Raw genomic sequence first — 57671 nt, forward strand, 5'->3', positions numbered from 1 at the left:
AAGCATTTCGGCGCAATTCTGGAAGTGAATGCTGCGGAAAAATGGGTGAGGGTTCAGCCGGGTGTAATTCGGGATGATCTCAATAAACATCTTGCTCCGTACGGACTGCTGTTTGGTCCGGAAACCTCCACGGCGAGCCGTGCGATGATCGGGGGGATGATCGGCAATAATTCCTGTGGGCTGCATTCAATAACCTGGGGCGCTACGCGGGACCATTTGCTGGAAGTGAAGGCGTTGTTGTCGGACGGTTCGGAGGCGGTTTTTGGTAATACGGAAACGGCGGATTATGTAAAAAAAATAGCAGCACCGGCTGCGAGTAAAAGACAGCAGGCGATTTACGCCGGTATGTGGGGGATACTTTCCAATCCGGTAGATCAGGAGCTTATCAAAAAACAATTTGCCAAACCGACTGTCACGCGGCGGAATTCCGGTTATGCGCTGGATGCACTGGTGAACAATTTTGAAAAGAATCAGGTAAATCTCTGTAATCTTATCGCGGGTTCGGAGGGTACGTTGTGTTTTGTGACCGAGGCTAAAATCGCTCTGGTGGACCTGCCGCCGGCTTCTGTCGGTGTCGTTTGCGTGCATGCCCATACACTCGCGGAATCGCTGCATGCGAACCGGGTCGCGATGAAACATAATCCGAAGGCCTCCGAACTGGTGGATCGCTACATCATGGATTTCACCAAAGGCCATCATGTGTATTCCAAAAACCGATTTTTTCTGGAAGGAGATCCGGCAGCATTATTGATGGTGGAGTTTTGGGGCGAGAACGATGAACAGGTGAAAAAACAGGCCGATGCCCTCGTTGCCGATTTACTTGCCGAACAGCTGGGTTATGCCTACCCGTTGCTTTTTGGCGACGAGGCGAATAAAGCCTGGGAAATCAGAAAAGCGGGGTTGGGATTGATCAGAAATTTGCCGGGCGATACACAGCCCGTCAATTTGATCGAAGACTGCGCGGTAGCTGTTGAAGACCTTCCGGAGTACATCGAAGATCTTGAAAAACTGATCGCGGATCATGGGTTGCATGCCTCATATTATGCGCACGCCGGGGCAGGGGAGCTGCATGTGGAACCGATGATCAATCTGAAAACCAGTGAGGGAAAACAGAAATTCAGACAGGTATTGGCCGATACGGCGGTGCTGGTGAAAAAATATAACGGGGCGCTTTCCGGAGAACATGGAGATGGGCGTCTGCGGGGTGAATTTATCCCCTTTATGATGGGGGAGGAAGTTTACGAGATTTTCAGGCAGGTGAAAAGAATCTGGGATCCGAATGGCATTTTTAATGCGAACAAGATCGTGGATACGCCACCGATGAACGAATTTTTGCGTTACGAACAGGATCAGGAAAAGCCTGTGCTGACCACCACTTTTGATTTTTCGAAAGACGAAAGCATGCTCCGTCTCGCTGAAAAATGCAGCGGTTCGGGGGATTGCCGGAAAACGGAGCTGACAGGTGGAACAATGTGTCCGAGTTATATGGCCACGCGTAAGGAGCGGGACACAACCCGCGCCCGCGCCAATATTTTAAGACAATATTTAACCCCCGGAACTGCACAGGCTGAAAGTGCAACGACTCAGGAGATGGTTAAGGAAGTGCTGGATCTTTGCCTTTCCTGCAAAGGCTGCAAGTCTGAATGTCCTTCCAGCGTGGATGTGGGGAAAATGAAGGCGGAATTTACCCAGCAATATTATGAAACACATCCAATTCCGCTCCGAACAAACCTGATTGCGAACTTTGGGAAACAGATGAAACTCGCTTCCATAGCGCCCTGGGCCTTTAATGCCATTTTTGGTACGACGGCGATCAGGAAAGTGGCAAACAAGATCGTGGGTTTTCATCCGGACCGGTCGATGCCGCTTCTGCACAACACCACACTGAAAAACTGGTGGAAAAAGCATGACAGAAATGCCTCCAATGCTAATACGCATTCGAAAGTTTATCTATTCTGCGACGAGTTTACCAACTATAATGATGTAGAAATCGGCAAGAAGGCGGTTTTACTTTTGGAAAAACTGGGTTATGAAGTAGTTATTCCCGAGCATGAAGAGTCGGGGAGGTCATACCTTTCGAAGGGTTTGGTTAAAGAAGCGCAAAAGCTGGCGGTTCGAAATGTGGAGTTGCTAAAAGATATTATCACGCAAAAAACACCGCTGATTGGCATAGAACCCTCTGCGATTTTGTCATTCCGGGATGAGTATATTGATCTGGTTCCCGAGCATTTGAAAATTGGGGCGCAGGATATAGCCGCCCATGCGCTGTTATTTGAAGAATTTATTTCGAGGGAAATCGACGCGAAAAGGATAACCAAAGATCCTTTCGGCAAGGAACAGCGCCTGATCAAACTGCACGGGCATTGCCACCAGAAGGCTTTATCATCATTGACAACTTCCAAGAAAGCGCTGTCGATTCCTGAAAACTACAAAGTTCAGCTGATCCCGTCCGGTTGCTGTGGTATGGCAGGTTCTTTTGGTTATGAACAGGAGCATTATGAGGTTTCGATGCAGGTAGGCGAACTGGTACTTTTCCCGACCGTCCGCCAACAACCTGATGAAGTAATCATCGCTGCACCTGGCACAAGCTGCCGGCACCAGATCAAAGACGGTACCGGTCGTAAGGCTAAGCATCCGATAGAAATATTGTGGGAGGCACTAAATTAATTCTATTTAGTGCCTCGTACGCTTTTCATGATTGTGTCCGGATGAACTTCCATGGCGGTATCTGATGCTACGGTATCCGCAGGCATGGTTGCATTGGCCGATGGTGTTTCAGATTCGCTGAAATTATTGTCGTGGTTAAAGAAGCCGCCCCAGAAAGCGATGACCATTAAAACGATCCCAATGCCGATAATCCATTTCCAGACATTCTTGGTATTTTTGGTAGCACGTGCTTCTTTATCTGTTTCTCTTCTGTCCATGATCGTAAAGATTTGGTTTACTTAGAACTGTACTATTTTTGTTCCAAATCAAAATGTTACTATTTAATAATGTTTAGGTGAAATAGTGTTGAAAAAATTACCCTAAAACATATTAAAACGAACAAATAGTATACTAAAAAGCGTTGGTTCAATGTTTAGCTACATAGTATTCTTACTAAATCGTAATGATATGATTCTTAATAAAATTCACTCCCCTATGATAAAACTTCTCACCAGCTTTTCAGTATTGACATTGCTTTTTTTGATCGTTCCTACTGAAAGGGTTAAAGCACAAGACACACGTAACTTTTTCTCGGTATCGGGCGGGTATAGCCTTCCGGTAGGTGAGCTTGCAACGGAAAAACTGAATGACCCACTGGCTGGTCTGGCCGGGTCAGGGTATTTTGGACATGTAAATTATGATCACAGGATTGCCCGCTGGCTGGGAATTCGGTTATCGGGAAGTCTTAACCAGAATTCGACGAATTCAGGACCGATCATTGATAAAGCCAATTCGTACGTTGAGGCAAGCGGCAGAACCTACAATTGGGATAGTAATGTTTCCAAATGGAAACTGGGCGCGGCCTTGATAGGTCCGGCTATTTATTTTAACATGAACAGGGTGCAGCTCGAAGCGCACGTGCAGGGAGGTATTGTGAGAGCGACTACGCCTTCCGTTTTGCTGAACGGAAACGAAATCAACGCAAGCGGACAACCTGTTGAGGGTAGTCAGACCATTCAGGTAAGCCTTAATCACGCCACCGTAACGCCGATAGGTTTCGGAGCAGGGTTGAGTTTGAGGCTGCCTCTCTTTGGCGCGCTGTTTTTCCAGTTAAGCGGTGACGTTATTGGTGCCAAAGCGAAAGTAAGTGACCTGGCCATTAAAGCTAAAATTGGTCAGCTTGAGGTGAACGACAGAATCAACGAAAGCAGATTTATTGGCGTTGTCAATATTGGCGCAGGATTGGGAATTGCATTCTGACGGGAACCGAGATTTATTTACAAACAAAAACGAGAATATTGGCTAAGCCGATATTCTCGTTTTTGTTTGTAAACACTTATTGTGGGTTATTCCTGATTATTTTGCAAACCAAAGTTTAAGCTTCATATCGTTTTTACCCCCTTGTTTTGTGAGCGCGGAAGAGAAGTTCGTGTAATTTAATGATTCTTCTGAGCCCGGGTATGGCATACGGGTTGGAAGTACATTCTGGTTTGTATTCAGCTTGGGTACGGCCAGTGCAGGAATCCCGGTCCGACGGTATTCTGTCCATGCTTCAAGTCCCTGTCCAAACAGAGCGATCCATTTCTGCTCCATAATCTGCGTAAATCCATCCGCTCCGGTTTTCAGCACGTTGGCTGCAATGTAGTCGGTAGGAGCTGCCAGTTTGTATTGAGCAAAGGAAGCGGTGATCGCCGCGGCATAGTTTGCAGCTGCATCTCCTGCAATCGTAACACCTTTGTACGCAAATTCTGATTTAAGGAACAATAGTTCGGCATAAGTCATGATAACACCGGGCGCCGTAGCTGCAACAAAATAATTACCCACTTTGGAAGTTTTGGTTAAACCCAATGCGTTCGCGTCTGATGATGCCAAGCCGTTTGGAACGCCTTTGTAAGTGCCGCCGTCCGCTGGTATATTTGCATAAACAGCAAGCCTTGCATCATTCAGCGCAGCAAGTTTATCAACCAAAGTAGCACTGACACGGTGATCATCACGCGTTTTACGGTTTACATTAACCGGGTTCTGGTTGTTGGTTGCATCCAGATAGTTAAGCTGAATGTTATCGGCCACGGAGGTGATCACCGGATATTTTGCAGGATCGCTCAGTATTCTGGTGATTTCCGTTTTTACGTTGATCGGTGCATCGGCCTTGTCAATCATTCTGCTCAGTAAGCGAAGGCTAAGCGTATTTGCGAATTTTTTCCATTTAGCCATATCATTGTTAAACAGGATGTCGCCGGAAATTGCCAATGCAGTATTGCTGGTGTTGATAGACTCGCCGGCTGTTTTAAGCTCGGCCACCAGTCCTGCATACACATCCTTTTGAGCATCATAAGTTGGAAGTAAAACACCGTCAAGGCCTTTTACTGCGTCTTTGTAAGGGATATCTCCATAAATATCCGTTAGCAGCGAAAACACCCAGGAACGAAGAATGACCGCAACGGCCTGATAATTCGTGTTACCTGATTCCTGGCCAAGTTTATAAATACGGTTGTAATCAGCCAGTGATTCGATGTAAAGTCCTTGCCATCCGGCTGTGTAAACGTCGCTGGAAACGGTATACTGATCAATATCAGTATATTGGATACGTGCCCAGTGCTGGGAAAATCCTTCGCCGATATCCATACCCAGCGACCCGCCTGACTGAATATCCACTGCACTTTGGATACCATGTGGCAAGAAGAGATCTGCGGTTGCGGAAGAGGCGCTGTTGGGGTTGGTGTTTAGTTCATCAAAATCACCGGTACAAGCCGAGGCGCAGAAGAAAGTGGCAGCGAGTACGATTTTGGAGCGGAACGAATATATTTTGCTTTTCATATGAAGTCGATTAAGGGAATTATAGATTGAAACTGATGTTAAAACCGATCGATCTTGTTGTCGGAATCTGACCGTTTTCTATACCTTGTAAATTACCATCGTTGTAATAACTTGTTTCCGGATCGATGTGAGGAAGGTTGCTTTTCAAAAGCGCAAGGTTCCTGCCTACAACAGATACGGCAATGTCACGGAACGGAAGTTTTTTCATCACTTTTCCTGAAATCATATAAGTGAATTTCACTTCACGAAGTTTTACATAACTCGCATCGAAAATCGTGTTTTCGTTGTTGGTCAGCAGGTAATATTTGTGGTGATATTCCTCCGAGGAGATGCTTTTTGTATTGGCTACATAATTAGGATTATCCGTAGTTCCTGTGTTTACTACACCCTGACCTACCACACCGGTTTCGCGTCCCAATGTTGTTTCTTTCAAAACCCCTGTATAACGTCCCACGTTTATCGACTGAGAGAAAATATCTCCGCCGTGTTTGATATCAATCAGCGTGCTCAGGGAGAAATTTTTGTATTTGAATGTATTTGAAATGCCGCCAATCCAGTCAGGAGTGAAGTTTCCTAATACACGGCTTACCGGATCGATCATCGGATAACCTTGTGCATCGTAAACAATTTGTCCGTCCGGAGCGCGTAAAAAACCTTTTCCAAAGAAAGTACCATAAGGTTGTCCAACACGTGCTTCCACCGAAAGACCACGGAAACTGTTTGTTGAAGTCGCCTGTGTGATCGGGTTATAACTTGTATTTAACTGATAAGTAGTCAGGTTGTCGGCAAGAGAAACAACCTTGTTTTTGTTGCGTGCCCAGTTCAATGAAATGTCCCACTGGAAGTTGTCCAGTTTAACAGGCGTTGCGGTTAACTGAATCTCGATCCCTTTGTTGGTGATTTTTCCTGCATTTAAAAGTTTAGATAAATAACCTGAGGCATTCGAAACGTTCACATCCAGAATCTGGTCAGTGGATGACTTGTTGTAGTAAGTAACGTCAAGTCCCACACGATTTTGCCAAAGTCTGATATCCGCGCCAATTTCATAGGAAGTAGTGATTTCCGGTTTTAGTTCGGCATTTAACAAGGCGTTGTTTTCTGACAATGTTGGTGTACTTCCCCATGGATTTTCATATTTGTATGTACTTGCCAGACGATAAGGGTCTGTGTCGTTGCCAACCTGTGCAATACCCGCTCTGATTTTGGCAAAGGATAATACGGATGATTTCACATCAAAAATATCTGAAAGGATAGCACTCACAGCGGCAGAAGGGTAGAAGTACGATCTGTTGCTGCTTGGAAGAGAACTCGACCAGTCGTTACGCGCTGTCAGGTCAACAAATAGATAGTTGCGGAAACCAAGGTTGGCCGAAGCATATAGGCTGTTTACTGTTTTTTCGATAAATGAGTTTTCAGTGACGGGGCGCTGGCGAGAGTTCCCCAGGTTCCATACTCTCGGGATTGCCAATTCTGTCGCTCCCATGTAATTTCTTTGTGCGAAATTGGAGCGATGGTTTCCTCCGATGTTTGCCGTGATATCAAATTCACCGAATTTGTGTGTTGCATTCAACAAGAAATCCGAGTTTGATTCTCTTACAAAAATCTGCTCTTCGTTATAGGCATCATAAAGTTGTGTGGTTCCAAGTTTTGCCTGACGGGCAGCAGTTCTGGTTTTACGACGATCTTCATAAAAATCAGTACCGGAACGACCTGTCAGTGTAAGCCAGTCTGTAAGTTTATATGTAGCAGAAATGTTCCCATACATACGGTCACGCTGGTTTTCTTTTGTGCTCAGATTGGTCAGGTAGTATGGGTTTGTCCAGTAGTTGTCATTCCAGTTGTTTTGGTAAAGACTGCTTGGCTTCTGGAAAGTTTTAAGACTGTTCATATCCACTTGCCGCCCGAACCAGATGAAGTAAAGGCCGAAGTTATTACGGTTATCACTACCATCTTTCACATAATTAACGGTAGCCCGCACATTCAGTTTTTTGGTAAGGTTCCAGCCCGCATTTAATGAAACTGTTTGACGCTTGTAGTCTGTGTTTGGCAGAATACCGTTTTGTTTAAGGTTGGTGAAAGACAAACGGAAATCAGCCTTTTCGTTACCGCCCGTAACCCCGATATTGTTTGTAAACGTTTTTCCGGTTTGGTAAAACTGATTCACGTTATCCGGATGGGCGATCCACGGAGTAGGTGTTCTCGTTCCGTCGGCAGCAATAGGAGAATCAAATTGTGGTAATAATCTGCCATCCAGTTTTGGTCCCCAGCTTTCATCCACACCGTCATTCACACCGCCGCCTTGTCCATCTTTGTAGGAGAAAAGGCCTTTTGCACCCTGTCCGTATTCATTTTGCCATTCCGGCTGACGAAAAACAGATTCGAAAGAAGTGTTGGTATTGAATGAAACGCCAAGTCCCTTTGAGCCTTTTCCACTTTTACTGGTTATTAAAACAACGCCATTGGCTCCACGTGATCCGTAAAGTGCTGCTGCACTTGGCCCTTTCAAAACGTTAATGGATTCCACATCATCCGGGTTAATGGAAGCTGCTGCATTACCATAATCAACACCGGTTCCCGAACCAAAATTACTGTTGTCAATAGGAACACCGTCAACAACGAAAAGTGGCTGGTTATTACTTCCGATGGAGCTCGCTCCACGAATGATCATACGTGAAGAGGCACCCGGCGCACCGTTTGAGTTGGTCACCTGCAGCCCCGCCAGGCGTCCCGACAAGGAATTGATCAGGTTAGTTTCCCTTGCCTGCGTTAATGCTTTTCCACTAACTTCCTGCACTGAATAACCCAACGCCTTTTTCTCACGAGCAATCCCAAGGGCGGTTACGACCACTTCGCTAAACTGCGTAGCGTCTTCATCCAGTACAATATCCAGGGTTGTTTTGGAGCCGACCGGAACTTCAAGTGATTTAAATCCTATAAAAGATACCACTAAGGTGGCCGTTGGTGATGCTGAAATGGTAAATTCTCCGTCAGCGTTGGTTGTGCTGCCGCGGCTGGTTCCTTTAATTAATACACTAGCGCCCGGCAATGCTCCGCCGTCTCCCTTGGATGCCACTTTGCCTTTTATAGCTATATCCTGTCCGAAAGAGGCCAGGCTAAGCAATAAAAGAAAAGACATAAAACCCGATGTAAAATGTTTTTTCATTAGTTAGATTGTTAAGAGGATTAAATAGTAATATTTAAATAATAAGGCATGGTTATTTATTTAATTATTAGGATTGTATTTTGACTATTATTATTGCTTTTATTTATAAAAAATAATTTTTAGGTTTAATAACTGGTCATTTGTAACTATAAATATTTAATTTATTTATTATTAAGTATTTTGTAATACTATATAGAAATCAAAATATAATTTTATAAAAGTAAAATATTTTAAAATTAAAAGAAGATATAAATGAAAAAATGGCAATTAAAATCTTTAATTATTTAAAAATTCAAAACTTAATTTTAGTAAATCTTTAAATTGTATAAGTTTTTATAAAAAATAGAAATTTATTGTACTATATAAATTTTATGTCCATTAGATAATGCTAGACGGAAGCTATTTCAATAGCGCAGATTGGGGAGTATTGCTCGGAAGTGAAGGTTGGCTTGCTTGTATGTGTGGTTTGCTGTTTATTGGAAGTTTCTGGCTGGCCTATCGGAAGTCTCGGGACATTGCCCGTGCTTTTCATTCTTAAAATCAACCTATAAGGCGATTGAATTGCTATATTTGCAACCCGGTGTTCAAGGACAGCGGAAGTGCTCTTATCAAAACTTTGTTAATTCGTAAGCTTTAAATGAAGGTTCTCAAATTTGGCGGCACATCGGTCGGCACGGTCGATAGTATCAAACAGGTAATCGGTATTCTTGAAAATAATCTGGCTGAGGGCCAGCAAATCGCTGTTGTTTTCTCAGCCATGGGAGGTGTCACGAACCGCCTTATTGAAATTGGTAAAATGGCTGCGGCAGGAAACGGCGAATATATTGAGTTTCTGAAAGTCGTGGAGGAGCGCCATTTTGTGATTGTACGCGGGCTGATCAATGTAAAAAATCAAAGCAGTACGTTTGCCGCCGTTCGCGGATTGTTCAACGAACTTGGCGATATATTAAAAGGTGTTTCCTGGATTCGTGAACTTTCATCACGCACGATGGATCTCATCATGAGTTTTGGTGAACGCTTATCGACGCTGGTTATTACCGAGGTGCTTAAAAGCAGAGGTGTTGCAGCTGAATTTTGCGATGCGCGCCAGATCATCCGTACCAACGCAACGTATGGTTTGGGGGATGTCAATTTTGAGGTTACCAATCAGCTTATTCTGGAATATTTTGCGAAAGTAAATGCCTTGCAGTGTGTGACAGGTTTTATCGCATCAACCAAGGATGGGATAACCACAACACTTGGCCGAGGAGGTTCGGATTATACCGCTTCCATTATTGGAGCGGCCCTGGATGCAGAGTCTATTGAAATCTGGACGGATGTGGACGGGATGATGACGGCGGATCCGCGCAAGGTGACCAATGCTTTTACCATTCCTTCGATTTCGTATGCAGAGGCCATGGAACTGTCGCATTTTGGTGCCAAGGTGATTTACCCGCCAAGTTTGCAGCCCGCTTTTGCTAAAAATATTACTTTAAAAGTTCTCAATACGTTCAATACAGGCTTTGAAGGCACGTATGTGCAAAAAAATGCCGTTAAAAAGGATTACCCGATCACCGGTATTTCGTCCATCGACGAAATTGCTCTGGTGAATATTCAGGGGAGCGGAATGATTGGCGTGGCCGGTATTTCCGGAAGATTGTTTACGGCTTTGTCCAATAATGCCATTAGCGTGATCCTGATTTCGCAGGCCTCATCTGAGCATTCCATCTGTTTTTCAATTGATCCGAAGGATGCTGCGAAAGCAACCGAGGTGCTGGAAAAGGAATTTGCGTCCGAAATCACTTATGGATATATCGACAGCATTACCATAGAAAAAAGCCTTTCCATCATCGCGATTGTAGGAGAAGGAATGAAGAAAAGTACGGGTGTTTCTGGCAAGCTTTTCTCTGTACTCGGTAAAAACGGTATCAACGTAGTAGCTACGGCTCAGGGCTCTTCTGAGTTGAATATTTCCGTAGTTATTTCAAAAAGTGATTTGTCGAAGGCTTTGAATGCGATTCATGGTGTATTCTTTCACTCTGAAACACGTTCACTCAATTTGTTTATCGTTGGAGTGGGCCTCATTGGTAAAACCTTGCTGGAACAAGTTAGAAACCAGACTAAATATTTAAGAGAAGAGAAATTTCTTAATCTGAATATTGCAGGGCTTTCGAATACCAAGAAAATGCTTCTGGATCCGGATGGAATTAATTCAGAACATTGGAAGGAAAGAATTGATGGCGAAGGTGTGAAAACAAGTTTGCCTGCTTTCGTGCACCGCATGATTGAACTCAACCTTCCAAACAGTGTTTTTGTGGATTGTACTTCGGATAAGGATATTGTTCAGTATTACAATATGTTGCTCGATGCAAGTATATCGGTGGTTACACCAAACAAGGTAGCGAACTCGGGTTCTTATGCCGAGTATATTTCTCTTCAGCGTACGGCTTTAAAACGTGGCGTGAAGTTTTTGTATGAGACCAACGTTGGTGCCGGACTGCCGATTATCAATACGATTCAGGGCCTCATGGCCAGCGGTGATAAATTCCTGAAAATTGAAGCGATTCTTTCCGGGACATTATCCTATATATTCAATTCTTTCGGTCCGGGGATAAAGTTCGTGGATGTAGTGAAGGAAGCCAAAGCAAAAGGATTTACAGAACCGGATCCACGTGATGATTTGAGCGGTGCCGATGTGGCGCGGAAGATATTGATTCTGGCGCGCGAAGTGGGTGTTCCGTTAGAATCCGAGGATGTGAAAGTAGCCCGACTGCTGCCGGAAAACTGCTTGCAGGCACCCACTGTGGAATCATTTTTTGAGGAACTGGTTATTTCGGATAGCTACTTTGCAACCTTACAGGCCAATGCGGAAGCTAATGGTGAAGTGTTGCGATACATCGCAACTTTGGAGCATGGCAAAGCAGTTGTCGAATTACGGACGGTGAACCAGCAGCATCCTTTTTATACCTTGTCTGGCAGCGATAACATCATTTCGTTTACCACAGAAAGGTACAAAGACCGTCCTTTGGTAATCAAAGGTCCGGGTGCAGGCGCCGAAGTGACAGCTTCCGGTGTGTTTGCAGATATTATGAGCATTAGTAGCTATTTGGGATAGAAGGGGTTAAATTGTAGGAAATTTTTCAAAAAAGTCATTTTGGATTATGAGCACAAGAAAAGTTCCTGAATCGGTTGCCAGGTTGACGGAGGAATTTGTCAGTCAGATGAAAGCGCTGTATGGCAACCGGCTTGATAAAGTGATTTTGTTTGGCTCTTATGCGCGGGGCGAAAATACGAAAGATTCCGATGTCGATTATTTAGTCGTCTTGAACGATGACGAAATAAGGGCGCTAAGAGAGATTAGCGCGATATCTGCGGTGACGAGTTTGCTGGGACTTAAATATGACGTTTGGGTTTCCGCTATTCCATTTACGGTAAACCGATTGTCGTCAGGAGAAACGCCATTGGGTCTTAATGTCAATAATGAAGGCATTGTGTTATGAAGGAATTAACACTGACCAGAATTATTTTAAAAGCCGAGGATTATCTTGAAAGCAGTAAATCATCATTCCGAAGTGAATTTTTTAACGCTGCGGTAAATGGTGCGTATTACACTATTTACCATGCCGTACAGGCTTTATTATTCGTTTCGGAGTCAAACACAAAAACGCATAACGGGGCTCATGCAAAATTCAGAGAACTGTATATAAAAACTGGAATTTTGGATAAAACGCTAAATACATGTCTTCAAAGATCTTTTGAAAAAAGACAATTTAGTGACTACGATTATGATGAAGTTCTTTTGGAAGACGCAGAGGAGTCTGTCAATGATGCTGAACTTTTCTTAAATGCAGCCATCCTCTATTTAAAGAAAAATAATTTTTTACAGTGAATTATATAAAAGTCTTTGCTCCTGCCACGGTTGCCAACGTATCCTGTGGTTTTGATATTTTCGGTTTTGCGATTGAAGAGCCTGGTGATGTTGTTGAAATACAGCGTCGAGATGAGCCGGGTGTTGTTATCAAAGATATTTTTGGTGATGAAGGAAGGCTGCCAAGAAAAGCCGAGAAAAATACGGTGACCGGTGTAATGCTTCATTTGCTCAAACATCTTGGAATCAATGATTTCGGATGTGAGGTTACTTTGCATAAAAATATGCCGCTTGGGAGTGGTATGGGGTCGAGTGCGGCAAGTGCCGTGGCTGGTGTTATAGCCATGAATGAGCTGTTGGGTTGTCCTTTATCCAGAACGGAGCTTTTACCCTTTGCGATGGAAGGAGAGCGTATCGCCTCGGGTTCGGCGCACGCGGATAATGTGGGACCTGCATTATTGGGCGGTTTTGTGATTATCAGAAGTTACGCGCCACTGGATATCTTTTCAATTCCTGTACCGAAAGATCTTTATTGTACACTGGTTCATCCGGATATTGAGATTAATACCAAAGATGCGCGCTATATTTTAAGAGACGAAGTTTCTCTGAAAAACACCATTTCACAGATGGGTAATGTGGCAGGACTGGTCGCTGGGCTTATGAAGGAGGATTACGACCTGATAAGCCGGTCGATGGTTGATGTCATTATTGAGCCTGTTCGTTCGATACTTATCCCGGAATTTAACTTCGTTAAACAAGCTGCACTTGACAATGGGGCGTTGGGATGTAGTATCTCAGGCTCAGGCCCTTCCATGTTTGCATTAAGCCGCGGTGTTGACAATGCCAGAAAAGTGGGTGAGGTTATGAAGCAGACTTTTCTTAACGCCGGGATCGAGTCCAGTAGTCACGTATCTTTAATCAATCAGGGAGGGCCGGTAGTTTTGGACCGTAAATAACCTTTCGATAACTTAATATTGAATAGTAATAATTTTTAGTAGCCTTTTTTTAATTTAGAAGTTACAAAATGTAAACTCTCTAAATTAAAAATGGCGATTATGAGTCTACCGACTTACTCTATGAATCTTCCCTGGGTTGATTCTCCGTTTTTCGATCAGGAACTGGAACAATCCACACTCGACAGTACGACCAAAGAGCAGGTAAAACATTATGCGGAAAAGGGTTATCTGATTGTAGATACCGAATTGCCGGAGTCTACATTCGACCGCATTGTAGAGCTTTTGAAACCTCATTATACTTCTCCGAGATTACAGGATGCCTGGAAGATTACCCCATTGGTGAAAGATATTGCAGGTTGTTCGAAAGTATTGGATATGCTGCGGATTTTATACCGGCGGGAACCATTCCCCTTTCAGACTCTTAATTTCCGGGTAGGGTCTCAGCAGAAAACACACAGTGATGCCATTCATTTTTATTCTGTTCCGGAACGGTTTATGTGCGGCGTATGGGTTGCGTTGGAGGATATTGATGAAACCAACGGACCTCTTCATTACTATCCGGGAAGTCAAAAATTGCCATTTTACGATATGTCCGATATAAGTTTATCGGGCTCGAAAGAGCCGGGGGCTTATACGCAGTATCAGGAATATGAAAATTTTGTTCAGAAACTGATGGATGCAACGGGGCAAAAGAAGGAGGTTTTTAAAGTGAAAAAGGGTCAGGCGTTGATTTGGTCAGCCACCTTGTTTCACGGTGGTGAGCCGATTTTAAGAGAAGGGAGCAGCCGGCATAGCCAGGTAACCCATTATTTTTTTTCAGATTGTATGTATTATTCGCCTTTGTGGTCGGATATGCCTGTTGAAAAAATGTTCATGCGCCGGCCTGTGAATATTCTTACGGGTGAAATCATGGAAAATAAATATCTGAATGAGGAAATTATGGGCGGCACGGGGCTGAGTCCTTTTACGGAATATAAACAAAAAATTGAAGGTGGCCTGCGGAAGTTAAAAAGGAGTTTGGCGAAATAAAGGTTAAAAGGTATTGGTCATTTCCTGAACTTTCTGCGTAATTTTAAACGTTATATAAGCCGAAAGCATTAAATTAGAAAATCATGGTTACTGTAAGTGATACTGCGAAGAATAAAATCATAGAATTACGTAAAGCCGACGGTCACGAAGAAGATTATCAGATTCGTGTTGGTGTTTTGGGTGGAGGTTGTTCAGGGTTGACATATAATCTTGAATTCAACTCGGAAACCAATCCTAATGACATGATTTTTGAAGATAAAGGAGTGAAAATTATTGTTGATAAAAAAAGTATTCTTTACCTGGCAGGGACGATATTGGATTTTTCTGATGGACTAAATGGTAAAGGTTTTCAGTTTGTTAATCCAAATGCCACACGTACTTGTGGCTGTGGCGAAAGTTTTGCCGTATAAATTTTAGATTTTGTGGATAATAGTAAAGGCGTTGTGAGTTATCACGGCGCTTTTTTTCATTTTATGCCCAATCAAAAAACACTTGAAGTAGTATATTTTCCTTATTTTATTGTTTTTTTGTGGACGGAAAAAGTGAGGCTTTAAATGATGTTGTTTTAAATTATTCTGGTAATCCAGTGATGAAGCCCAACAGCCGACAGTCCGCCGGCAACATTGATGAACCGTTTTCAACTTTCAATTTTCAACTTTAATCTACATTAATGAAACCAACTCTTTTAATTTTGGCTGCCGGAATCGGAAGTCGTTATGGAGGTATAAAACAACTTGACCAGTTTGGTCCCAATGGAGAAACCATTATAGATTATTCATTATATGATGCCATTCGCAGTGGTTTTGGCAAAGTAGTATTTATAGTCCGGAAAGAAATAAAAGATGAAGCGGAAGCTTTATTTGCTCCGAAGTTAAAAGGGAAGATTGATTACGATTTTGCAATTCAGGGTGTCCAGTCTTATGTACCGGAAGATCTCGGAACTGTTGAGCGCGTAAAACCCTGGGGGACGGGCCACGCAACCTTATGTGCCTGGGATCAAACAGATACGCCTTTTGCAGTAATAAATGCGGATGATTTTTATGGACAGGGAGCGTTTGCTACCATGGCTAATTTTTTGAGCACGGATACCAATGATAAGCAGCACGCGATGATTGGTTATGAATTGAAAAGAACACTTTCGGAAAACGGGACGGTTTCCAGAGGTGTTTGTATTGAAAGAGAAGATCAGAACTTATCGTCGGTGATCGAACGGACGAAGATATTTGAGGAAAACGGGACGATTTATTTTGAAGAGGAAGGAGAGAAAACAGAGCTGGCTCCCGAGACACCGGTTTCGATGAACTTCTGGGGTTTCAAGCCGTCGATGTTCCCGATTACAAAGGAATTGTTCGAAGAATATGCACGTGTTAATTTGAACACACCAAAAGCTGAATTTTACATTCCTACGGTGATGTCATATCTGATTGAGAATGACCTGGGAGACTGCCGCGTATTCCGCAGCTCATCTGACTGGTTCGGGGTTACTTATCCGGAAGATAAACCAAAGGTTCAGGCGTCTTTATCGGCTTTACATGATTCTGGAGAATATCCTCAGAAACTTTGGGAGTAACATCCTGGCATGTGATAAGCTCCTGACTGAAGGAATTATGGATAAAAAAAGAAGTCAACTTTTCGAAAGTTGACTTCTTTGCTTTTATAGCATATCTTGTATAAACTCAGACTTTATTTTTTCAATAAAGCATCCATCATTTTCTCCGCAAGAAACTTGTTGCCTGTTTCGTTCAGGTGAACGCGGTCGGTTGTGAGAATCTCTTTTTCTTTATTGTCAGGATTGTTTTTGGATAAATACTCCTGAAAATATTTTCTAAGATCGCAAACCTGAAGGCTGTGTTTAGCGGCAATATCACGGATGAGCTTCGAGTACTGGTTAAGGTCGCCGTCCTGCATATTGGAGTTATCGTTTTTCTCACCGATTACCGTAGGCGTACACAGGATCACACGGATATTCTGTGCCTTCATTTTTTTGATCAGAGCCTCATAAAACTTAACATATTTGTCAGGATCTGTTCCGGTTCCTGATGAACTTTTGTGCCAAACGTCATTGATCCCTACGTAAATGAAAACGACATCGGGTTTTTTCGACAGCACATCGTCTTCCAAACGTAAATAAAGATCATATACCTTATTTCCTCCAATGCCTGCACCCAGCAGTTCGAATTGTCCGCTCTGGTTATTGGTTTTTAGTGTTTCGGTCATCATGGTGATATAACCCTTCGGACCTACGCCCGCCTGTGTGATTGAATCACCGAAAAAGATAACGCGCAACGGTTTATCCTGGCGCATGGCAAGTAAAGGGAAAGCTACAAGGGCAATTTGTAAAAATCGAAAAATAATTCTCATGGGTTTGAAATGATTAGTTTTTAGAGGAAAAGACAGTCGTATATTAAAATTACCCTTAACGGCTTGGTTCAAATTTGGAGTGTCGGGCAGGGTGTTATTTGATTAATTCAATCTCGGCAATATCCAATGAGTATCGCAATGCAAACGAACGGCCCGGAGACATTTCGGCATGCCAGTGAAGAGGTAATCTGAGATTACGGACAGATTGTTGAATCAGTGCATTTACCAGCAAATGATCCGCGTAAACAGTGCAGGATAAAACTTCTCCGTACAATATCAATTGATCATTCACTTCATTTTCGGGAAGGTAGACTTCTGACGGTGTCCCGCGACTGACGATTTGCCCATTTTCTATCACTAAAACCTGATGCGCCATCCTGAAAATTTCGCCCAGATCATGCGTGACAATGATGATCGTAAAGCCTAGTTTTTTTTGCAGACTTAATAAATATTCCTGCAACCGCCGCCGCATGTGGTGATCCAGTGCTGCCAGCGGTTCGTCGAGAAGCAATAAGTCGGGTTTGCGGACCAGAGCTCTTGCCAAGGCGACACGTTGCTGTTGTCCGCCGGAAAGCTGATGTGGCTTCCGGTCTGCCAGTTGCGTTAACTCAACCGCTTTTAGAAGCTCGTCAACAATGCTGTTATCTGAATTTTTATCCAGGGCAAAAAGAAGATTTTGCCGGACCGTTAAGTGTGGGAACAGAGCATAGTCCTGAAATACAAAGCCAATATTGCGGAGTTGAGAATACTCAGAAACGCGAATGGAAGTGTCCAGCCAGATGTTGCCGGCAAACCTGATATGTCCTGAATTAGGATGTGTTAATCCGGCGATCTGCCGCAATAAAGTTGTTTTTCCGGCTCCGGAAGGTCCTGTAATGGCCGTAATGCTGCCTTGCTCAGCTACAAAAGAAATTTCCATGGGAAGAATTCCGTTGGCTGTTTGTAAGGAATGCCGGATGGAAATATCAAGAACTTTGTCGGACACTTAGCAGGCGGTTGTTGATTGAGTAAACTAAAAGCAAGATAATAAATGTGATTCCAAAAAGTACCAGCGCATATTGATTAGCCCCGGCATAATTCAGCGCCTCGACTTCGTTGTAGATCGCGACCGATGCAACTTTGGTGACACCGGGAATATTCCCGCCGATCATTAAAACCACACCGAATTCGCCCACTGTGTGTGCAAATGTCAGCACGAAAGCCGTTAGTATGGCTGATTTGCAGTTTGGTAAAAGGATTTTATAAAATGTTTCCCAGCGTCCTTTTCCCAGGGTATAGGATGCTTCACGAAGTGACGACGGTAATGATTGAAGACCTGCCCTTAATGGATAAACCATAAAAGGAAGACTGTAAATGACGGAGCCTATGACAAGTCCGGGAAATGAGAAAACAAGTCTTAATCCCAGCGTGCTTTCAATCCAGGAGCCAAACCAGTACGACGGACTGAACGCCAGCAACAAGTAAAAACCCAAAACAGATGGTGGCAGCACCAACGGCATTCCAATAATCGCTTCAACAATACCGCGCCCTTTAAATTTTGCAAAAGCAAGCCAATAAGCCAGTGGCAATGCGATTACAAAAAGAATTGACGAAGTAATGAATGCAAGCCGAAATGTTAGCCAAAGTGGTTGCCAATCCATTTTAATTTTGAATGATAGGATGAGTGAATGATAGAATTATCGCCAGGAACTTAGTTTTTGAGGTTATTTATATCCGTATTTGTTGAAAATGACTTTTGCTTTAGCTGAAAAAAGGAAGTCGTAGAATTTGCGGCTGGTTTCTTTTTTCGGGGAGTTGTCGCTGTGACGGAGTAATAGCGCGGCTTGGGCTATGGGTTTATAGGACGTGGAGTCAACAATAGTATAGTGGCCTTTTCCTTTCATTTCGGGAGCGAGTATAACCGAGAGGGCAGTAAAACCTGCTTCTACTGATCCGGTGGTAATATATTGTGCTGCCTGCGCGATGCTTTCGCCGTAGACAATTTTACTTTTTATGGGTTCCAGTAAATTTTCCCTTTCTAATGCCTGAACAGCGGCTTCACCATAAGGCGCCAGTTTGGGATTGGGAACGGCTACTTTTTTGACTTTGTCGGAATTTAAAATGTTAAGATTTAACTCATTTTCCGGGATGGACAGCGACCATAAGGCCAAGGTTCCATAAGCGTAAATTTTTGGCTTTTCATCGGATCCGCCATTTTTGAATATTTCTTCGGGATATTTTGTATCAGCGGAGACGAAGACGTCAAAAGGCGCACCTTCGCGAATCTGTGCCGTTAGTTTGCCGGACGAGCTTACCACAATTTCAATTTCCTTGCCCGATTCTTTTTCAAATTCAGTTTTCAGTTCTTTCATGACATACTGAACATTGGCGGCAGTGGCCACAATAATCTTCTCCGAGGGTTTCGAGCAACCATTCAGGATAATCAGGATAGGAAGAAATAAGCGTCTAAGGTTCATTTTGCTAATTTAATGGATTGGAGGGAATCTTCAACCAAAAAGCCCTGAAAGGGCGTCCTACCTCAGGATAGGGCAACGCCCTATAATCATTATCCGTGCATATCGACGATCAACACATCCGATCCAATAACCGCAGGGCGTCACCCTGCGCCAAGATAGGACGCCCTTTCAGGGCTTTGTCGGGGAAACTTTTTGTTTGTTCTCTAATCCATTGTGCCCATTGCGGTTAAATATCGTAAATTGCGTCCCATTTTGACCGGCACACCCGGAAATAATAATTAATGCATTAAACAATGATAATAGAAACTGCCCAGCGCACCCGGCAAACGTCCGAGTATTACTTTTCAGTAAAGCTGGCCGAAGTAAGAAAACTGGTAGCCGAAGGACATGACGTGATCAATCTAGGGATTGGAAATCCGGACATGATGCCTTCTGAGCAAACTCTCACAGCACTTTCAGAGGCGGCTTTAAAGCCTCAGGCGCATGGTTATCAACCGTACGTCGGTACTGTCTCTTTTCGGAATGCTATTGCAGAATATTATCAAAGAACCTATGGAGTAAAATTAAATCCGCTTTCTGAAATACTGCCTTTAATCGGCTCGAAAGAGGGGATTACGCATATATCATTGACCTTTTTGGATCCGGGCGACGAAGTCCTGGTACCTGAACTGGGATATCCTGCATACCGGGCGGTAAGCCAGATGGTGGGCGCGACGGTGAAAGAATATCCGTTAAGGGAGGACTTTGGATGGCAGCCCGACTGGGAGGTAATGGCCGGATTGGTTACCCCGCGTACGAAAATTATGTGGCTCAACTATCCCCATATGCCAACAGGTGCACCAGCCACAAAAGAATTGTTTGAAGCAGCCATAGCATTTGCTAAAAAACATAAGATTCTGCTTTGTCATGATAATCCGTACAGCCTGGTTTTGAACAAAAAAGAACCGATCAGTCTGTTGTCGATCGATGGAGCCAGAGAAGTAGCCATTGAGCTTAACTCTATGAGCAAGTCGCACAACATGGCCGGCTGGCGTTTGGGATGGATCGCTGCTGATAAGGCTTATATCGATGCCGTGCTAACGATCAAGAGTAATGTCGATTCCGGTATGTTCTGGGCTTTGCAGGAAGCGGCTGTGGCTGCACTTGGAAATCCTCAGGAATGGCACGATCAGAGAAATGCCGTTTATCAGGGACGTCTGGAAGCATCCGAGGCATTTTTAAGCACAGTTGGCTGTACATGGGATAAGAAACAGGAAGGGATGTTCCTATGGGGTAAATTACCGGATTCTGTCGAATCTGCTGAAAAACTCGTGAACGATCTGTTGGTTCAGAAACATGTATTTATAGCTCCCGGATTTATTTTCGGACCGAAAGGACAGCGTTACATCCGTCTTTCGTTGTGCATGCCAAAGGAAAGGATCTGGGAAGCTGTTGAGCGCCTCAAAAGTTAGACAAATATTTCTTTAAAAAATTCTCATATCCGGTAAGAGTATCTCTTACCGGAAAATTTTCAATATACATGATAATCAGCATTATTGGAGTTGGCCTGCTTGGAGGCTCATTCGCATTATCGCTTCGGGAAAAATACCCGAATATGAAATTTGTTGGCGTTGATCAGTCACTCGTTAATCAAAAAATAGCATTGGCAAAAGGGCTTGTAGATGAAATCATGACCCTGGAAGAAGCTTTGCAGGTTTCTGAACTGAATGTGCTAGCCACTCCTGTTGATGCCATTACCGCCTTATTGCCCAAATTGCTGGACCAACTGCCTGAAGGCCGCACGGTTATGGATTTTGGCTCAACAAAAGAACTGATCTGTCAGGTTGCAGACGCACACCCGAAACGTGCGCAGTTTGTGGCCGTTCATCCGATGGCCGGTACCGAAAACTCAGGACCAGGGGCTGCGTTTAAAGAATTACTGCCGGGGAAAAACGTGATTATCTGTGACAAGGAAAAAAGCAATTCTGATTCATTGACACTGGTTGATACTTTTCTGCGTGATGTTGGCATGAAAATTCATTACATGACACCAGTGGAGCATGATCTGCACCTTGCATATGTGTCACATCTGAGCCACATCAGCTCATTTGCGTTGGGGCTGACAGTTCTGGAAAAAGAACGTGACGAAAAAGCAATTTTCGATATGGCGAGCACCGGTTTTTCTTCAACTGTCCGTTTGGCCAAAAGTTCACCACAAATGTGGGCGCCCATTTTCGATCAGAATAAAATCAATGTTTCAAAAGCACTGGGAGATTATATCGAATTTTTGAAGAAATTCAAGGAAGCCATTGACAGCAAGGACTTAACAACAAGCCTGGATTTTATGTCAAAAGCGAATGATATCGGCAGAATTTTAAGCGGGATTGAGAAAAAGTAAACGATCCGGCGTTTATAATTTGTTATATTTCGTAATCATTAGAAATGTATCCTATGGAATTACCGCTAATCATACGTCCTGTGGCCGGTCTGAACGAAGATATGTTCTTCGATCTTTGCCAGGCCAATGCTCAGCTGTTGATGGAAAGAGATAAAGACGGAAATATAATTGTTATGGCGCCGACAGGATCCGATACAGGAAATTACAATTTTGAGTTTGGCTTGGAGTTAGGACTTTGGAACCGGAAAACCGGAGCGGGTTTCGTATTTGATTCTTCTTCCGGATTTACATTGCCGGATGGAGCCGTAAGGTCTCCTGACCTATCCTGGATATCCAAAAGCAAATGGGAAGCTCTCCCAGAAACCGAACGCAGGAAATTTGCAAGGATTTGCCCGGATCTTGTTGTTGAAATAATGTCAATGAGTGACGATTTGGATGATCTTCAGGATAAGATGAAGGAATATCAAACCAATGGTTGCAGCCTTGGCTGGCTGATTGACCGTATCGGTAAGAAAGTTTATATCTACCGTAAAGACGGTTCTGTTGAAAGTAAAGTCCTGCCGGCACAATTGAGCGGAGAAGATTTGTTACCAGGGTTAATTGTGGAAACGAATTTGTAAATGGTTGATACTATAAAATGAGAAAGTCCTGTGAGTGTATCTTCACAGGACTTTCTCATTTTATAACAAATGCTGGTTTTAGCTTTTTCTTCTTGCTTCTACAACGACTGCGCCTACAATCAGGGCAATTAAAAACAGCGAACTAATTAAATCAATTTTACTCCCGACTGCTATTGAAACAGGCTCGAAGCGGAATTTAATCGTATGTTTTCCGGCAGGAATGCGAAGAGCACGAAGCACATAATTGGCACGTAACATATCGGCTGGTTTGCCATCAATCGTTACTTTCCACTCATCGCGAACGTTGTAATAAATTTCAGAAAAGACTGCCAAACCTTCATTTTTGGCATTGCTTTCATAAATCAGTTCATTCGGTTTGTAGGTTATCAGGCTGATCTTATCTGTTGAATCTGCCTGAAGCGTCAGTCCTTTTAATTGATTTGCGAAGCGCTGGTCCAGTACAGCCGTTTCTTTTGGTTTTAACGAATCCAAAGCAGCCATTTCTCCATCGGCGTTGGGAACAATCTTATATTCCTTTACAAACCAGGCATGGCCGAAAGCATCCGGATTTGGCTGAACCGCTTGCTGTCCCTGCTGATCGACTGTCAGGATATATTTGGTATTAAGCATGTTCAATATGCCCGGATTTGCATTTTGTTTGGCGATCTGATGCTCAAATAATTCCTGATAACGTCTCAGTTTGGCACCGTGGTATCCACCCAAAGATTTGTGATAGTAAGAAGCATCCGCACTGTTGAAGGTACTTCTGGAAACATCCAGGACACGGTAATCAGGGTCGGGGTCAGCCATGATTTTTTCATCAGCTGCCGAAGGAGCAAGCGCTGCCTGCGAAGCACTTTTACTGATAAAGTCAGCATTGTTCAGATAACGTTTGTCGATACCGAACATATCAATAATCATCAGCAGAATCAATACAGGGTAGAGAATCGCCGGTTTGATTTTATCTTTCACCCACATCCAGATCAAAGCTGCTGTGGCCAGTACGAAGAACAAGGTTCGGAAGGCATCACTGCGCATCAGACCTGCACGGTCCTGAACGATGGCGTTAACAATCTGCTGACCGAAGGCTTTGTCGTTGGCCTGTTGTGAAAAATTTTCTGCCAATTGCTGGTCGCTGGCAGCCTGAAAACTGAAAAACAGCGTTGGCATTAAAGCCAGGATTAGTGAAATACCACCTGTGATACCCAGACTTATCAAAAACGGACGCTGTAATTCTTTCCAGCTGATTTTTTTCTGTGCTAATGTTTTTAACGCTAAAATTGCGACGAAGACCATTAGCAGCTGAACAAGTGCAAGCACCATTGTCACAGCCCTGAATTTATTGAACATCGGGAAATAGTCGAAGAACAGGTAATTCAGTGCAGAGAAGTTTTTACCCCATGCCCATATCACGTAAAGGACAATGGCTCCGGCAGCCCAGTTTTTTAACGGGCCTTTTACGATAAACAATCCTAAAATAAAGAGAAAGAAAATGATTGCGCCTGCATAAACCGGACCGCTTACAATGGGCTGGTCGCCCCAGTAAAGAGGCAGGGATTGTACAACGCTTTGCGCAGTAGCGGCATCCAACCCCCGGTTGGTTAGTGTTTTGTACGTTTCTGAGGTATTGGACAATGCAGCCGGCGTAGAACCTCCGTATGCGTTAGGGATCAGCAATGTGAGCGTTTCACCTAAGCCATAACTGTATGAGAAAGCATATTCTTTGTCCAGTCCGTCCTGATTGGCTTCCGTTTTGGCACCGTTTGAAACGCTTAACTCGGGCTTACCGCGTATGGTTTCTTTGCTGTAATCATAGCCGTTCCATAATCTTGTGGTATGCGTTCCCACAGAAACAGCCGCAGCAAAAGCCAGTCCGATGATAACAAATGACAGCTGTTTGATTTTTCCTTCACGGATTAAGGGCAAACTTTCCAGAATAACCAGTATAACGATACCGACACCAAGGTAATAGGTAATCTGTACGTGATTGGAGTAAAGTTCAAGAGAGAGGAAAATAGCGGTCACCGCGGCGCCGGCCAGCCAGTTTCGCCGGAATGCCAAAATAACACCTGCGATAACACCCGGTGCATAGTTAATGGCCAGAATTTTGGAAACGTGGCCAGCTTCGAGGCTCACCAGATTCCAGGCAGCAAAACCGAAAGCAATCGCACCCAATGCGGAAAGCCAGGTTCCGGCACCCACGACAAGGAAAAGTATATAGGCACTTACGCAGCCTATCAGAAGATAATTTGCAGGCGCAGGTAAAATTTTATTGATCACCTGTCCCATTTTTGTCGAAATACTCGTTGGATAATCTCCGGCAATCATGTAGGCAGGCATACCGCCAAACATGCTGTTGGTCCAGTTGGACCACTCTCCTGTTTTTTCGTGATACGTAACGATCTCGTGTGCAGCAGCTTTGGCTTGTACATCATCATGTTGGTTGAGTTTTTTGCCTTCCAAAACCGGAAATGCATACATCAGCGACAAGAAGATAAAGCCTACTACTGCAACCAGATGCGGCCAGATTCGTTGCCAGGAGAATAAATTTTTCATTTTGATAATAGTAAACCGACAGGGTATTAAAAATTATGATATTATAATGTCAATAATACGTACAAATGTGACTTTTCTTTCACAATACTCCCAAAGATCATTTAACCTTGCACGTTAAATTTTTGTTAACGAGCGCAAATATAAAAGTATTGATATATGTTTGGGATGTAAAATTTGAATCTGTTTTTAGTATTTTTTTGATAGAAATCCGGAATGAGACGTAAAATTTAAGAAAATACCCGATAAATTTGCAGAAATTGTGCGTTAAAGAAAAAACACAGCTGTATTTAGAATTGATTAGAAGTAACCCGATAAATAAATGAAAAGAATTGGAGTTTTCACCTCAGGAGGAGATGCGCCCGGAATGAACGCTTGTATCCGTGCGGTGGTGCGCGGAGCTGTTTACCATGGAGTTGAAGTTTACGGAATCAGAAGAGGATATAGTGGACTGATCGCCGGTGATGTTTACAAGATGGAATCTCACTCGGTTAGTAATATTGTACAAAGAGGTGGTACAATACTGAAATCTGCCCGTAGTAAAGAATTTATGACGCCGGAAGGCCGTAAGAAGGCATTTGAACAAATTCAGGCACACGGAATTGAAGGATTGGTTGCAATCGGAGGAAACGGAACTTTTACAGGTGCCATGATCTTTGGTAACGAATATGGAATTCCAACTGTTGGAGCACCCGGTACAATTGACAATGACTTGTACGGTACGGATTATACCATCGGATTTGACACCGCTGTGAACACTGCGCTGGATGCTATCGACCGTATTCGTGATACTGCGAGCTCACACGACCGTATCTTTTTTATTGAAGTAATGGGACGCGACTCAGGTTATATCGCAGTGCAGTCGGGTATTGCCGGTGGTGCTGAGCTTGTGATGGTGCCGGAAGTACTTACGCCGCTTTCAGAAGTTGTAGAAACTTTGAAGCAAGGATGGAGCCGTTCAAAATCATCGTCGATCATCGTAGTTGCCGAAGGTGATGAAGCAGGAAGTGCCGTAGAAGTTGCGGAAAAAATTAAAGTGCAGGTGGATGAAAACGCGGATATCCGTGTAACAACACTAGGCCATACACAGCGTGGAGGATCTCCTTCTGCTTATGACCGTATTCTTGCGAGCCGCCTGGGACTTGGTGCCCTGGAAGGTTTATTGAACGGACAGAAAAATGTAATGGCGGGAATTATCAACAATGACCTTGTTTATACTCCTTTTGAGGACACAATCCGTCTTCCAAAACCGATCAGCGAAGATTTGCTGAGAATGGTTAAAATATTGAGCGTTTAGTTAAAAGTTATTTGTAGTCAGGAATAGTCACTTGTTGTTACGCATTAATTCAGGGTAACAATAAATGACAATTACCTGGCTTGCGGCAAGGGGGATTCTTTAACAATATCCCATAATCTTGTACACAATAATACCTACCCATTCCCGGAACAACAGCTGGGAGTAGCCCAGCACTTCGGGATCAGGAATAATGAAATCTTTGATCTTGTTGGGATAACCGTTTCCATAGAAGTCTGCCGGAAACTGATCCGTTTTTATTCCCGCCTTTTCAAAACATCCAACTGCCCGGCGCATGTGGAAAGCTGATGTGATCAGTAAATAATGCTTGCCCGGAAATTGCTGGTTCAGAATTTTAGCGGTATAAAGCGCATTCTCCCTTGTGTTTTTTGCTTTTTGTTCCAATATGATATCCTGCGGATTCACACCCCACTGAATCAGAAGTTTGGCCGCTTGCTGGGCCTCGCCGTTGCCATAATCCGTCTGGATTTTCGGGCTGGCACCAGTGATGATGATTTTTCCTATTTTGCCGTTTTTATATAACAGGTAGGCCTGGAGAAACCGGTCGGCGTGTATACCCAGGCCGGGATGATCGGAATCTGCTTCCGACATATTAATCAAGCCGCCCGTCAGAAGAACACCTACATCGTAAGTTTTGCTGACTTCTTTCAAATTGACCGGTTTGTATTCCCACCAGTTAAAAGCTTTGTTGATCAGATAGGTGTTTGAGATCAGAAATAGTATTGAAAATGAGGTTATAATGGCTGTTTTTTTTCTCCTGGCTTTTTTCGCTGCAAGCGCATAAAGAATAAGGATCATGCTTATACTTAACGGCATGAGCAAAAAATCGATGGTTTTGGATAGAAAATAAAACATTTGGGTACGAAGCTGGTAGAAGTATGCGTTTTGATTTTAATTTTGTATTCAGGTCACGATTTAGCTTAATAATTAAACAGTTCATAATTATCCCTCTTTTTCAAATGAAAAAAAGAACGCACACGGCCGTTTTAATTTCTTTTTTTGTCATCAGTTTAATTTCGCAGTCTTTCGGGCAGGGTTACCGCATTGAGGCTACCCTCAAAGGGTACAAGGACAGCTCCTTCGTGCTGGGGCATTATAGTTATAGCAACAAACAATTTGTTGCCAAAGATACGGCCAAGGCTGATGCCAACGGGCATATGGTATTTGAAGGAAACACGAGTTTGCCGGGAGGACTTTATCTGTTGCTTTTTCCGGGAAACCAGAAATGGGTCGAAATCGTGTATTCAGGTAAAGAAACAAATTTTTCGATCGAAACGGATACGACGGATCTTGTTGGCAGCATGCAAGTCAAAGGGTCAAAAGATAACCAGCTTTTTTACACTTATCAGAAAGAGCTGAAAAAAGGAATTCAGCAGATTGAGGTGCTTAGCAAAAGCAAGGCTACGGATGGACCGACGAAAATGAAAGAGGCCCAGGATGGCTTCAAGGCTTATCGCGATAAGTTTTTCAAAGAAAACGCGGATTCATTTACCACTAAATTATTTCAGATGTCCAGCGACCCTGAGGTTCCGACGGCTCCTAAACTGGCGAATGGAAAAACAGATTCGGTATGGGTATTTAATTATTACAAGGCACATTATTGGGACGCCATTGATTTTTCGGATGACAGAATTTTGCGGACGCCTTTTCTGGAAGCAAAGATTGACCGTTACATCAAAAATCTCGTTGTACAGACGCCAGATTCGCTGATCAAGGATACCGATTGGCTTATTTCAAAAGCTTCGGCCAATAAAGATGTTAAATCTTATGTGGTTTTTTATATCATCAACCAATATGAAAATCCCAAGACAGTAGGTACGGAAGCGCTTTGGGTACATATGGCGAATAAATATTACCTGTCGGGCGACATGGGTGTTTCGGAAGATACCAAAAAACGTATTGCTGAAAAGGTGAATACACTCAAAGATCTGCTGGTAAATAAAACTTTTCCGGTATTGGGTGTTTCCGATCCGACTGGTAAAAAGATCAACCTGCAAACCATCGATGCGAGTTATACCGTTTTGTTCTTTTATGCTGCTACCTGCGGGCATTGCAAAGAAGCTTCACCGGTTCTGAAATCTTTTTACGAAAAAAATAAGGCATCGGGTGTGAAAGTGCTTGCGATTGATACGGAGCACAATCAGGAAGAATGGAAATCTTTTATCAAGACTTATCAACTGGATGGCCTGATCAATGGTTTTGATCCGTTAAACCAGATTGATTTCAACAGGAAATTTGACGTAGTGACTACGCCGACGATTTACGTTCTGGATAAAAATAAAAAGATCATCGCAAGAAAAATGCCTGTTGAGCAGCTTGATGATTTTCTGAATTATTATCGCAAAAAACAATTGGCATCTGCCAAGTAACATTGGTTTAAAACGACAAAAGCACGAAACCTGGTTTCGTGCTTTTGTCGTTTTAAGGGTGTCGGATTTGTTATGCTTCTATAAAAACGCTACACATATCGGCAGTTTGATCGATATGCTTTCGTGTTTGAAAGTAAGTTTGCCGGTTTTGGGATTTATTTCGTAAACAACCAGATTGTCCTTATCCTGGTTGGCAACGATCATATATTTTCCGGTTGGATCGATATTGAAATCACGGGGCGTTTTGATGGCCTGGGTTTGTTCATCTACTTTTTCCAGTGTTCCGTCCGGTTTAATCTGAAACGCACTGATGCTGTTATGTCCGCGGTTGGAGGTATAAACGAACTTTCCATTCGGATGTATATGTACCGCCGCGCTCGTATTGGGCTCTTTAAAATCGGCAGGAACCGTTTGGTATGTCGCGATTTGTTTGATGACGCCGGCATCATCAATCGAGCAGGCCGTTAGGGTAACATCCAGTTCATTGAGCAAATACAGGTATTTTCCCGATTTGGAAATAGCAAAATGGCGCGGTCCTGAGCCTGGTTTTGCATTGAAGGCTGTTTGCGCAGGATTTGGCTTCAATTCACCTGTTTGAGGATTAACGACATAATTCATGACATGATCCGTTCCCAGATCGACGGTGTAAACATATTTCCCGTTTGGCGTGGCCGAAGAGAAATGGGCGTGTGCTTTTTCCTGGCGTTTTACGTTGGGTCCTGTCCCGGTAAATTGTTGTGTATACACAGGAGGATTCACCTTTCCGTCGGCAGCCAAAGTATATGCCGTAAAACTCCCGCCGGTGTAATTGGAGACAAAAGCCATTTTGCCGGCCGGATCTACGGATACGTGACACGGATTAAGACCTTCCGACGACTGGTTGTTCAAATAGCTAAGTTTGTGGTCGGCGCCAATGGCGTAGGCCGAAATTTTGTTATCCGAAGTAACGGCGTAAAGGTATTTTTTATTGGGGGAAATACTGACATATCCCGGTCCTGGTGCCGTTTTAAATGATTCTTTTAATGTAATTTGTCCGGTTGCTAGATCGAGCTCAGCCAGTGAAACGGCGGCATTTTCGGTTTTATCCTGTGAACCAATATAGAACAGAACCGTTTTATCTTTAAACGAAAAACCTGAAAAGCCCAGAATGAGGATAAGCGTCAGACTTATTAATTTTCTCATGAGAAATATGGTTTGTGAACATTAATCAGGAAAAGGCTGGCAGGTCATGTTTTTAATGATGTAATCCGTTTTATAAATAGCAAAGCGAATGACAATGGAATTAATAGACTGGCAGGATTTTGAAAAAGTAGACCAACGGGCAGGTACGATTATCCGTGTTGAAGATTTTCCAAAGGCGCGGAAGCCGGCTTTTAAATTATGGATCGATCTGGGAGAAGAACTTGGAATCAGGCAAAGCTCCGCGCAGATCACTAAACTTTATACAAAGGAAGAATTAGTGGGTAAGCAGGTTTTGTGTGTCGTTAATTTCCCCATTAAAAAAATCGCCGATTTTCGTTCGGAGGTATTAACGACCGGTTTTGTATTGCCTGATGGTGAGGTGATTCTGGCTTCTCCCGATAAAGTGGTGGCGAATGGGACTAAACTGGCCTGACACGCCGGTAATCATGTAAGTCCGGGCTATAATTGTGTAACACCGACAGTATCTGCCGGTGTTATCTTTGTATCAAAGAATTTTAGCAATATCATGGAAACGGATCATAAAATTTTAAATACGAAGAAAGTGACCTTGCCCGTCACCGGCATGTCCTGCGCGGCTTGTGCGGTAAGTGTGGAGTCCATGCTGAAAAACACTTCGGGGGTTGCTGATGCAGGGGTGAATTATGCAAACCAGTCGGCCTGGGTGGATTATGATCCCACCGCCACCGATCTCCCCGCACTGGACAAGGTTTTGCAAAGCATCGGTTACGGTTTTATTTTGAAGGATGATGAAGACGAAGTCATTGCGGAACAGGAAAAAATAAAACTTGATCATTACAACGGTTTAAAGAACAAAACGGTTTGGACAGGTATCCTGGCGATACCTGTTGTCGTGATCGGTATGTTTTTCATGGATATGCCTTATGGTAATTACATCATGCTGGCGCTGACGGCACCGGTTTTGTTCATTTTCGGGAAAGATTTCTTTGTGAATGCGTGGAAACAGGCAAAACACGGAAAGTCAAATATGGATACGCTGGTGGCATTGAGTACCGGTATCGCGTTTTTGTTCAGTACTTTTAATACCTTCTATTCGCAGTTCTGGCACGCCCGTGGGTTACATCCGCATGTGTACTTCGAAGCCGCTGCGGTAATTGTGTTTTTCATTTTGTTGGGAAAACTGCTGGAAGAAAGAGCAAAAACGAATACTTCCGATGCAATCAAGAAGCTGATCGGTTTGCAACCTAAAACGGTGCGGGTTATCCGGGCTGCTGTTGAAATGGAAATCCCGGTTAAAGAAGTCCAGCTTTACGATGAAATTGTTATTCGTTCTGGCGAGAAAATTCCGGTGGATGGCAAGGTGCTCAGTGGAAATTCTTTTGTAGATGAAAGCCTGATGACGGGTGAGCCCATCCCGGCTGAAAAGATAAAGGGTGCCCAGGTTTTTGCCGGTACGATCAATCAGCAAGGAACTTTTACTTTTTCGGCAGAAAAAATTGGTAAAAACACCGTTCTGGCACAAATTATAAAAACTGTTCAGGCGGCACAGGGAAGTAAGGCACCCGTTCAAAGACTGGTTGATAAAATAGCCGGGATTTTCGTTCCCATCGTGATCGGGATCTCTATCCTGACTTTTATTATCTGGATGTTTTTCGGGGGTGAAAATGCGCTGACGCAGGCACTGTTGGCCTCTGTTTCGGTCTTGGTTATCGCTTGTCCCTGTGCTTTGGGACTGGCAACACCGACGGCCATTATGGTTGGTGTTGGAAAAGGAGCTGAAAATAACATTTTGATACGGGATGCAGAAAGTCTTGAAAAAGCACATGAGGTAAACGCTGTTATTCTTGACAAAACGGGAACGCTTACCAAAGGCCATCCACAGGTAACGGACTGGCAATGGGCTGACTACGTGGGAAACAAAGATCAGCACGCAGCAGCAGTAAGCCTTTTGGAATCGCGCTCCGAGCATCCGCTGGCTTTGGCCGTGGTAGATTTTGTAAAGGAGAACAGCGGGAGCAAGGTTGAAAAATTTGAATCGGTTACCGGGAATGGTATCAAAGGAACGGTTAATGGAGAGGAATATCTCATCGGCACGCTCGCATTTCTTGCAAAAGAAGGGGTACACATTGATCCGGTTTTAGATAAACGGGCGGTTTCGCAACGTCAGGCTGCGCAAACCGTAATCGGTGTAAGTTTAAATAAGGTGCAAATTACCCTGATTTCGATTGCTGATCAGTTGAAGGAGACTTCCGCTGAGGCCGTTAAAAACTTGCAGGAACAGGGTATAGCGGTTTACATGCTGACAGGAGATAACGCTCAGACTGCCGAGGCTGTCGCAAAACAGGTGGGCATTACCCATTATCTGGCGGAAGTAAAACCGGATGATAAAATGAAGTTTGTGCAAAAATTACAATCTGAGGGTAAAATTGTAGCCATGGTTGGCGATGGTGTTAATGACTCGCAGGCACTGGCGCAGGCTGATGTCAGTATTGCGATGGGAAAAGGATCGGATATTGCGATGGATGTGGCAAAGATGACGCTCATCACCTCCGATCTTCTGGTTTTGCCGAAGGCGCTCAAACTTTCACGAAAAACGGTTAAAACCATTAAACAGAATCTTTTCTGGGCCTTTGTTTATAACTTAATCGGGATACCGGTGGCCGCAGGAATTTTATATCCTTTTAACGGGTTTTTATTAAATCCGATGATTGCCGGTGCAGCGATGGCATTAAGCTCAGTGTCTGTTGTAACAAATAGTTTAAGACTGCGCGGAACGAAATTGTAAATTCCAAAGGGAGAAATGGTCATACGCGCGTCTTTTCAATAAAAGAAGACTGTCCACCTAGTCAGACGAATTTATGATCAATTTCTCAAAAATCAGATTATATAAAAAACCAGGGTTTAACAAGCTGTTAAGTCCCTGGTTTTTTTGCTTTATATTGACGGCAAGCTTCGCTTCGGGGCAGGGAAGCGCCGTGGAAACGGAAGTGGTAACTGAGCTCCGAACGCATATTCTGACCGAAGCCGGATGGGCCATGACCCAGGACCCGATTACAGTGACGGCCGAAACAAGCCCCAGAAGCGCGGGTGGAAAACATGATTTTTACTCGGAAGGGGATTATTGGTGGCCCGATACTTTAAATCCCGCCGCTCCCTATATTCAACGGGACGGCCTGACAAATCCTGATAACTTTACTGCCCATCGTTTGGCGATGATCCGGTTTAGTCGTATTGTCGGTGCGCTGACATCCGCATACAAAATTACCGGTGAGGAGAAATATGTAACCTGGGCATTCAGGCATATCAATGCCTGGTTTATTGACCCAGAAACGAAAATGAATCCTTCCCTGCTATACGCTCAGGCGATTAAAGGCCGGGCAACGGGAAGAGGGATCGGCATTATCGACACGATCCATCTGATGGAAGTGGCGCAGGGGATTCTCCTCATGCAGCAGGCCAAATCGGTGAATCAGCAGCAGGTTGCAGAGGTGAAAAACTGGTTTGCCCAATACATCAACTGGCTTCGGAATCATCAATATGGAAAGGATGAGATGGAAGCGAAGAATAATCATGGGACTTGCTGGGCCATGCAGGTTGCCTCGTTTGCCAAATTGACCGGTAATAAAGAAGTTCTGGATTTTTGCAGGAATCGCTACAAATCGGTTTTTCTGCCTTATCAGATGAACGCTAACGGAAGTTTTCCGCAGGAACTGAGGCGGACCAAACCTTATGGATACTCCATTTTTAATCTGGATGCGATGGTGATGTTATGCCAGATTTTGTCCGACAAAGAGAATAATCTGTGGCAGTATGAAACCATCGACGGCAGAAATATCCGCAAAGGCATCAATTATCTGTACCCATATATTGCCAACAAAAGTAAATGGCCACTAAAACCAGACGTGATGTATTGGGAAAACTGGCCGGTTGCCCAGCCATTCCTTGTCTTCGGTGCGCAAGCTTTTAACGAAGACGACTGGCTGGAAACCTGGAAGAAACTGGATCATAATCCGAAAGTGGAGGAGGTATTGCGGAATTTGCCCATAAGGAATCCGGTGATCTGGTTTGACTGACAATCATCACTCTTACGCGAGTATCTCTAAAATATTCAAATTTCGATTATAAGGCTTTTGCAGTTGGCATCGGCTCTATAAAAGCTTAAATTTGAAATAATCACACACTATTTTAGAAGGTACGTATGCAAACAAAGACACTCGTGACACACGACGAATATTTCGATCTGCTGCTAAAATCGGATGTGAAACTGGAATATCATTCAGGAGAGGTCGTTGCTATGGCTGGTGCGCAGCCGGCACATAACAGAATTTGCATTACACTTTCCACAGCATTGGAAAATTGTCTGGAGGCTGGAGAATGTGTTGTTTTGAACAATGATCAGCTAATCAAAGTAGAAAAATGTGATAAATATACCTTCTCCGATGTGGTGGTTGTATGTGCGAAGCCGGTATACGAAAAGTCTGCGAGAGGTTTGGATGCGCTAGAAAATCCTGAAATTATTATCGAAGTTCTTTCAGACTCGACCGAACAATATGATCGATCGGGAAAATTCGATTGTTATAAGACAATTCCCTCTTTTCGGGAGTACGTCCTGGTATCATCCGTGAAAAAGAAGGTCGAGGTGATCAAAAAGATAGGTGATGCAGAATGGCTCAGTTACACGTATACCGAAAATGACGAGAAAGTGCTGATAGGAACTTGTACCGTTTTGCTGGAAAAAATTTACAACAAAGTTGAGTTTAGTGCCAAAGAATCCGATGCGTTTTAAAAATTACCACCTGGATCTGCTTTCTTGGTAAAAATTAAGAACTCTGTATTATCCGCAAAGGCATCGGCCTTATAAAAGCTTAAATTTGAAATAATCACACACTATTTTAGAAGGTACGTATGCAAACAAAGACACTCGTGACACACGACGAATATTTCGATCTGCTGCTAAAATCGGATGTGAAACTGGAATATCATTCAGGAGAGGTCGTTGCCATGGCTGGTACGCAGCCGGCACATAATCTTATCGTAGCCAATATAACGATAGAACTTGGCTATTGCCTGAAAGAGAAAGGATGCCTCGTTTATGCAAGTGATCAGCTTGTTAAAGTTGAAAAGTGCGATAAGTATACTTTCCCGGATCTGGTCATTATTTGCAAGAAACCAGTTTATGAAAAATCTTCCCGAGGACTTGACTCACTGGAAAATCCCGAAATTATCATAGAAGTTTTGTCAGATTCAACTGAACATTATGATCGCTTAGAAAAGTTTGATTGCTACAAAACCATTTCGTCATTTAGGGAGTATGTTTTGGTATCTTCAAAAAAGAAAAAGATTGAAATAATTAAGAAGTTAAATGAAGCAGAATGGCTTAGTCACACGTATACCGATGATGATGAAAGTGTTTTAATTGACGAGTGCTCTATTTTATTGGAGGACATTTACAGAGGGGCTGAATTATCAGATGTTGACTCTCCCGGTTTTTAATATATTCATAAAAAACAAAAACTCTGTAACGCCTTCCCTTAATTGTGTAATATTTTCCGTTTGCCGCTACCGATCTTTGTAGGGAGATATTTAAGAAGTCTCCTACCAATATTAATCGATTCAGATGGAAACTATAAAATTCAAAACCAATATTAAATGCGGTGGCTGTATTGCAGCTGTTACTCCTTTTCTGACTGCTGAAAATGGAATTGACAAATGGGAGGTGGACCTTCAAAGTGAAAACCGTGTATTGTCCGTAGAAACAGGTAAGTCAGCCGGAGAAGTGGTTGAAGTTATCAAAAAAGCAGGTTATGTCGCTGAGCCGATTGCATCTTAAAAGCCAGGAAATAAAATCGTTAAGTTAATCCGGAGCACATCAGCTTGCTATTGCTTCAATAAGGTTTTACTTTTGTAACAATGAAAAACAAACTTCATAGATCTATCACCATCTTCATGGCCGTTCTGGTGCTGATAAGCAGCACAGGATTCGGGCTGATAGAGCATCAGTGCATGATGCGGGGGATGACTATGAAGTTTGTATCTGAAAAAAAAGCCGATTCCTGCAAGGAAAAGGTGGTTTCTTCCTGCTGTGCAAAAAGCAAGGCAGAGAAGAATGTCAATAAGAAATTCTTCAAAAAAACGGATTGCTGCAAGGATCAGCAGAAATTTGAAAAGGTAGATGTTGTTTCATCTCTGGCGCCGTTTCAGGCTAAGGCTTTAAAAGTACTGGCTGATGGCATACTCTGGTCCGTTCAGTCTTTTGTCTTCTTATCGCAGGAGTGGATTTATCCGCCTGTCGCTTCTTTAAATACCACAATAACCTTCTCTTCCATATTTCATGGGAGAACTATGCTCTCTTTTATGCAGTCATTTTTGATATAAATCGCTGATTATTAGATTTTAATGTATTCTGTATCAGGAATGCACGCGTTTTTCTATACATCAAGTGATTTAGCCAATAATGAAAAGATATCTAATCGGAGCAGTTTTGCTTCTGTCCGCGCACCTCGTTTCTGCGCAGCGAATAACGGGAAAAGTTTACGAGCAAACTCCAAACGCCAAAACGCTTAACCCACTTACCGGCGCGAATGTGTACTGGGCCGGTACCACACAATCGGCTGTTACGGATACGAGCGGAAAGTTTTCAATTCCCCGTGTTACCCAATCAAATAAACTGGTATTCAGCTTTGTCGGTTTTAAAAATGATACCGTAAAAATTGGTGCGGAAAGTGAGCTCGAAGTCGTAATGAAAAGTGATCAGACGTTGAGTGAAGTCGTGGTTAAGGCCAATGCGACGACCATCGACAGGTTATCTCCCCACCAGACAGAAATTATCACGACCCGCACACTCGCAAAAGCCGCCTGCTGCAATCTGTCGGAAAGTTTTGAAACCAACGCTTCCGTTTCTGTTTCTTACAGCGATGCCGTAACCGGTGCCAAGCAGATTCAGATGCTGGGCCTGAACGGAACTTATATACAAACCAACATTGAAAATATTCCGACAATCCGCGGTCTGGCATCTACTTTCGGGATGAATTTTGTGCCCGGAACCTGGATTCAATCCATTGATGTGGGTAAAGGAGCCGGTTCGGTTGTGAACGGATACGAGTCGATGACGGGACAAATTAACGTTGAGCTGCAAAAGCCGGACACCCGCGAGAAACTTTATTTTAATACCTACGTCAATAATTTTGGAAGGGCAGAAGTAAATCTTAACCTGGCCCACCAGCTAAACGAAAAGTGGAGCACAGGCTTGCTTACGCATGCGAGCACGCTGAAAAACCGGGTTGATAAAAATAATGACGGCTTTCTGGATCTTCCGCTTTATACGCAATACAACGTGATCAATCGCTGGAAGTATCAGAGCAACCGGATGATGGCGCAGTTTGGTGTAAAGGCTTTGTATGAGGACCGTTTAGGCGGACAAACCGAGTTTCGCAAAGAAATGAAAGGTACGACCCAGGCTTACGGATTTGGAGCAAAAGTGAATCGTTATGAGTTCTTTTCAAAAATTGCCCGGCTGTATCCTGACAAACCTTACAAGGGGCTTGGGTTAATCGTCAACGCTTCGGTTCATGATTCAAAGTCGTATTTTGGGTTGACCAATTACAACGGACGTCAGGAAACTTTGTATGGAAATTTGATATACCAGTCGATTCTGGGCAGTACAAACCATTCCTACAAAGCGGGTTTGAGTTATATGCTGGACAATTATAATGAAAAATACAGGGACACTACTTTGCTGAGACGCGAATCCGTACCTGGCGCTTTTGTCGAGTATACTTTTAATAACCTTGACAAATTCGTCCTTGTGGCAGGCTCCCGTGTCGATTTTCATAATCTTTACGGCACCCAGTTCACGCCGCGTTTGCATTTGAAATATAGTTTGACAAGCAATACCACTTTACGTGCATCGGCTGGTCGTGGATTTCGGGTAACCAATCCGCTGGCAGAATATTACGGAAATCTGGTAAGTGCACGGAAAGTGGTTTTTCTGGAAAAATTACGGCCGGAAGTATCCTGGAATTATGGCGTGAGCCTGACGCAGGAATATAAACTGGGCGAAATGCAGGGTACTTTCGTAACCGATTTTTATCGTACCGATTTTGATAACCAGCTGGTAGCGGACTTTGAGAATCCAAGATATATCCGTTTTTACAATCTGAACGGGAAAGCTTATGCCAACAGTTTTCAGGCTGAGGTGAATCTGACACCGGTAAAACGGTTTGATTTAAAACTGGCTTATCGTTTGTTTGATGTCAAACAGACTGTATATGGACAGCTGGATGAAAAGGTTTTACTGGAAAAAATGATGGTGAGCCGCGACAGGATTCTGTTCAACGCCGGTTATGCTTTGCCTTATGATAAATGGAAATTTGACGCAACGGTGCAATGGAACGGTAAACGCAGGCTACCTTACATGGGCCTGACCAGCGAAGATATGGGACACGAAATGCCATCGTCGTCCACCACAGCGCCGTCATTTTATAACCTCAATGCGCAGATTACAAGAACATTTCCCAAATGGGATGTTTATCTTGGTGGTGAAAACCTGAATAACTTCCGTCAGAAAGATCCGATTATGGGCGCAAATGATCCTTTTGGAAAGCAATTTGACGCGGGAATGGCCTGGGGACCGGTTGTCGGACGCATGATTTATGCCGGTGTACGTTACAAGATCATCAGATAATTATTGATTGTTAATTATCAATTGTTAGTGATTGAACCATTAACCCTATACCATTAACCCTAAACAATTAACCATTAATAATTAACCATTGATCCTTAACAATTAAATGAAGTTATATATCAAAAATATGGTTTGCGATCGCTGCATCAGGGTTGTCAGAGAAGAATTTGACAAGCTGGGCATTGGGTTGAGCCACATCGGACTCGGTGAAGTTGAGACAAAAACGGATCTTGACGAAGTGAAATTGACGGATGTAAAACACAGTCTGGAAGCCAGTGGGTTTGAGTTATTGGATGATAAGCGCGCGGCTTTAACGGAAAATATCAGAACCTTGATCATTGAGGAAGTGCAATATCTGAAAGGCAACAAACCTGCGGCGGTTAATTTTTCGGACTATCTCTCACAAAAGACGGGTTATGAATATTCGTATCTGAGCAATTTGTTTTCCTCCGAAACGGGGCAAACCATTGAACAATACATTATCGCCCAGAAAGTGGAGAAGGTGAAGGAATGGCTTTCCTATAACGAATTAAGTTTAAGCGAAATGGCCTGGCGGTTGTCGTATAGCAGCGCTGCGCACTTAAGCAACCAGTTTAAGAAAGTGACCGGGATGACGCCGGGTGAATTTAAAAAAGGAAACGCGTTGGGTAGGAAAACGCTGGATCGGGTAGGAGAGTCTAAAATTTGAAATATACCTGTTAATCAAAATATACGATGAGAAAAATTCTTTTTGCATTACCGCTGACATTACTTCTGGCCTGTTCGGGCAATCAGGAAAAAACCAAAGAAGCCACGGAAGTTTCTACGACTACGGCTGAGGCTAAAAAATTTGCCTGCCCTATGCAGTGCGAAGGTGAGAAAACGTACGCACAAGCCGGGAAATGCCCTGTTTGCAAAATGGATTTACAAGAAATTGCATTGGCCGAAACGGATTCAACCGGTCATGAACATTAATTATTTATTCAACATCAATCAAAACACAATCATGAAAAAGACATTTTTTTTACTCGTAGCGGCCCTGTTTCTAGCGGTGAACTTTGCAAATGCTGATGGCAAAGACAAAGAAGTAAAGTTTAAAACTTCTGCAATTTGTGAAATGTGCAAAGCACGTATCGAACGTAATCTGGGCCTTTCAAAAGGTGTGAAAGAGTCAAACCTGGATTTGAACGATAAGGTGGTAACGGTTAAATACAATCCGGATAAAACGACGGAGGCTGCCATAAAAGCGACCATCAACAACACAGGATACGACGCCGATTTGTCGCCTGCAAATCAAAAAGCACACGACAAATTACCAAGCTGCTGCCGGAAAACAGCTGCGGCACATTGATAACCAAATCCTGAATTTATGAAAAGGAAACCGCTTATTTTATTGTTTTCCGGGAGCCTGTTTCTTTTTTCGGTTTCTGCGTCCGGTCAGCATGAACATATGGCCATGCCGGCCGGAAAAGATTCTACAAAAGCTGAAATGCATAATCATAATATGCCTATGCAGAAACCGGATTCCATGGCTGCTATGAAAATGCATATGACACACGCTTTCTCGCTGAGTCTTCCGATGAACAGAAATGGCTCGGGGACGGGCTGGCAGCCAGACGCCACACCGATGTATGCGTACATGAAACATGGGGGCAAGTGGAATTACATGCTGCATGGAAGTCTGTACCTGCGCTATACGAGTCAGAATTTTAACAATGACGGAAAAAGAGGCTCCTCTGCCAAAGTCAGTGTTCCCAATTATGTAATGGGTATGGCACAACGGCAGGTTGGGAAAAACGGCCTATTGACGGTCCGCTCGATGATTTCTCTGGACCGTATTTTTGACGGAGGTTCAGGTTATCCGCTCCTTTTTCAATCCGGTGAAACCTGGAAAGGGCAGTCTCTGATTGACCGCCAGCACCCGCATGACCTGATTTCTGAACTTGCTGTGGGTTATACACATCGTTTTAGTCCGAAAATCGATGTTTCGGTTTATGCGGGTTATCCCGGCGAACCGGCACTTGGCCCAACGGCTTTTATGCACCGGATGTCCGCTTTTAATAATCCTGATGCAGTGCTGGGTCATCATTGGCAGGACGCAACACATATTACTTTTGGCGTGGTTACTGCCAGCGTGCGTTATGATAAGTTTAAACTGGAAGCATCCGGCTTTACAGGTCGTGAGCCGAATGAAAACCGCTTTAATTTCGACAAGCCGAAGTTTGATTCATACAGTTATCGTTTGTCGTTCAATCCTTCTGCAAACTGGGCGATGCAGGTTTCTCATGGTTATATCAAAAGTCCTGAGACAAACCACCCGGATGAAAATATCAACAGAACCACGGCATCCGTACAGCATAGTAAAACGCTGAACGGCAAAAACAGCTGGATATCAAGCTCACTGGTTTATGGGCTGAATGATTTTGGTGCAAATCATCGCGAAAATTCTCTCCTGGCAGAGTCCAATGTTCAGCTGGACAAATGGGCATTTTACGGAAGATATGAGTGGATTCAAAAGAGTGTGGAGGAACTCGGCCTTGGCCACGACGAACCAACCACCAATTATCCTGTCTCTGCTTTTACTTTGGGTATCAACCGCCAGTTGTTTTCTTTTTCAAATACCCTGGTACAAGCCGGCGTGCAGGCCAGTTTTTATGCTATTGGCAGCCATTTGGAGTCATACTACGGGAAAAATCCGGTTTCCGGGCAGATATATCTTCGTCTGACGCCCGGGTTTATGCGCATGTAACTTTGTTTGTACAGGCCGTAAAAGTAATCATCCCCGAAAGTTTTGGATATAATCCGGACAAAACTCAGGGATGGTCCCTCTTCACATTTTCATAACATCACCGAAACATAGACGTAACCTGCTGAATCTAGTTTTGCATCCTTAAATAACTACTCATTTCAAGGATATGAAACTGAAATTTACTATTTGGGCGTTTATGATGTCCTGCTTTTTAGGAACCGCACTGTTAGCCCAGACCAACCAGGCTACGATCAGAGGGACGGTTTCTGACGGGACAAAAACACATGTTCCAGGTGCTACGGTGCAGGTGCGTAATGAATCAACAGGATTTACTTCCGCAACGACAACAAATGACAAAGGCGAGTACATTATCAAACAACTTCCGTTGGGTAAACCTTATACGATCGTTGTTTCATATATCGGGCACGGCGAACAGAAAAAAACGGGCTATTCGTTAAATCAGGGTGACCTGGTAACGGTTGATTTTGAAATCAGAGAAACAGCTAATGACCTGGATGAAGTTCGCGTAATGGGTTCAGGACTGAAAAATACTGTAACCAACTTTGGTGCTGCTACTTCAATCACGACACGTGATATTGCTAAACTGCCGGTAAACGGGAGGAGCTTTACCTCGTTAATGGATTTGTCTCCGTTGAGCAAATCAGGAGGAAGCATTTCGGGTCAGCTGGCTTCATCTACCAATTATACTATCGATGGAATGACGGCGAAAAACGCCACATCGGGTGGTACTACCAACCGTAACAGTTCCCCGTATGCGATTTCCATGGAAGCAGTTCGTGAATTTAAAGTGGTGACAAACCAGTATGATGTAACCTACGGAAGAAGCGGTGGAGGTTCTGTAAGTACCGTAACCAAGTCTGGAACAAACACATTGAGCGGAGGTGCTTTCGTATTTGGTCGTACAGACTGGTTGTCGAGCCCATATGATATTCGTGGAAACAAACGTAATGTTCCTTTCTCGACTTATCAGTATGGTTTTTCTTTGGGTGGCCCTATTGTCAAGGATAAGGCACATTTCTTCGTAGTATGGGATCACCAGGCTGATTCACGTCCTTTGCAAATTGCCGATATCCAGGGTGCAGCAGATGAAAAGCGTTTCAGCGTCACCAAATCATCTCTGGATCGTTTTGAAAGTATTGCAAGAAGTAAATATGGCGTAGCTAATTCTCCGCAATTCGGTTCTTTTGACAAGAAAGAAAAAACAGAGTCTATTTTCGCCCGCATCGACTGGCAGCTTAGCAAAAAGCATTTGCTGACAATCCGTAACAACTTTGGTTTTGACAAAAACAACCAGAGCATTGGCGATAACAGCTCGATCAATACTTACGAAACGTATGGTACTTCAAGAGGTTTGGACAACAGCTTGTTGTTTACCCTGCGCTCGGTTGTAAGTCCTCGTTTGATCAACGAAGCCAAATTGCAGCATATGTACACGAAGGAAAACAGTATTCCTAATCCACAATTGCCAGGTGCAAATATTCCCCGCGCGATTGTTGAACGTGTAGCTTCGAGCATTGATGGCAAAGACGTTTTTACGACGATTCAGTTGGGCGGACAGCGTTACATTCCTGAGCATTTCTACAATAACACGATCCAGTTTACGGATAACATTTATTACAACACCAACAACGTAAGTTATACTTTCGGAGCGGATTTGATGTATACCAACATGAATTCTCTTTACGGAAGTGAAATGAACGGACGTTTTTACTTCACAGGTCTTGACAATTTTGAGAACCTGAAACCTTACCGTTATGCACGTGAAATTGCATTGAACCCGGATCACAGCGTGAAGCAGAATATCCTGAACACGGGTGTTTACGGACAGTTGCAAACCAAGCTGTTTACCGGATTTGAACTGATGGCTGGTGTTCGTGTGGATTATGCCAATTACATGAACAGACCAAATTTCAACCAAACGGTATTTAATGAACTTGGATTGAGAACTGACAACACGATCAGAACTTTCCAGATTCAGCCGCGTGCCAATGTAACCTGGGATTTCAACGAGCAAGGAAAAGATATTTTACGTTTCGGAGCAGGTGTTTTTGGATCAGATATCAACAACTATGCGATGATCAACAACATGCTGTTTGATGGAACAAAAGTTGCTTCGGTAGATATTCAGGGTGATAAACTGGTTCCTACGCCTAATTTCCCTGGTTACCGTGCCGATCCTTCAACCGCTCCTGGTGTTGAGTTGCTTAAAGTTCCTGGTGTTTCTAACAATGCAACGATCAACATGAACGGTGCGGATGCGAAAGTGCCTACGATTTATAAAGCTAATATCTCTTACAGTCACTTTTTCAATGACCGTTTCAAGGTGGGTTTAAGCGGATACATGACGCTTGGACGTAATAACTACATGTATGTGGATGCAAACATGGTGGAGCAGCCTTTCTTCCGCTTATCGAACGAAGGCAACCGTGGCGTATTTGTTCCTGCTGAAAGTATCGCCACTTCAAATGGTTCAACCGACTGGCAAAAAGGTCGTAAATCGACCAATGTAGGCCGCGTACTGGAATTGAACAGCAAAGGGAAAGTGAATGCATTTGCCGTAGTTGCTGATGCGACCTACCAGTATTTCAAAGACGGAGAAATTACCGTGAGTTATACTTACAATGATGTTAAGGATAATACATCTTACAACGGAAACGTGGCAAACTCGGCGACTCTGTCGCTGATGGTAAACGATGATCCGCGCGATTTGAGCCGTGTAACATACTCGGATAACCAGTTCCGCAACAAACTGGTTGTTTACGGAACCTTGCCAACTTTCTACGGTATCAGTGTTGGGGTGCGTTATTCGGGTACGGGCGGAACGAGATATTCGCTTGCCGTGGGTGGTAACGTGAATGGTGATTTTGTTAACTCAAATGACCTTGCCTTTATCTTTGATCCAAAAAATGCTGCGGTAACAGAAAAGTACCGCACAGGTATTCAGGCTTTGCTTGACAACCCGGAAGTTAACAGCGGCCTGAAAGATTATATCCGTAAAAGTGCTGGTAAAATCGCTGAGAGAAACGGCGGTATCAATGGTTTCTACGGAACATGGGATTTGAAACTTGCCAAGAAATTCCATATCTACAAATCACAAAGCATCGAGGTTTCTGCTGATATCTTCAACGTGGCCAACTTGCTGAACAAGAAATGGGGAACGCAGGATATTCTTGGAAAACAAAATATCTACTCGCTTAAAAGCTTTGACGCAGCCAGCAAAAACTATAACTATGACGTAAGTCCGACAACCGGTATTGTGGTTCCTTCGGGAAACCCTTACCAGATCCAGTTGGGATTGCGTTACGCGTTCTAACACTTTGTTAAACGCCGAGTAAAGGAGTGGACGTTACGCCGGGAGATTTGTTCTCTCGGCGTAATTTTTTTTGTTTAAACGCAGAGGTAGGGGAGTTTTTTCGCGGAGTGCCACGGAGGGATTTGTTTTTTGCGTAACCTTTTTCTTAAACGCAGAGTCAGATGAGTTTTTCGCAGTGTACGCTGAGTCTTATTTTTGATAATTGATAACTCCCAAAACTCTGCGAAAAAACTCCGTTTCCTCTGCGTTTAAAATATCAGATATTGGTACTTCGGGTAAAACACCCCCTTCCTCTGCGTTTAAATAAATTAATCTATTTTTGCAGAAATTAAAATTCATAACACATTGGCCTGGTATCATACATATTTTGAAGGTTTGCCGCAGAAGGCATGGAAGTTAAATCAGGACGAAGAGTATACGGAATACGAGGTCGATTTTTTGCGCGATACGTTGGATTTAAAGGAGGGGAGCAGCGTGCTGGATGTGATGGCTGGTTACGGTCGCCATGCGTTGCCTCTGGCGGATCTGGGCATCGCCATGACCTGTATCGATCTTTCGAAGGAATATTGTGACGAGCTGGAAAAAATCAGCAGACAGGAGAACTTACCGGTAAACGTTATTTGCGAGGATATTCTGGCAGCATCCTTTAAAGAGAAATCTTTTGACGCGGCCTATTGTGTTGGCAATAGTTTCAGCTTTTTTCCCCGTGAAGACATGCAGAAATTTCTGCAAAAAATCTCCGATCTGCTTGTAACGGGAGGGCAGTTCGCGATCCACACCGAAAATCTTGCGGAAAGTATTTTTCCAAATTTCCAGATTAGAAACTGGATGCCTGTAGCAGGTGATATTACCTACCTTGCCCAAAATGAATACCACCCCGAAGAAGGTTTTATCGAAGCCGAGCAGACATTTATTTCAGGGGCTGAGAAAGTGACACATACCGTTCGCCAGCATATTTACACACTGGGCGAACTGAGTTTTATGTTCCGGGCGGCTGGCTTAAAAGTGATTGGCGCTTTCGGAAATCTGGAAGCTGATCCGTTTATGCTTGGCGACGAACAGCTTTATCTGATTGCCCGAAAAGTATAGTCAGTGCGGTAGTTTGGAACGAAGCAGGCCATAAGTCCAGGTTCCTGCGATTGCACTGAGAAGGGTGATGATAACGACTAAAAAACCACTTCCAATCTGTGCAAACAACGGTCCCGGACATGCGCCGGTGATAGCCCAGCCGAGTCCAAACATAAATCCGCCGTAGATTTGTCCCTTGTTAAATTGTTTTGGCGGGATACTTACCATCTCCCCGCCAATTGTTTTGATGTTAAATCGTTTGATGATTTGCAGCGAAATCAGGCCGACGACAACGGCCGAACCGATAACGCCATACATATGGAAGGAATCGAAACGGAACATTTCCTGAATTCGGAACCAGGAGACAATTTCAGCTTTTACAAAAACGATCCCGAAAAAAATACCGACGATCAGATATTTCAAATTACCGGCAAAACCTTCGCTTTGTGTCTGTTGGTTGGTACCGTCGTAGCTATCCTGTTCTTTATCGAAAAGCGCAATTCCTTCGGTTGAATTACTTTTAATGCCAGCCATATTTTTGATGATTTTGTAGTCTTTCGGGAGAAATTAGTTAACCAATTGCAATAACCAGGGCAGTAAGATCCAGGTAGAAAAAAATCCGCCGACCATGAAAAATATCGTGGCGATCAGTGACGGCCATTGCAGGTTTGACAGTCCCATGATGGCATGCCCGGATGTGCAGCCACCTGCATAACGGGTGCCGAATCCAACCAGAAATCCTCCCAAAACGAAAAAGATCAATCCTTTCAGGGTGAATATATTTTCCACCGAAAACAAGTCCGCCGGCATTAACCCTGAAAAATCGGTAATGCCTAATTGTGATAAACTGTATTGGGTTGAAGCTGCAACCACCAGTGATTCGGGGTTGGTTAACAGATAAGTGGCGATGAATCCGCCCATTGCAATACCGGCCACAAAGAATAAATTCCAGGCCTCCTTACGCCAATCGTATTTGAAAAAGGAAATATTAGCGGGAATCACCGCGGCACAGATATGCCGTAGTGAAGAGGAAATACCAAAGGATTTGTTTCCTAAAAGAAGTAAAACCGGTACCGTAAACCCGATAATTGGGCCGGCAACATACCAGGGCCAGGGTTTACGAATGAGTTCGAAGAATTCCATATCAGGTTGTAAGTAAGTTATTGAATTGATCCCACTGTATTATTGATGAATTCTATGGTAACAGGAGGCTCCGATGGAGCCGGGTGTTTTAATAATTTACTTTTTTCTATAAACAGGGAGCTCTGATCGAGCTGATTGTTGTTAATGAGATTAATCTGATCAACCCGTTTTCTGTATATTTCAGCCCGATCAGGGCGTCCTGTTTATAGCATAACAAGCTCGTTAAATATAATCAACTTAACGATACTTCCGTCTTACTGATCGCGCCAAATCCGCCTTCAATATTCACTACATCATCAAATCCTCTTGATTTTAAAATGGATGCTGCGATCATGGACCGGTAACCTCCGGCGCAATGCACATATAAGGTCTCATTTTTCGAAAGCGTGGACATGTTATCGTTAACCGTGTCCAACGCGATATTTTCTGCGCCTTTTACATGTCCGGATTCAAATTCGTCCGGTTTTCTGACATCAATGACCTTAACATTTCCCTCACGATAACGCTTCGCGAATTCTTCGGCAGGCAGAGATATCACTGCATCAACTTCTTTTCCTGCTTTTTCCCAGACATCAAATCCTCCGTCAAGATAACCAATCGCATAGTCATACCCGACACGGGCCAGGCGTGTCACGACTTCCTCTTCCCTCCCAGGCTCGGTTACGAGTAAGATATTGTGTTTCAGGTCAGGAATAAGTGCGCCCACCCAGGGAGCAAAACCGCCATCGATGCCAATATTAATCGAATTTGGAATAAAACCTTTGGCAAAGTCTTCGGGTTTGCGGGTGTCCAGGATCAATGCGCCCGTGTTGTTCGCTTTTACTTCAAATGCTTCTGGCGACAAAGCCTGATCGCCACGTTCCAGTACCGTATCGATACTCTCGTATCCGTCACGGTTCATTTTTACATTTTCAGGGAAATATTGCGGCGGTTCTGTCAATCCGGATGTAACCTCGCTGATGAATTCCTCTTTGGTCATATCGGCGCGAAGGGCATAATTAAACCTCTTTTGATTACCCAAAACATCACTGGTTTCCTTGCTCATGCTTTTTCCACAGGCCGAACCAGCGCCATGCGCCGGATAAACGGTGATATCGTCCGGCAAAGTCATGATTTTGGTGCGTAAGCTGTCAAACAGGATTCCGGCCAGATCATCCTGTGTCATCTCACCATTTTGAGCCAGGTCGGGGCGGCCTACATCGCCGATAAACAACGTGTCACCACTGAAAAGCGCAATCTCTTTTCCATTTTTATCTGATAAAAGATAACAGGAAGACTCCATCGTATGGCCTGGTGTATGCAGAACCTTGATCGTAACCTCTCCAAGCTGAAATACTTCCCCATCATAGGCGATGTGAGCTTTGAAGCCTGTATTCGCTTCCGGACCGTAAATGATTTCGGCGCCCGTTTTCTCGGCAAGATCGATATGGCCCGAAACGAAATCGGCGTGAAAATGGGTTTCAAAAACGTACTTGATTTTTACCTTTTCACGTTTTGCTTTTTCGATATAAGGGGCAACCTCCCTCAGCGGATCAATAACAGCTGCTTCGCCGTTGGAAGAAATAAAATAAGCTCCCTGAGCCAGACAGCCGGTATATATTTGTTCAATTTTCATCTTAAATGGATTTTGCAGGGAAAAGGTCCCGAAGAATTTCTGCGTTCGTTTGTTTTGTTAATACTTCAAAATTCGGATAAAAGTTGAAGAGCGTATGTGATTTTAGTCACTCAGGTCTAAAAAAATCAGTTTTTTGTTTACCTGAACAAAAATTGAGCCGATTGGGATGATGTCAATAGGCTAACTCTTTCAGAATAATATAAATTCCAATACACAGGACAAACCAGCCGAAAGTGTGCTTTAAAAGTGTACCGGAGAACTTATGTGATAAATAATTTCCGACGAAAAAGCCGGAAACGGACAGAAGGGTTATTTCAAGAATCAGTGCCCAGTCCGGTTTTATGGCGTTGAGTTCAGAAAGGAAACCGAGCATGGACTGTATGCCGATGATAAGCAGGGAGGTTCCAATTGCTGTTTTTATCTCTACTTTATTTAGAATTGTCAGAAAAGGGATAATCAGGAAACCTCCCCCCGCGCCCGAAATGCCGGAAATTGTTCCAACCAGTATTGCTTCAGCTACTATCAGATTTTGATTGGCGGGGGAATCGTTTTGGTTGTTTTCGAAAGGTTTGTCCTTACGGAAAACCATTAGCAGCGCAGCCGCAATCATGACGGTTGCAAAAAACAACATGATCAGCAGCGATCGTGAAATGATCATGTTATCTGCCAGTAATAGCTCTGGAGGAATTGCCGGCAGGATTACTTTTCGTGCAAAGACGACTGCCACGCTTGAAGAGAGACCGAATAATAACGCTATTTTCAGGTTGACAAATCCTGTTTTGTATAATGACAAAATTCCTGACAGGCTTGTGATGCCTACAATGAACAAGGAGTATGCCGTGGCATTCTGAGGGTCAACTGCAAACAGATATACCAAAATGGGTACCGTCAGGATTGATCCGCCACCGCCGATCATGCCTAACGATACCCCGGTTAAAACAGACGCCAGATATCCAAATATTTCCATTGCTCTCGATGATTTTTTGGCAAATCTCGGAAGAGAAACAGCAGCAGTCTGTGACAATTATCACGCTGAAATATTTATTTCAGCCATTCGATCGAATTACGGTTGAGCCTCACTTTTTTATCCGTTTCCATTTTTTTTAATAATCTGGAAACAACCTCCCGGGATGTGTTCAGGTCGTTGGCAATTTCCTGATGCGTGATGATAATATCCTTTTTGCCTGCTTGCGAAAACTGGTTGGAAAGATAAAATTCAAGCCGCTCATCCATACCTTTAAACATCACGTGGTCAAGCAGGGTGAGAAGCTCATCAAAGCGGTCACGGTAGTTTTCAAGGACGAAATAATACCAGCTTTTATAATTTTTCATCAGCTCATCGATCACCGAAACCGGAATCATGATGGCGGTGGTGTTTTCCATCGCTTTGGCCAAAACCTGGCTGGTTTCCTGTTTGGCCGCGCAGATGATGGATAACGCGCATGCCTGTCCCGGATTTAAATGATAGATGAAAGCTTCTTCGCCATCCTCACCTTCCCGGTAAAGTTTCACCACGCCCTCTGCAACCAGAACCGTATGTTTAATGTACTGTCCCGGCCGCATAATCAATTCACCTGCCGGTATATGTTTTACGCTGGCAACTTCTTCAATCCTGTCTTTCAGGCCCGATTCGAAAAATGGGAACTTCTTTTCAATATAATGACGGATCGTTTCGGTATTCATAGAAGGTTATGCTTTAAACTTTAACGGTTTTCCAGTTGCCCATTTTGAAACGCCAAATCCCCAGCAAAGCCAAACACGATTCTGCTACCGGAACGGAAATGAAAACGCCTATGGGACCCAATGCAAATACAATCGCGAGTAAATAAGCCAGGGGTATCTCGATTATCCAGAAGCAGATCAGATTTAAAATCGTTGGTGTTTTGGTATCACCAGCGCCGTTGAGCGACTGGATTACAACCATGCCATAAGCGTAAAACCCATAACCAAGGCACAAAACCCGTAGCGCAAGTTTCCCGGTATGGATCGCTTCTACATTCGGGCTGAACCATCCGATGATCGTCTCTGCTCCGATGAACATAAAAACAGACAGGCCAACCAGAAAAAACAGGTTATAGGAAGCACAACGCCAGACCGAAAGTTCGGCGCGTTCCGGTTTGCCTGCACCCAGATTTTGCCCTACCAGTGTTGCAGCGGCATTGGCTAAACCCCAGGCAGGCAAGAGCGTAAACATAATGACACGGATTGCAATGGTATAACCGGCAACGACATCACTGCCAAACTCGGCCAGGATACGGGTCAGGAAAATCCAGCTCGCCGAGGATATCAGAAATTGTACGGTTCCGCCTGTCGCAACCTTGATCATTGCCTGGATCGTTTCTTTGTGTGGTTTTAAATCTTTCAGCACGAATGCCAATGCACTGTTAACGCGCGTCAGAGAATAGAGCTGATAACCCACACCAATGGAGCGTCCCGTCGCTGTGGCAATGGCGGCTCCTGCCACACCAAGTGCGGGAAAGGGGCCCAGGCCGAAAATCAGGATGGGGCCGAGGATCATGTTTAATCCGTTGGCAACAATAAGCGAACGCATAGCTGTGGCAGCAGATCCCGCACCGCGCAAAGCACCGCTTAGTGAATAGAGCAAAATTACTACCGGAGCGCTCAGGAACTGTATACGGGCAAAAATAGTACCTGTTTCGATCACCTTCCGGTCTGCACCCATGATATGCAGAATGTCACCGGCAAAGGTGAAGCCGAACAGTGCTATGGGTAATGAAATTCCCAGCGAAATCAGGATAACCTGCCCGATTGCCCGCCGTGCCTGCGCATTATTTCCCTCTCCGACACGTCTGGCGATGGTTGCCGTCGCAGCGGTGCTTAACCCGATGGCGACAGAGTAAACCAGTGTAATCACCGACTCTGTAAGTCCGACGGTAGCGACGGCCTCAATGCTTATTTTGGAAACAAAGAAAATATCGACAACGGCAAAGAGAGATTCCATGACCATTTCCATGATCATAGGAACGGATAAAAGGAAAATTGCCCGGTTGATACTTCCGTCAGTAAAACTTTCTTCGGAGCCACGTAAGGCCTGACGAAGCAGTTGAAACCACTTTTTCATGTATAAAAAAGAAAAATCAGATTAATAATAAGGATGTACACGTTTTTAAAACGCGTAAAAAACAGCCTGGAAATCAGGACAAAAAGGACGGAGTGGCTTAAAGTAAGCCGGGGATGATCACCAACATAGGCTTTATGTATTTTGACAAATATACAAAACTGTTTTTTTAATATTCAAATAAAAAACTGGAATACCAGCATGTTAGTTGTATCTTCATCCCGGATGTACTTGAACTTTTGAACATTATATTCCGTTTTCTAACTACCTTTTTGTATAAAAAAGGGCTGGTTACTCACCAAACGTGGAAGCCAGAACAATAACATTATTCTGAATGATCGATAAAAGTAAATTATTTTCAACCGCTGTAAAGCAGGAAACGGCAGTCCTGGTGGCTGTGAGCACACAAAAACAAAGCAGCGGCAAAACAAAGGAATATCTGGAAGAGCTGGATTTTTTGGCAGCTACACTGGGTGTAAAGACCGTCCAGAAATTTACGCAAAACCTTGAACGGACTGATATCAAGACCTATGTAGGAAAAGGGAAACTTGAAGAGATAAATATTTTCGTAACAGCTAATCCTGTGGATATGATCATTTTTGATGATGATCTTTCTCCGTCCCAGGTGCGAAATCTTGAAGTTGTTTTTAAGGATATTAAAGTGCTTGACAGGAGTCTTCTGATCCTGGATATTTTTGCGATGCGCGCCAAAACGGCTCAGTCGAAGTTACAAGTGGAGCTTGCCCAATACCAATACATGTACCCACGTCTTACCAGACTTTGGACGCACTTAAGCCGTCAGTCGGGTGCAGGTGTAGGGATGCGTGGTCCGGGGGAAACGGAGCTTGAAACGGATAGACGTATAGTGAAGGACAGAATTGCTTTTCTGAAAGAGAAACTTGAAAAAGTGGACCGCCAGAGCATGACCCGCCGTAAGGAACGCGACCGGTTGGTGCGTGTTGCCATTGTGGGTTATACCAACGTAGGGAAATCGACTTTGATGCAGGGACTTTCCAAATCGGATGTGTTTGCTGAGAACAAATTATTTGCTACGGTGGATTCTACGGTACGTAAGGTAAATATGGAAAATGTTCCCTTTTTGCTGACGGACACTGTTGGTTTTATCAGAAAACTGCCAACGACCCTTATTGAATCTTTCAAATCGACACTGGATGAAGTTCGGGAAGCTGATATTCTCGTGCATGTGGTTGATATTTCGCATGAATCTTTTGAGGAACATATTGAAGTGGTAAACAATACCCTGATTGATATTGGTGCTGCGGATAAGCCTACGATTCTTGTTTTCAACAAAATTGACCTTTACAAACCTGCACCTCAGGAAGAAACCTGGGAGGGAGAAGAAAAGCCAGAGGAAGAAGAAATCACGCCTGAAAGTACTTTAAGCCAGCTTAAGAAAAGTTATCTGTCGCATAAGGCCGAACAGGTTGTGTTTATTTCGGCCCGGAAAAAGGAAAACATGGAAGAACTTCGTAATATACTTTTTGCGCTTGTGAAAGAAAAACACTTCGCGATATACCCCAACTGGCTTGATTTGGGATATTCTCCTGTACAATCAGAAGAATAAGTATTTGTAATTGAATCGGATTTTTTCCAATTTTGCACCCCGATTGGTATTCATAGGAATATGGATACCAATTTTTTGACTGCGTAGTTCAACGGATAGAATAGGAGTTTCCTAAACTCTAGATATGGGTTCGATTCCCGTCGCGGTCACAAAATGAATATTTGGCAATACCACACAATTTAAAAAGCCGCTCTGAATTGATTTAGAGCGGCTTTTTTTGTTATTTGCTATCGCGTTGAATCGCCCAGTATCGCTAAATGTTTCAGGAAAAAGTTTCAGGGATCTATGAGTCATATAACCTTTCATGTCGAAATCGATAACTATAAAAAGAAGGATGGCACCTCAAATATTCAGATAAGAGTTACTCAGAATAGGAGGTCTAAGCGCATAACAATCGGGGTGTCTATCCTTCATGAGCACTGGAACCCCGAGAAGTCAGAGGTTAGGAAAACGAACCCAAAGTATCGGCAGATAAATAATATCATAAAGTCAAAGATTTTAGAGCTGCAAAAAAAGTATCTGGAAGGAGCTGTATTAAATCAGACGATGACTGCTGACAATTTAATTAACAGGCTTCGAAAGGAAGTTATGGGCGAAAGCTTTATTGAGTTTGCGTTGGCAAGAGTGAAAAAGATGGTTTCTCCGAATACAAGAAAAGGGCAGGCCTCAATTATTAATAAACTTATTGAATACCAGGGCGGACGAGAGTTGTACTTTACAGAAGTTAACTACGAATACCTGATTAACTATGAACGGCATTTAAGGAAACTAGATAACGGGGCGAATACAATTCACTCCAACATGAAGACAATTAAAGCAATTTATAACGAAGCGTTAAATTCTGGCTATTTTGTCCCCGAAAATGGTTCTCCATGGAAGGTTTATAAGCCTAAAAAGGAAAAGTCAAAACGATCCAGGCTGTCAGAAGCTCAAATCTTAGCTATAGAAAACCTCGCAATCAGACCAGGAATCAACGAATGGCACAGTAAAAACATTTTTCTGATGTCGTTTTATCTTCAGGGAATGCGAACTGCTGACATTCTTCAATTGAAATGGGAGCAAGTGAAGGCTGGCCGGATAGAATATGAGGCAGGTAAAACCGGGAAATTTCGCTCAAAAAAGATTATCCCGAGGGCACTGGAAATTCTTGCTCACTATGATAAAACTGGGATTCAACCTTCTGAATATATTTTCCCATTTTTGAAAGGAAAGAACAAAGCGAAGTTTTCGGAGGATGACTGGTTAAAGGTAATTTCTTCCTCAAATGCTCTCATAAATGGTCATTTAGCGAGTATCGCTAAAAAAATCGGGGTGAGAAATATAAGCATGCACGTTGCCCGACATTCGTTTGCTGATATCGCAAAGAAGAAAACGGGCAATGTCTTCGCTGTTTCTGATGCCCTTGATCACAGCTCCGTATCCATTACGGAAAACTATTTCAACGCTGCTACAACGGCTGAAAATGATGATTTGGTGGATTCTGTGTATGGTTGATACAAACCCGGCTCTAAGCCGGGTTTGTCGTTTAGTAATTCCAGGTTAAGCACTCGACTTTTTTCTTTGGCTCTTTTCTTCTACCATTCACTGCGATGGCTTTTTCGTGATCCTCCGATTTCCAGCCAAACTTTTCCCGGTATTCGATAAGAATAGACTCCGGGTAACTACTCAGCAAAAATTTCCCTTTCATATTCGAGCATGCGTCCAGCAAGTTTTTGAAATCCTCAATTGAATAACCGGCATAGTGACCTTGATCAGACGAAACATACGGCGGGTCCAAATAGAAAAAAGCATCGGGCGAATCATAAGCTTTAATAACCTTAAGCACGTCATAGGATTCTATGGTAACTCGTTTAAACCTTTCCTTATAGGTTTCGGTGAAATTATTTTTCCTATTATAATGACTTAAGGGAGAAGATCCAGAGCGGTCATAACCGAATCCTTTACCAATTCCGTGAGAAAAACTCATATTTGTTTGCATCCAAACTGCCCAAGCACAGGCCACTGGATCGTTTACTTCTTCTGATTGTGATTTGTAAAGCTCATCTGACTCTTTGTGTTGCGCTCTAGAATGAAATGTTTCGTCAATTCGGTTTTGTATTTCTTCAAAATCGTATTTTAAGACCTTGTAAAAAGTTATCAGTCGTTGGTTGATATCGTTTACAACTTCCGCTTTGCTTTTTTCTTTCCCGAAGAAAACTGCACCACCTCCGAAGAATGGCTCTACGTAGGTATGATGCGCTGGTATTTTCGGTAGAATGTGATTGAGCATTTTTTGTTTTCCACCATAGTAGTTAATTGGCGTTTTCAATTTAATTGTTGTTTTCATGGCTAATTAAATAGTTTTTCCGCAAAACAATACGGTGCGGAGCGTCGGAAAAAGGACGCTATAACGTCGAAAAAATGACATATATTTGACGCATTGCAGAGTCAGCAATTCAAAAACGATTTTTAGATATGGAAAATAACACGTTTAAATCTGGCAGAGAGCTTGGGAGAAGGCACTTTGTCTCTATCGCTAACAAGGGTGAGCGTTGGAAGAAAAGAAATGTACCAGCCTACATCAGGGAATCATTGTTTATCCCACATTACATGGTGGAATTTAACGGGTTCAGGGAGCTGTACATCATTCAATCACCGATAGATCCTCGCGATAAAGTACGATTCATTTTATACGCAAGATCGAAGGTCGATGAAGAAGAATGTTCCAAAGTTTTTAATTGCAAAGAATGAAGCAGCATCGCCTGATGCCACTTATATGGTACATACTCAGGAACCAGCCTTCATTGCCGAAATAAAAAAATTCTCCGATACAAATGAGCGTGATTCATTTATATCGGAGAATGAAGGTATTGAGATTATTGTAGTGAATGCTGTTACTGTTATTGAGATTAAACGCTATCTCGAATCACCAGACCGTGAAAAAAGTAGGGCTTATTTGGACAAAAAGATTGTTCATTGGGTGGTGGCGAATTTAATCAATGGATGAGTCCTTCACATCTTCCATACACGCCATTGAGAACGATCTACCATATTCGGTTATGTCTACTACCAGTCTATTGAATTTTACCTTTTTATTTTCTCTCGAAGGAGTATTCTCATTTAAGAAGAAATTAACATTTCTGTAAAGAGGATCCTTATATTGAGATTCTATTAATTCATATTCTTTACTATAGACCGGCATGCCGGCTTTCTGATTAATCTGGAAAATTCCTAAAATCTCAAGATTTTCTAAATATAGGTCAATATTCTTGGGGAATTCTAATTCGTGAACCAGCTCTAATCCAGTTAAATTTTTTCCCAACTGGACTGATAAGGACTTACCATTTTGTTCAAAAACACCAACTACATTTAGTAACGGAAAGTGTTTTCTGCCTTTCAAAGCAAAAAGTAACTTCGCTTCATCAGCAGAGATATTGTTTATTGCAGTTATGAAAGCCGGATGAACCGCACTGACGGTATCGGAAAATGAAGCCTTTGTGAGAAGATTAATAAAAGCTTCTGATATTTCTTGCTGACTTACGTATGAAAGTTTTTCAACTATTGGAATTGCGATTGAATCTGGAACAGGAATAGTTTCCTTATTTCGTGCTTGGAGTTTAGCTTCGTATCGCTGCAGGTTTTCTTTGAGAATTATCTTTCTCCGCTCATTTAACATTTGAACCGGAAACAATATGGTGTTACCGAGATCCATGACTGTTGCCAATGCTTCGCCGGCCTTTCTAAGTACTGGTTGCAACAAGTCTTCATAAACTTTATCGGTGGGTATTTTGTCTAACGCCTTGTCTGCAATATTCCTTACGGGGTCCATATATAAACAGGTTTAATTTTCACATATGCAATATAATTAAGTATTATAAAAATCGCATAAATGATTGGCTGTCAGTAAGATTTTCTATCTTTATAAAAAGTTGCACCTTTTCTTCGCGACATCCAGAGCCAACCGGCTGAAAATCAATCACAAAAATTTGAAATCTGTTTTTTTTACGAGGAAAGTCGGCAGATCAAGCCCGCCCTTTCACATTTTGGAAATTTCCATTTTCAAAAAATCCGAATATATGAAAGCCCCCTCGAGCTGGTAGCTTCGAGAGGGCTGGGTCAGGTGGGGTAGGGGTGTAATCAATAGAATTCAATTTCGAAGCTGGTGTCGCCGGCATACATCAACCCACCTTGCAGCAACCAGGCGAAGTAGTAGTCGACCGTGTCACTTAGGTGGGTTGCGTACTCCTGGTCTTCGCCCTTCTTGTTCTCGCTCTTCTTGTCCTTCTTGTAGTCACCCGTGATGGGTGCGCGCTGCATACTGATTGTAACACTCTTGGCTTCGGTAGGATGGAAGCGGGCATACACACCATCTTCCCTTGACTCAGACAGTATGCCCTGCATCAATGCATGTATCTCATCCTTTAATGGGTTATAGGTAAGCGGGCACAGGATCACAGACCAGCCTGCGTCCGTGAAGACCTGAGCGAACTCATCGAACAGGGTGATCCATGTACCATCGGCGTTCTTCTTACTGCTGGCACTGGCATTGAGACCATTGCGGTCGCCCGTTATGTAGATGGTTCTGTTCTGGTGATTTATAAACCTTTCCACTACTTCATGGGCAAGGGTCTGGCTCATGTCCATATCAGGTTCAGGTTCGTGTACGAAGACTCCCTTCACACAGTGATTTCCCTTACCGAAGTTCTGCCAGTTAGAGCAGCTTGTGAAGTGGGCATTAAAGTCCACCACTGTGATCAGTGGTTGGCTTGGGTCATAGAAGGTTTCTT

General features: G+C 43.4%; 50 protein-coding genes and 1 tRNA gene (2 of these 51 cut by a window edge). 32 read left to right on the forward strand and 19 right to left on the reverse strand.

Annotation, left to right across the window (positions count from 1 at the left end; genetic code table 11):
* A protein-coding gene (locus M1L62_RS21735) for an FAD-binding and (Fe-S)-binding domain-containing protein (protein ID WP_254562014.1) crosses the window boundary here: on the forward strand, nucleotides 1-2667 show its 3' portion. Its footprint begins 285 nt before the window's first position; the window shows 2667 of its 2952 coding nt (coding positions 286-2952); its start codon lies off the left edge, out of view; it ends in the stop codon at nucleotides 2665-2667.
* 2 nt (nucleotides 2668-2669) lie between these two features.
* Here M1L62_RS21735 and M1L62_RS21740 read toward each other — a convergent pair whose 3' ends face one another.
* On the reverse strand, nucleotides 2670-2924 hold the full coding sequence (locus M1L62_RS21740; protein ID WP_254561732.1) for a hypothetical protein: 255 nt from the start codon (nucleotides 2922-2924) through the stop codon (nucleotides 2670-2672).
* A 217-nt stretch (nucleotides 2925-3141) separates the two neighbouring features.
* Between M1L62_RS21740 and M1L62_RS21745 the strand changes: the two genes are divergently transcribed.
* Nucleotides 3142-3906 (forward strand): hypothetical protein, encoded by a 765-nt coding sequence (locus M1L62_RS21745; RefSeq protein ID WP_254561733.1) that lies wholly within the window; start codon nucleotides 3142-3144, stop codon nucleotides 3904-3906.
* Between the two features lie 96 nt (nucleotides 3907-4002).
* Here the strand turns inward: M1L62_RS21745 and M1L62_RS21750 are convergent, their stop codons facing one another.
* Both M1L62_RS21750 and M1L62_RS21755 read right to left on the reverse strand, forming a co-directional pair.
* Nucleotides 4003-5463, reverse strand: a complete 1461-nt coding sequence (locus M1L62_RS21750) for a SusD/RagB family nutrient-binding outer membrane lipoprotein (RefSeq protein ID WP_254561734.1) — start codon at nucleotides 5461-5463, stop codon at nucleotides 4003-4005.
* A gap of 19 nt (nucleotides 5464-5482) precedes the next feature.
* Nucleotides 5483-8626 (reverse strand): SusC/RagA family TonB-linked outer membrane protein, encoded by a 3144-nt coding sequence (locus M1L62_RS21755; protein WP_254561735.1) that lies wholly within the window; start codon nucleotides 8624-8626, stop codon nucleotides 5483-5485.
* A gap of 637 nt (nucleotides 8627-9263) precedes the next feature.
* Here M1L62_RS21755 and thrA point away from each other — a divergent pair.
* The 7 genes from thrA to M1L62_RS21790 all read left to right on the forward strand — a co-directional run bounded on the left by thrA (nucleotide 9264) and on the right by M1L62_RS21790 (nucleotide 16028).
* Entirely contained in the window at nucleotides 9264-11720 is a 2457-nt protein-coding gene (gene thrA / locus M1L62_RS21760) for a bifunctional aspartate kinase/homoserine dehydrogenase I (protein ID WP_254561736.1), read from the forward strand.
* A 46-nt stretch (nucleotides 11721-11766) separates the two neighbouring features.
* Nucleotides 11767-12105, forward strand: coding sequence for a nucleotidyltransferase domain-containing protein (locus M1L62_RS21765; protein WP_254561737.1), 339 nt, complete (start codon nucleotides 11767-11769; stop codon nucleotides 12103-12105).
* Nucleotides 12102-12494: a HEPN domain-containing protein gene (locus tag M1L62_RS21770; protein ID WP_254561738.1), complete on the forward strand. Its 393-nt coding sequence runs from the start codon at nucleotides 12102-12104 to the stop codon at nucleotides 12492-12494. Before M1L62_RS21765 ends, M1L62_RS21770 begins: the two co-directional genes overlap by 4 nt.
* Nucleotides 12491-13429: a homoserine kinase gene (locus M1L62_RS21775; RefSeq protein WP_254561739.1), complete on the forward strand. Its 939-nt coding sequence runs from the start codon at nucleotides 12491-12493 to the stop codon at nucleotides 13427-13429. The genes M1L62_RS21770 and M1L62_RS21775 overlap by 4 nt, the downstream gene beginning before the upstream one ends.
* A 120-nt stretch (nucleotides 13430-13549) precedes the next feature.
* Complete coding sequence (locus M1L62_RS21780; protein ID WP_254561740.1) at nucleotides 13550-14458, forward strand: phytanoyl-CoA dioxygenase family protein; 909 nt, start codon at nucleotides 13550-13552, stop codon at nucleotides 14456-14458.
* An 83-nt stretch (nucleotides 14459-14541) separates the two neighbouring features.
* The gene (locus M1L62_RS21785; protein WP_254561741.1) at nucleotides 14542-14868 is read left to right on the forward strand and encodes a HesB/IscA family protein; all 327 of its coding nucleotides are present in this window, start codon (nucleotides 14542-14544) and stop codon (nucleotides 14866-14868) included.
* 260 nt (nucleotides 14869-15128) lie between these two features.
* A complete protein-coding gene (locus M1L62_RS21790; protein ID WP_254561742.1) occupies nucleotides 15129-16028 on the forward strand; it encodes a nucleotidyltransferase family protein in 900 nt (299 codons plus the stop codon).
* Nucleotides 16029-16141: 113 nt separating this feature from the next.
* On the opposite strand, the gene M1L62_RS21795 is transcribed toward M1L62_RS21790, so the two are convergent.
* The 4 genes from M1L62_RS21795 to modA form a co-directional block, all read right to left on the reverse strand.
* Nucleotides 16142-16819: an SGNH/GDSL hydrolase family protein gene (locus M1L62_RS21795; RefSeq protein ID WP_254561743.1), complete on the reverse strand. Its 678-nt coding sequence runs from the start codon at nucleotides 16817-16819 to the stop codon at nucleotides 16142-16144.
* A 94-nt stretch (nucleotides 16820-16913) separates the two neighbouring features.
* Nucleotides 16914-17804 carry an ABC transporter ATP-binding protein gene (locus tag M1L62_RS21800; protein ID WP_254561744.1) on the reverse strand — a complete coding sequence of 297 codons (891 nt, stop codon included), beginning with the start codon at nucleotides 17802-17804 and terminating at the stop codon, nucleotides 16914-16916.
* Nucleotides 17785-18459, reverse strand: coding sequence for a molybdate ABC transporter permease subunit (gene modB, locus M1L62_RS21805; RefSeq protein WP_254561745.1), 675 nt, complete (start codon nucleotides 18457-18459; stop codon nucleotides 17785-17787). Before modB ends, M1L62_RS21800 begins: the two co-directional genes overlap by 20 nt.
* Nucleotides 18460-18522: 63 nt before the next feature.
* Nucleotides 18523-19275, reverse strand: coding sequence for a molybdate ABC transporter substrate-binding protein (modA, locus tag M1L62_RS21810; RefSeq protein ID WP_254561746.1), 753 nt, complete (start codon nucleotides 19273-19275; stop codon nucleotides 18523-18525).
* 293 nt (nucleotides 19276-19568) lie between these two features.
* Here modA and M1L62_RS21815 point away from each other — a divergent pair, with 293 nt between their 5' ends.
* From M1L62_RS21815 to M1L62_RS21825, 3 genes are all read left to right on the forward strand, one after another.
* Nucleotides 19569-20726, forward strand: a complete 1158-nt coding sequence (locus M1L62_RS21815) for a pyridoxal phosphate-dependent aminotransferase (protein ID WP_254561747.1) — start codon at nucleotides 19569-19571, stop codon at nucleotides 20724-20726.
* 68 nt (nucleotides 20727-20794) lie between these two features.
* Complete coding sequence (locus M1L62_RS21820; protein WP_254561748.1) at nucleotides 20795-21652, forward strand: prephenate dehydrogenase; 858 nt, start codon at nucleotides 20795-20797, stop codon at nucleotides 21650-21652.
* 53 nt (nucleotides 21653-21705) lie between these two features.
* A complete protein-coding gene (locus tag M1L62_RS21825) occupies nucleotides 21706-22272 on the forward strand; it encodes a Uma2 family endonuclease (protein ID WP_254561749.1) in 567 nt (188 codons plus the stop codon).
* A gap of 78 nt (nucleotides 22273-22350) precedes the next feature.
* Here the strand turns inward: M1L62_RS21825 and M1L62_RS21830 are convergent, their stop codons facing one another.
* A complete protein-coding gene (locus M1L62_RS21830; protein WP_254561750.1) occupies nucleotides 22351-24828 on the reverse strand; it encodes a glycosyltransferase family protein in 2478 nt (825 codons plus the stop codon).
* 319 nt (nucleotides 24829-25147) lie between these two features.
* Here M1L62_RS21830 and pfkA point away from each other — a divergent pair, with 319 nt between their 5' ends.
* Complete coding sequence (pfkA, locus tag M1L62_RS21835) at nucleotides 25148-26122, forward strand: 6-phosphofructokinase (RefSeq protein ID WP_254561751.1); 975 nt, start codon at nucleotides 25148-25150, stop codon at nucleotides 26120-26122.
* A gap of 99 nt (nucleotides 26123-26221) precedes the next feature.
* Here the strand turns inward: pfkA and M1L62_RS21840 are convergent, their stop codons facing one another.
* On the reverse strand, nucleotides 26222-26995 hold the full coding sequence (locus M1L62_RS21840; protein ID WP_254561752.1) for a YdcF family protein: 774 nt from the start codon (nucleotides 26993-26995) through the stop codon (nucleotides 26222-26224).
* Nucleotides 26996-27099: 104 nt separating this feature from the next.
* Between M1L62_RS21840 and M1L62_RS21845 the strand changes: the two genes are divergently transcribed.
* Nucleotides 27100-28509 (forward strand): TlpA family protein disulfide reductase, encoded by a 1410-nt coding sequence (locus M1L62_RS21845; RefSeq protein ID WP_254561753.1) that lies wholly within the window; start codon nucleotides 27100-27102, stop codon nucleotides 28507-28509.
* A gap of 78 nt (nucleotides 28510-28587) precedes the next feature.
* Here the strand turns inward: M1L62_RS21845 and M1L62_RS21850 are convergent, their stop codons facing one another.
* Entirely contained in the window at nucleotides 28588-29691 is a 1104-nt protein-coding gene (locus M1L62_RS21850; RefSeq protein WP_254561754.1) for a lactonase family protein, read from the reverse strand.
* Between the two features lie 94 nt (nucleotides 29692-29785).
* On the opposite strand from M1L62_RS21850, the gene M1L62_RS21855 reads away from it, so the two are divergent.
* The 14 genes from M1L62_RS21855 (at nucleotide 29786) to M1L62_RS21920 (ending at nucleotide 45504) form a co-directional block, all read left to right on the forward strand.
* On the forward strand, nucleotides 29786-30124 hold the full coding sequence (locus tag M1L62_RS21855) for a tRNA-binding protein (RefSeq protein ID WP_254562015.1): 339 nt from the start codon (nucleotides 29786-29788) through the stop codon (nucleotides 30122-30124).
* A 93-nt stretch (nucleotides 30125-30217) separates the two neighbouring features.
* Nucleotides 30218-32455 (forward strand): heavy metal translocating P-type ATPase, encoded by a 2238-nt coding sequence (locus M1L62_RS21860; RefSeq protein WP_254561755.1) that lies wholly within the window; start codon nucleotides 30218-30220, stop codon nucleotides 32453-32455.
* Nucleotides 32456-32528: 73 nt separating this feature from the next.
* Entirely contained in the window at nucleotides 32529-33743 is a 1215-nt protein-coding gene (locus tag M1L62_RS21865; protein WP_254561756.1) for an alginate lyase family protein, read from the forward strand.
* Nucleotides 33744-33868: 125 nt separating this feature from the next.
* Complete coding sequence (locus M1L62_RS21870) at nucleotides 33869-34456, forward strand: Uma2 family endonuclease (RefSeq protein ID WP_254561757.1); 588 nt, start codon at nucleotides 33869-33871, stop codon at nucleotides 34454-34456.
* 119 nt (nucleotides 34457-34575) lie between these two features.
* Nucleotides 34576-35163 carry a Uma2 family endonuclease gene (locus M1L62_RS21875; protein WP_254561758.1) on the forward strand — a complete coding sequence of 196 codons (588 nt, stop codon included), beginning with the start codon at nucleotides 34576-34578 and terminating at the stop codon, nucleotides 35161-35163.
* A 124-nt stretch (nucleotides 35164-35287) separates the two neighbouring features.
* A complete protein-coding gene (locus M1L62_RS21880) occupies nucleotides 35288-35500 on the forward strand; it encodes a heavy-metal-associated domain-containing protein (protein ID WP_254561759.1) in 213 nt (70 codons plus the stop codon).
* 80 nt (nucleotides 35501-35580) lie between these two features.
* On the forward strand, nucleotides 35581-36045 hold the full coding sequence (locus tag M1L62_RS21885; RefSeq protein ID WP_254561760.1) for an HYC_CC_PP family protein: 465 nt from the start codon (nucleotides 35581-35583) through the stop codon (nucleotides 36043-36045).
* A gap of 79 nt (nucleotides 36046-36124) precedes the next feature.
* Nucleotides 36125-38353 (forward strand): TonB-dependent receptor, encoded by a 2229-nt coding sequence (locus M1L62_RS21890; RefSeq protein WP_254561761.1) that lies wholly within the window; start codon nucleotides 36125-36127, stop codon nucleotides 38351-38353.
* A 106-nt stretch (nucleotides 38354-38459) separates the two neighbouring features.
* Entirely contained in the window at nucleotides 38460-39041 is a 582-nt protein-coding gene (locus M1L62_RS21895; protein ID WP_254561762.1) for a helix-turn-helix domain-containing protein, read from the forward strand.
* Between the two features lie 26 nt (nucleotides 39042-39067).
* A complete protein-coding gene (locus M1L62_RS21900) occupies nucleotides 39068-39307 on the forward strand; it encodes a heavy metal-binding domain-containing protein (RefSeq protein WP_254561763.1) in 240 nt (79 codons plus the stop codon).
* A 31-nt stretch (nucleotides 39308-39338) separates the two neighbouring features.
* Complete coding sequence (locus M1L62_RS21905; RefSeq protein WP_254561764.1) at nucleotides 39339-39683, forward strand: heavy-metal-associated domain-containing protein; 345 nt, start codon at nucleotides 39339-39341, stop codon at nucleotides 39681-39683.
* Between the two features lie 18 nt (nucleotides 39684-39701).
* Nucleotides 39702-41081 (forward strand): TonB-dependent receptor, encoded by a 1380-nt coding sequence (locus M1L62_RS21910; RefSeq protein ID WP_254561765.1) that lies wholly within the window; start codon nucleotides 39702-39704, stop codon nucleotides 41079-41081.
* 166 nt (nucleotides 41082-41247) lie between these two features.
* A complete protein-coding gene (locus tag M1L62_RS21915) occupies nucleotides 41248-44415 on the forward strand; it encodes a TonB-dependent receptor (protein WP_254561766.1) in 3168 nt (1055 codons plus the stop codon).
* A gap of 345 nt (nucleotides 44416-44760) precedes the next feature.
* Entirely contained in the window at nucleotides 44761-45504 is a 744-nt protein-coding gene (locus M1L62_RS21920; RefSeq protein WP_254561767.1) for a class I SAM-dependent methyltransferase, read from the forward strand.
* On the opposite strand, the gene M1L62_RS21925 is transcribed toward M1L62_RS21920, so the two are convergent.
* From M1L62_RS21925 to M1L62_RS21950, 6 genes are all read right to left on the reverse strand, one after another.
* Nucleotides 45505-46017 carry a DUF6691 family protein gene (locus M1L62_RS21925; RefSeq protein ID WP_254561768.1) on the reverse strand — a complete coding sequence of 171 codons (513 nt, stop codon included), beginning with the start codon at nucleotides 46015-46017 and terminating at the stop codon, nucleotides 45505-45507.
* A gap of 33 nt (nucleotides 46018-46050) precedes the next feature.
* Nucleotides 46051-46626 (reverse strand): YeeE/YedE family protein, encoded by a 576-nt coding sequence (locus M1L62_RS21930; RefSeq protein WP_254561769.1) that lies wholly within the window; start codon nucleotides 46624-46626, stop codon nucleotides 46051-46053.
* 232 nt (nucleotides 46627-46858) lie between these two features.
* Nucleotides 46859-48241 carry an MBL fold metallo-hydrolase gene (locus tag M1L62_RS21935; protein ID WP_254561770.1) on the reverse strand — a complete coding sequence of 461 codons (1383 nt, stop codon included), beginning with the start codon at nucleotides 48239-48241 and terminating at the stop codon, nucleotides 46859-46861.
* A gap of 172 nt (nucleotides 48242-48413) precedes the next feature.
* On the reverse strand, nucleotides 48414-49208 hold the full coding sequence (locus M1L62_RS21940) for a sulfite exporter TauE/SafE family protein (RefSeq protein WP_254561771.1): 795 nt from the start codon (nucleotides 49206-49208) through the stop codon (nucleotides 48414-48416).
* Nucleotides 49209-49282: 74 nt separating this feature from the next.
* The gene (locus M1L62_RS21945) at nucleotides 49283-49924 is read right to left on the reverse strand and encodes a Crp/Fnr family transcriptional regulator (RefSeq protein WP_254561772.1); all 642 of its coding nucleotides are present in this window, start codon (nucleotides 49922-49924) and stop codon (nucleotides 49283-49285) included.
* Nucleotides 49925-49937: 13 nt separating this feature from the next.
* Nucleotides 49938-51323, reverse strand: a complete 1386-nt coding sequence (locus tag M1L62_RS21950) for an MATE family efflux transporter (protein ID WP_254561773.1) — start codon at nucleotides 51321-51323, stop codon at nucleotides 49938-49940.
* Nucleotides 51324-51654: 331 nt separating this feature from the next.
* Here M1L62_RS21950 and hflX point away from each other — a divergent pair, with 331 nt between their 5' ends.
* The 3 genes from hflX to M1L62_RS21965 all read left to right on the forward strand — a co-directional run bounded on the left by hflX (nucleotide 51655) and on the right by M1L62_RS21965 (nucleotide 54399).
* A complete protein-coding gene (gene hflX, locus M1L62_RS21955) occupies nucleotides 51655-52905 on the forward strand; it encodes a GTPase HflX (RefSeq protein ID WP_254561774.1) in 1251 nt (416 codons plus the stop codon).
* A gap of 77 nt (nucleotides 52906-52982) precedes the next feature.
* Nucleotides 52983-53054: transfer RNA gene (locus M1L62_RS21960), tRNA-Arg, on the forward strand.
* A 136-nt stretch (nucleotides 53055-53190) separates the two neighbouring features.
* Entirely contained in the window at nucleotides 53191-54399 is a 1209-nt protein-coding gene (locus M1L62_RS21965; RefSeq protein ID WP_254561775.1) for a site-specific integrase, read from the forward strand.
* A gap of 31 nt (nucleotides 54400-54430) precedes the next feature.
* On the opposite strand, the gene M1L62_RS21970 is transcribed toward M1L62_RS21965, so the two are convergent.
* Nucleotides 54431-55231 (reverse strand): DNA adenine methylase, encoded by an 801-nt coding sequence (locus tag M1L62_RS21970; RefSeq protein WP_254561776.1) that lies wholly within the window; start codon nucleotides 55229-55231, stop codon nucleotides 54431-54433.
* Nucleotides 55232-55594: 363 nt separating this feature from the next.
* Here M1L62_RS21970 and M1L62_RS21975 point away from each other — a divergent pair, with 363 nt between their 5' ends.
* Nucleotides 55595-55891, forward strand: a complete 297-nt coding sequence (locus M1L62_RS21975; RefSeq protein WP_254561777.1) for a hypothetical protein — start codon at nucleotides 55595-55597, stop codon at nucleotides 55889-55891.
* Here M1L62_RS21975 and M1L62_RS21980 read toward each other — a convergent pair.
* Both M1L62_RS21980 and M1L62_RS21985 read right to left on the reverse strand, forming a co-directional pair.
* A complete protein-coding gene (locus M1L62_RS21980) occupies nucleotides 55877-56713 on the reverse strand; it encodes an Abi-alpha family protein (RefSeq protein ID WP_254561778.1) in 837 nt (278 codons plus the stop codon). The two genes, M1L62_RS21975 and M1L62_RS21980, sit on opposite strands and share 15 nt — an antisense overlap.
* A 308-nt stretch (nucleotides 56714-57021) precedes the next feature.
* On the reverse strand, nucleotides 57022-57671 hold the 3' portion of the coding sequence (locus M1L62_RS21985; protein WP_254561779.1) for a terminase large subunit domain-containing protein. 844 nt of this gene lie beyond the right edge of the window; the window shows 650 of its 1494 coding nt (coding positions 845-1494); the start codon falls outside the window, past its right edge — the gene reads right to left on this strand; its stop codon occupies nucleotides 57022-57024.

The sequence above is a fragment of the Dyadobacter diqingensis genome (assembly GCF_024220585.1).
In the GTDB taxonomy this organism is placed as follows: Bacteria; Bacteroidota; Bacteroidia; order Cytophagales; family Spirosomataceae; genus Dyadobacter; species Dyadobacter diqingensis.

What these genes read in the sequence shown, in the direction of transcription:
- M1L62_RS21830 (WP_254561750.1), bottom strand. Translation starts at nt 24,828, where the DNA reads ATGAAAAATTTATTCTCCTGGCAACGAATCTGGCCGCATCTGGTTGCA.
- M1L62_RS21855 (WP_254562015.1), top strand. Translation starts at nt 29,786, where the DNA reads ATGGAATTAATAGACTGGCAGGATTTTGAAAAAGTAGACCAACGGGCA.
- thrA (WP_254561736.1), top strand. Translation starts at nt 9,264, where the DNA reads ATGAAGGTTCTCAAATTTGGCGGCACATCGGTCGGCACGGTCGATAGT.
- M1L62_RS21865 (WP_254561756.1), top strand. Translation starts at nt 32,529, where the DNA reads ATGATCAATTTCTCAAAAATCAGATTATATAAAAAACCAGGGTTTAAC.
- M1L62_RS21895 (WP_254561762.1), top strand. Translation starts at nt 38,460, where the DNA reads ATGAAGTTATATATCAAAAATATGGTTTGCGATCGCTGCATCAGGGTT.
- M1L62_RS21935 (WP_254561770.1), bottom strand. Translation starts at nt 48,241, where the DNA reads ATGAAAATTGAACAAATATATACCGGCTGTCTGGCTCAGGGAGCTTAT.
- M1L62_RS21750 (WP_254561734.1), bottom strand. Translation starts at nt 5,463, where the DNA reads ATGAAAAGCAAAATATATTCGTTCCGCTCCAAAATCGTACTCGCTGCC.
- modA (WP_254561746.1), bottom strand. Translation starts at nt 19,275, where the DNA reads ATGAACCTTAGACGCTTATTTCTTCCTATCCTGATTATCCTGAATGGT.
- M1L62_RS21770 (WP_254561738.1), top strand. Translation starts at nt 12,102, where the DNA reads ATGAAGGAATTAACACTGACCAGAATTATTTTAAAAGCCGAGGATTAT.
- M1L62_RS21755 (WP_254561735.1), bottom strand. Translation starts at nt 8,626, where the DNA reads ATGAAAAAACATTTTACATCGGGTTTTATGTCTTTTCTTTTATTGCTT.
- M1L62_RS21745 (WP_254561733.1), top strand. Translation starts at nt 3,142, where the DNA reads ATGATAAAACTTCTCACCAGCTTTTCAGTATTGACATTGCTTTTTTTG.
- M1L62_RS21820 (WP_254561748.1), top strand. Translation starts at nt 20,795, where the DNA reads ATGATAATCAGCATTATTGGAGTTGGCCTGCTTGGAGGCTCATTCGCA.
- M1L62_RS21880 (WP_254561759.1), top strand. Translation starts at nt 35,288, where the DNA reads ATGGAAACTATAAAATTCAAAACCAATATTAAATGCGGTGGCTGTATT.
- pfkA (WP_254561751.1), top strand. Translation starts at nt 25,148, where the DNA reads ATGAAAAGAATTGGAGTTTTCACCTCAGGAGGAGATGCGCCCGGAATG.
- M1L62_RS21785 (WP_254561741.1), top strand. Translation starts at nt 14,542, where the DNA reads ATGGTTACTGTAAGTGATACTGCGAAGAATAAAATCATAGAATTACGT.
- M1L62_RS21890 (WP_254561761.1), top strand. Translation starts at nt 36,125, where the DNA reads ATGAAAAGATATCTAATCGGAGCAGTTTTGCTTCTGTCCGCGCACCTC.
- M1L62_RS21875 (WP_254561758.1), top strand. Translation starts at nt 34,576, where the DNA reads ATGCAAACAAAGACACTCGTGACACACGACGAATATTTCGATCTGCTG.
- M1L62_RS21870 (WP_254561757.1), top strand. Translation starts at nt 33,869, where the DNA reads ATGCAAACAAAGACACTCGTGACACACGACGAATATTTCGATCTGCTG.
- M1L62_RS21970 (WP_254561776.1), bottom strand. Translation starts at nt 55,231, where the DNA reads ATGAAAACAACAATTAAATTGAAAACGCCAATTAACTACTATGGTGGA.
- M1L62_RS21930 (WP_254561769.1), bottom strand. Translation starts at nt 46,626, where the DNA reads ATGGAATTCTTCGAACTCATTCGTAAACCCTGGCCCTGGTATGTTGCC.
- M1L62_RS21780 (WP_254561740.1), top strand. Translation starts at nt 13,550, where the DNA reads ATGAATCTTCCCTGGGTTGATTCTCCGTTTTTCGATCAGGAACTGGAA.
- M1L62_RS21885 (WP_254561760.1), top strand. Translation starts at nt 35,581, where the DNA reads ATGAAAAACAAACTTCATAGATCTATCACCATCTTCATGGCCGTTCTG.
- M1L62_RS21975 (WP_254561777.1), top strand. Translation starts at nt 55,595, where the DNA reads ATGAAGAAGAATGTTCCAAAGTTTTTAATTGCAAAGAATGAAGCAGCA.
- M1L62_RS21980 (WP_254561778.1), bottom strand. Translation starts at nt 56,713, where the DNA reads ATGGACCCCGTAAGGAATATTGCAGACAAGGCGTTAGACAAAATACCC.
- M1L62_RS21845 (WP_254561753.1), top strand. Translation starts at nt 27,100, where the DNA reads ATGAAAAAAAGAACGCACACGGCCGTTTTAATTTCTTTTTTTGTCATC.
- M1L62_RS21850 (WP_254561754.1), bottom strand. Translation starts at nt 29,691, where the DNA reads ATGAGAAAATTAATAAGTCTGACGCTTATCCTCATTCTGGGCTTTTCA.
- modB (WP_254561745.1), bottom strand. Translation starts at nt 18,459, where the DNA reads ATGGATTGGCAACCACTTTGGCTAACATTTCGGCTTGCATTCATTACT.
- M1L62_RS21900 (WP_254561763.1), top strand. Translation starts at nt 39,068, where the DNA reads ATGAGAAAAATTCTTTTTGCATTACCGCTGACATTACTTCTGGCCTGT.
- M1L62_RS21790 (WP_254561742.1), top strand. Translation starts at nt 15,129, where the DNA reads ATGAAACCAACTCTTTTAATTTTGGCTGCCGGAATCGGAAGTCGTTAT.
- M1L62_RS21950 (WP_254561773.1), bottom strand. Translation starts at nt 51,323, where the DNA reads ATGAAAAAGTGGTTTCAACTGCTTCGTCAGGCCTTACGTGGCTCCGAA.
- M1L62_RS21910 (WP_254561765.1), top strand. Translation starts at nt 39,702, where the DNA reads ATGAAAAGGAAACCGCTTATTTTATTGTTTTCCGGGAGCCTGTTTCTT.
- M1L62_RS21815 (WP_254561747.1), top strand. Translation starts at nt 19,569, where the DNA reads ATGATAATAGAAACTGCCCAGCGCACCCGGCAAACGTCCGAGTATTAC.
- M1L62_RS21840 (WP_254561752.1), bottom strand. Translation starts at nt 26,995, where the DNA reads ATGTTTTATTTTCTATCCAAAACCATCGATTTTTTGCTCATGCCGTTA.
- M1L62_RS21825 (WP_254561749.1), top strand. Translation starts at nt 21,706, where the DNA reads ATGGAATTACCGCTAATCATACGTCCTGTGGCCGGTCTGAACGAAGAT.
- M1L62_RS21915 (WP_254561766.1), top strand. Translation starts at nt 41,248, where the DNA reads ATGAAACTGAAATTTACTATTTGGGCGTTTATGATGTCCTGCTTTTTA.
- M1L62_RS21965 (WP_254561775.1), top strand. Translation starts at nt 53,191, where the DNA reads ATGAGTCATATAACCTTTCATGTCGAAATCGATAACTATAAAAAGAAG.
- M1L62_RS21740 (WP_254561732.1), bottom strand. Translation starts at nt 2,924, where the DNA reads ATGGACAGAAGAGAAACAGATAAAGAAGCACGTGCTACCAAAAATACC.
- M1L62_RS21940 (WP_254561771.1), bottom strand. Translation starts at nt 49,208, where the DNA reads ATGGAAATATTTGGATATCTGGCGTCTGTTTTAACCGGGGTATCGTTA.
- hflX (WP_254561774.1), top strand. Translation starts at nt 51,655, where the DNA reads ATGATCGATAAAAGTAAATTATTTTCAACCGCTGTAAAGCAGGAAACG.
- M1L62_RS21905 (WP_254561764.1), top strand. Translation starts at nt 39,339, where the DNA reads ATGAAAAAGACATTTTTTTTACTCGTAGCGGCCCTGTTTCTAGCGGTG.
- M1L62_RS21765 (WP_254561737.1), top strand. Translation starts at nt 11,767, where the DNA reads ATGAGCACAAGAAAAGTTCCTGAATCGGTTGCCAGGTTGACGGAGGAA.
- M1L62_RS21945 (WP_254561772.1), bottom strand. Translation starts at nt 49,924, where the DNA reads ATGAATACCGAAACGATCCGTCATTATATTGAAAAGAAGTTCCCATTT.
- M1L62_RS21925 (WP_254561768.1), bottom strand. Translation starts at nt 46,017, where the DNA reads ATGGCTGGCATTAAAAGTAATTCAACCGAAGGAATTGCGCTTTTCGAT.
- M1L62_RS21860 (WP_254561755.1), top strand. Translation starts at nt 30,218, where the DNA reads ATGGAAACGGATCATAAAATTTTAAATACGAAGAAAGTGACCTTGCCC.
- M1L62_RS21795 (WP_254561743.1), bottom strand. Translation starts at nt 16,819, where the DNA reads ATGAGAATTATTTTTCGATTTTTACAAATTGCCCTTGTAGCTTTCCCT.